Annotated in this window: 54 protein-coding genes and 3 pseudogenes; 22 read left to right on the top strand and 35 right to left on the bottom strand. The window is 74.9% G+C overall.

Annotated features, from left to right (window positions below; genetic code table 11):
- Nucleotides 1-126 precede the first annotated feature (126 nt).
- A pseudogene (locus ACVJO7_RS30580) lies at nucleotides 127-270 on the top strand (HNH endonuclease signature motif containing protein); the annotation flags it as partial.
- A gap of 104 nt (nucleotides 271-374) precedes the next feature.
- Here the strand turns inward: ACVJO7_RS30580 and ACVJO7_RS30575 are convergent.
- Together ACVJO7_RS30575 and ACVJO7_RS30570 are read right to left on the bottom strand one after the other, a co-directional pair.
- On the bottom strand, nucleotides 375-626 hold the full coding sequence (locus tag ACVJO7_RS30575; RefSeq protein WP_491675841.1) for a hypothetical protein: 252 nt from the start codon (nucleotides 624-626) through the stop codon (nucleotides 375-377).
- A 373-nt stretch (nucleotides 627-999) separates the two neighbouring features.
- Entirely contained in the window at nucleotides 1,000-2,178 is a 1,179-nt protein-coding gene (locus tag ACVJO7_RS30570) for an IS3 family transposase (protein ID WP_491675838.1), read from the bottom strand.
- A gap of 110 nt (nucleotides 2,179-2,288) precedes the next feature.
- Between ACVJO7_RS30570 and ACVJO7_RS30565 the strand changes: the two genes are divergently transcribed.
- Entirely contained in the window at nucleotides 2,289-2,573 is a 285-nt protein-coding gene (locus ACVJO7_RS30565; protein WP_491675837.1) for a hypothetical protein, read from the top strand.
- Between the two features lie 278 nt (nucleotides 2,574-2,851).
- Nucleotides 2,852-3,148, top strand: a complete 297-nt coding sequence (locus ACVJO7_RS30560; RefSeq protein WP_344018395.1) for an SH3 domain-containing protein — start codon at nucleotides 2,852-2,854, stop codon at nucleotides 3,146-3,148.
- A gap of 10 nt (nucleotides 3,149-3,158) precedes the next feature.
- On the opposite strand, the gene dinB is transcribed toward ACVJO7_RS30560, so the two are convergent.
- Both dinB and ACVJO7_RS30550 read right to left on the bottom strand, forming a co-directional pair.
- Complete coding sequence (dinB, locus tag ACVJO7_RS30555) at nucleotides 3,159-4,397, bottom strand: DNA polymerase IV (RefSeq protein ID WP_491675836.1); 1,239 nt, start codon at nucleotides 4,395-4,397, stop codon at nucleotides 3,159-3,161.
- A gap of 26 nt (nucleotides 4,398-4,423) precedes the next feature.
- Nucleotides 4,424-6,334, bottom strand: coding sequence for a hypothetical protein (locus ACVJO7_RS30550; RefSeq protein ID WP_491675835.1), 1,911 nt, complete (start codon nucleotides 6,332-6,334; stop codon nucleotides 4,424-4,426).
- An 88-nt stretch (nucleotides 6,335-6,422) separates the two neighbouring features.
- Between ACVJO7_RS30550 and ACVJO7_RS30545 the strand changes: the two genes are divergently transcribed.
- Both ACVJO7_RS30545 and ACVJO7_RS30540 read left to right on the top strand, forming a co-directional pair.
- Nucleotides 6,423-7,250, top strand: coding sequence for a hypothetical protein (locus ACVJO7_RS30545; protein WP_491675834.1), 828 nt, complete (start codon nucleotides 6,423-6,425; stop codon nucleotides 7,248-7,250).
- A 38-nt stretch (nucleotides 7,251-7,288) separates the two neighbouring features.
- Nucleotides 7,289-8,104 carry a DUF1684 domain-containing protein gene (locus tag ACVJO7_RS30540; RefSeq protein ID WP_491675833.1) on the top strand — a complete coding sequence of 272 codons (816 nt, stop codon included), beginning with the start codon at nucleotides 7,289-7,291 and terminating at the stop codon, nucleotides 8,102-8,104.
- A 60-nt stretch (nucleotides 8,105-8,164) separates the two neighbouring features.
- Here the strand turns inward: ACVJO7_RS30540 and ACVJO7_RS30535 are convergent, their stop codons facing one another.
- The 4 genes from ACVJO7_RS30535 to ACVJO7_RS30520 all read right to left on the bottom strand — a co-directional run bounded on the left by ACVJO7_RS30535 (nucleotide 8,165) and on the right by ACVJO7_RS30520 (nucleotide 12,625).
- On the bottom strand, nucleotides 8,165-9,547 hold the full coding sequence (locus ACVJO7_RS30535; RefSeq protein ID WP_491675832.1) for an Nramp family divalent metal transporter: 1,383 nt from the start codon (nucleotides 9,545-9,547) through the stop codon (nucleotides 8,165-8,167).
- Nucleotides 9,548-9,646: 99 nt separating this feature from the next.
- Complete coding sequence (locus ACVJO7_RS30530) at nucleotides 9,647-10,579, bottom strand: TAXI family TRAP transporter solute-binding subunit (RefSeq protein ID WP_491675831.1); 933 nt, start codon at nucleotides 10,577-10,579, stop codon at nucleotides 9,647-9,649.
- Nucleotides 10,576-11,952 carry a sensor histidine kinase gene (locus ACVJO7_RS30525; RefSeq protein ID WP_491675830.1) on the bottom strand — a complete coding sequence of 459 codons (1,377 nt, stop codon included), beginning with the start codon at nucleotides 11,950-11,952 and terminating at the stop codon, nucleotides 10,576-10,578. The genes ACVJO7_RS30530 and ACVJO7_RS30525 overlap by 4 nt, the downstream gene beginning before the upstream one ends.
- Nucleotides 11,953-11,956: 4 nt before the next feature.
- Nucleotides 11,957-12,625 carry a response regulator transcription factor gene (locus ACVJO7_RS30520; RefSeq protein ID WP_344018414.1) on the bottom strand — a complete coding sequence of 223 codons (669 nt, stop codon included), beginning with the start codon at nucleotides 12,623-12,625 and terminating at the stop codon, nucleotides 11,957-11,959.
- A gap of 159 nt (nucleotides 12,626-12,784) precedes the next feature.
- Here ACVJO7_RS30520 and ACVJO7_RS30515 point away from each other — a divergent pair, with 159 nt between their 5' ends.
- A complete protein-coding gene (locus ACVJO7_RS30515; protein ID WP_491675829.1) occupies nucleotides 12,785-14,602 on the top strand; it encodes a flavin-containing monooxygenase in 1,818 nt (605 codons plus the stop codon).
- A gap of 187 nt (nucleotides 14,603-14,789) precedes the next feature.
- Here ACVJO7_RS30515 and ACVJO7_RS30510 read toward each other — a convergent pair whose 3' ends face one another.
- From ACVJO7_RS30510 to ACVJO7_RS30465, 10 genes are all read right to left on the bottom strand, one after another.
- Nucleotides 14,790-15,776 carry an ABC transporter substrate-binding protein gene (locus ACVJO7_RS30510; RefSeq protein ID WP_344018418.1) on the bottom strand — a complete coding sequence of 329 codons (987 nt, stop codon included), beginning with the start codon at nucleotides 15,774-15,776 and terminating at the stop codon, nucleotides 14,790-14,792.
- Nucleotides 15,773-16,252, bottom strand: a complete 480-nt coding sequence (locus tag ACVJO7_RS30505; RefSeq protein ID WP_491675828.1) for a cupin domain-containing protein — start codon at nucleotides 16,250-16,252, stop codon at nucleotides 15,773-15,775. The genes ACVJO7_RS30510 and ACVJO7_RS30505 overlap by 4 nt, the downstream gene beginning before the upstream one ends.
- The gene (locus ACVJO7_RS30500) at nucleotides 16,249-17,388 is read right to left on the bottom strand and encodes an Rrf2 family transcriptional regulator (protein WP_491675827.1); all 1,140 of its coding nucleotides are present in this window, start codon (nucleotides 17,386-17,388) and stop codon (nucleotides 16,249-16,251) included. The genes ACVJO7_RS30505 and ACVJO7_RS30500 overlap by 4 nt, the downstream gene beginning before the upstream one ends.
- Nucleotides 17,385-18,494: an LLM class flavin-dependent oxidoreductase gene (locus ACVJO7_RS30495; RefSeq protein ID WP_491675826.1), complete on the bottom strand. Its 1,110-nt coding sequence runs from the start codon at nucleotides 18,492-18,494 to the stop codon at nucleotides 17,385-17,387. The genes ACVJO7_RS30500 and ACVJO7_RS30495 overlap by 4 nt, the downstream gene beginning before the upstream one ends.
- 13 nt (nucleotides 18,495-18,507) lie before the next feature.
- Complete coding sequence (locus ACVJO7_RS30490; RefSeq protein WP_491675825.1) at nucleotides 18,508-19,224, bottom strand: ABC transporter ATP-binding protein; 717 nt, start codon at nucleotides 19,222-19,224, stop codon at nucleotides 18,508-18,510.
- Nucleotides 19,197-20,042: an ABC transporter permease gene (locus ACVJO7_RS30485; RefSeq protein WP_491675824.1), complete on the bottom strand. Its 846-nt coding sequence runs from the start codon at nucleotides 20,040-20,042 to the stop codon at nucleotides 19,197-19,199. Before ACVJO7_RS30485 ends, ACVJO7_RS30490 begins: the two co-directional genes overlap by 28 nt.
- A 198-nt stretch (nucleotides 20,043-20,240) precedes the next feature.
- Entirely contained in the window at nucleotides 20,241-20,318 is a 78-nt protein-coding gene (locus ACVJO7_RS30480) for a putative leader peptide (RefSeq protein ID WP_358482113.1), read from the bottom strand.
- 133 nt (nucleotides 20,319-20,451) lie between these two features.
- Nucleotides 20,452-21,381: an ABC transporter permease gene (locus ACVJO7_RS30475; protein WP_491675823.1), complete on the bottom strand. Its 930-nt coding sequence runs from the start codon at nucleotides 21,379-21,381 to the stop codon at nucleotides 20,452-20,454.
- A complete protein-coding gene (locus ACVJO7_RS30470) occupies nucleotides 21,371-22,228 on the bottom strand; it encodes an ABC transporter ATP-binding protein (protein ID WP_491675822.1) in 858 nt (285 codons plus the stop codon). The genes ACVJO7_RS30475 and ACVJO7_RS30470 overlap by 11 nt, the downstream gene beginning before the upstream one ends.
- Before the next feature lie 32 nt (nucleotides 22,229-22,260).
- Nucleotides 22,261-23,358: an ABC transporter substrate-binding protein gene (locus tag ACVJO7_RS30465; protein ID WP_491675821.1), complete on the bottom strand. Its 1,098-nt coding sequence runs from the start codon at nucleotides 23,356-23,358 to the stop codon at nucleotides 22,261-22,263.
- Between the two features lie 682 nt (nucleotides 23,359-24,040).
- Here ACVJO7_RS30465 and ACVJO7_RS30460 point away from each other — a divergent pair.
- The 6 genes from ACVJO7_RS30460 (at nucleotide 24,041) to ACVJO7_RS30435 (ending at nucleotide 29,292) form a co-directional block, all read left to right on the top strand.
- Nucleotides 24,041-24,130, top strand: a complete 90-nt coding sequence (locus ACVJO7_RS30460; protein ID WP_344018438.1) for a putative leader peptide — start codon at nucleotides 24,041-24,043, stop codon at nucleotides 24,128-24,130.
- 66 nt (nucleotides 24,131-24,196) lie between these two features.
- Nucleotides 24,197-25,483 carry an LLM class flavin-dependent oxidoreductase gene (locus ACVJO7_RS30455; RefSeq protein WP_491675820.1) on the top strand — a complete coding sequence of 429 codons (1,287 nt, stop codon included), beginning with the start codon at nucleotides 24,197-24,199 and terminating at the stop codon, nucleotides 25,481-25,483.
- Complete coding sequence (locus ACVJO7_RS30450; protein WP_491675819.1) at nucleotides 25,480-26,844, top strand: NtaA/DmoA family FMN-dependent monooxygenase; 1,365 nt, start codon at nucleotides 25,480-25,482, stop codon at nucleotides 26,842-26,844. Before ACVJO7_RS30455 ends, ACVJO7_RS30450 begins: the two co-directional genes overlap by 4 nt.
- A 69-nt stretch (nucleotides 26,845-26,913) precedes the next feature.
- Complete coding sequence (locus ACVJO7_RS30445; protein WP_491675818.1) at nucleotides 26,914-27,297, top strand: hypothetical protein; 384 nt, start codon at nucleotides 26,914-26,916, stop codon at nucleotides 27,295-27,297.
- The gene (locus ACVJO7_RS30440) at nucleotides 27,294-28,928 is read left to right on the top strand and encodes a dipeptide ABC transporter ATP-binding protein (protein WP_491675817.1); all 1,635 of its coding nucleotides are present in this window, start codon (nucleotides 27,294-27,296) and stop codon (nucleotides 28,926-28,928) included. The genes ACVJO7_RS30445 and ACVJO7_RS30440 overlap by 4 nt, the downstream gene beginning before the upstream one ends.
- A 139-nt stretch (nucleotides 28,929-29,067) precedes the next feature.
- Entirely contained in the window at nucleotides 29,068-29,292 is a 225-nt protein-coding gene (locus ACVJO7_RS30435; RefSeq protein ID WP_491675816.1) for a hypothetical protein, read from the top strand.
- 53 nt (nucleotides 29,293-29,345) lie between these two features.
- Here the strand turns inward: ACVJO7_RS30435 and ACVJO7_RS30430 are convergent, their stop codons facing one another.
- The 5 genes and pseudogenes from ACVJO7_RS30430 to ACVJO7_RS30410 all read right to left on the bottom strand — a co-directional run.
- Nucleotides 29,346-29,834: a beta-class carbonic anhydrase gene (locus ACVJO7_RS30430; protein WP_491675815.1), complete on the bottom strand. Its 489-nt coding sequence runs from the start codon at nucleotides 29,832-29,834 to the stop codon at nucleotides 29,346-29,348.
- Between the two features lie 290 nt (nucleotides 29,835-30,124).
- Nucleotides 30,125-30,442 (bottom strand): VOC family protein, encoded by a 318-nt coding sequence (locus ACVJO7_RS30425; protein WP_491675814.1) that lies wholly within the window; start codon nucleotides 30,440-30,442, stop codon nucleotides 30,125-30,127.
- 107 nt (nucleotides 30,443-30,549) lie between these two features.
- Nucleotides 30,550-31,230 carry a fasciclin domain-containing protein gene (locus ACVJO7_RS30420; RefSeq protein ID WP_491675813.1) on the bottom strand — a complete coding sequence of 227 codons (681 nt, stop codon included), beginning with the start codon at nucleotides 31,228-31,230 and terminating at the stop codon, nucleotides 30,550-30,552.
- Between the two features lie 178 nt (nucleotides 31,231-31,408).
- On the bottom strand, nucleotides 31,409-33,046 hold the full coding sequence (locus ACVJO7_RS30415) for a molybdopterin-dependent oxidoreductase (RefSeq protein ID WP_491675812.1): 1,638 nt from the start codon (nucleotides 33,044-33,046) through the stop codon (nucleotides 31,409-31,411).
- A gap of 253 nt (nucleotides 33,047-33,299) precedes the next feature.
- Nucleotides 33,300-34,220: pseudogene (locus tag ACVJO7_RS30410) on the bottom strand (LysR family transcriptional regulator); the annotation flags it as partial.
- Between the two features lie 328 nt (nucleotides 34,221-34,548).
- Here ACVJO7_RS30410 and ACVJO7_RS30405 point away from each other — a divergent pair.
- The 3 genes from ACVJO7_RS30405 to ACVJO7_RS30395 all read left to right on the top strand — a co-directional run bounded on the left by ACVJO7_RS30405 (nucleotide 34,549) and on the right by ACVJO7_RS30395 (nucleotide 36,628).
- The gene (locus ACVJO7_RS30405) at nucleotides 34,549-35,691 is read left to right on the top strand and encodes a Glu/Leu/Phe/Val family dehydrogenase (RefSeq protein WP_491675840.1); all 1,143 of its coding nucleotides are present in this window, start codon (nucleotides 34,549-34,551) and stop codon (nucleotides 35,689-35,691) included.
- A gap of 254 nt (nucleotides 35,692-35,945) precedes the next feature.
- Nucleotides 35,946-36,263, top strand: coding sequence for an aldo/keto reductase (locus ACVJO7_RS30400; RefSeq protein ID WP_491675839.1), 318 nt, complete (start codon nucleotides 35,946-35,948; stop codon nucleotides 36,261-36,263).
- Nucleotides 36,260-36,628 (top strand): MerR family transcriptional regulator, encoded by a 369-nt coding sequence (locus ACVJO7_RS30395; protein WP_491675811.1) that lies wholly within the window; start codon nucleotides 36,260-36,262, stop codon nucleotides 36,626-36,628. Before ACVJO7_RS30400 ends, ACVJO7_RS30395 begins: the two co-directional genes overlap by 4 nt.
- A 3-nt stretch (nucleotides 36,629-36,631) precedes the next feature.
- Here ACVJO7_RS30395 and ACVJO7_RS30390 read toward each other — a convergent pair whose 3' ends face one another.
- The 3 genes from ACVJO7_RS30390 to ACVJO7_RS30380 form a co-directional block, all read right to left on the bottom strand.
- Nucleotides 36,632-37,042, bottom strand: coding sequence for a DUF5313 family protein (locus tag ACVJO7_RS30390; RefSeq protein WP_491675810.1), 411 nt, complete (start codon nucleotides 37,040-37,042; stop codon nucleotides 36,632-36,634).
- A 13-nt stretch (nucleotides 37,043-37,055) separates the two neighbouring features.
- Complete coding sequence (locus tag ACVJO7_RS30385) at nucleotides 37,056-37,757, bottom strand: DUF1990 family protein (RefSeq protein WP_491675809.1); 702 nt, start codon at nucleotides 37,755-37,757, stop codon at nucleotides 37,056-37,058.
- 71 nt (nucleotides 37,758-37,828) lie between these two features.
- Nucleotides 37,829-38,059, bottom strand: coding sequence for a hypothetical protein (locus ACVJO7_RS30380; protein WP_344018476.1), 231 nt, complete (start codon nucleotides 38,057-38,059; stop codon nucleotides 37,829-37,831).
- A 52-nt stretch (nucleotides 38,060-38,111) separates the two neighbouring features.
- Between ACVJO7_RS30380 and ACVJO7_RS30375 the strand changes: the two genes are divergently transcribed.
- From ACVJO7_RS30375 to ACVJO7_RS30365, 3 genes are all read left to right on the top strand, one after another.
- Entirely contained in the window at nucleotides 38,112-38,840 is a 729-nt protein-coding gene (locus tag ACVJO7_RS30375; protein WP_491675808.1) for a DUF1990 family protein, read from the top strand.
- Between the two features lie 203 nt (nucleotides 38,841-39,043).
- Nucleotides 39,044-39,802, top strand: coding sequence for a 23S ribosomal RNA methyltransferase Erm (gene erm / locus ACVJO7_RS30370; protein ID WP_491675807.1), 759 nt, complete (start codon nucleotides 39,044-39,046; stop codon nucleotides 39,800-39,802).
- Nucleotides 39,803-39,984: 182 nt separating this feature from the next.
- The gene (locus ACVJO7_RS30365; RefSeq protein ID WP_491675806.1) at nucleotides 39,985-41,175 is read left to right on the top strand and encodes a phosphodiester glycosidase family protein; all 1,191 of its coding nucleotides are present in this window, start codon (nucleotides 39,985-39,987) and stop codon (nucleotides 41,173-41,175) included.
- 10 nt (nucleotides 41,176-41,185) lie between these two features.
- Here ACVJO7_RS30365 and ACVJO7_RS30360 read toward each other — a convergent pair whose 3' ends face one another.
- The 5 genes from ACVJO7_RS30360 to ACVJO7_RS30340 form a co-directional block, all read right to left on the bottom strand.
- The gene (locus ACVJO7_RS30360; protein WP_491675805.1) at nucleotides 41,186-41,791 is read right to left on the bottom strand and encodes a TetR/AcrR family transcriptional regulator; all 606 of its coding nucleotides are present in this window, start codon (nucleotides 41,789-41,791) and stop codon (nucleotides 41,186-41,188) included.
- Nucleotides 41,792-41,819: 28 nt separating this feature from the next.
- Entirely contained in the window at nucleotides 41,820-42,839 is a 1,020-nt protein-coding gene (locus ACVJO7_RS30355; protein WP_491675804.1) for a PDR/VanB family oxidoreductase, read from the bottom strand.
- A 7-nt stretch (nucleotides 42,840-42,846) separates the two neighbouring features.
- A complete protein-coding gene (locus tag ACVJO7_RS30350; protein ID WP_491675803.1) occupies nucleotides 42,847-43,833 on the bottom strand; it encodes a metal-dependent hydrolase in 987 nt (328 codons plus the stop codon).
- A 39-nt stretch (nucleotides 43,834-43,872) separates the two neighbouring features.
- On the bottom strand, nucleotides 43,873-45,627 hold the full coding sequence (locus ACVJO7_RS30345) for an SDR family oxidoreductase (protein ID WP_491675802.1): 1,755 nt from the start codon (nucleotides 45,625-45,627) through the stop codon (nucleotides 43,873-43,875).
- Nucleotides 45,628-45,717: 90 nt separating this feature from the next.
- Nucleotides 45,718-46,326 carry a hypothetical protein gene (locus ACVJO7_RS30340; protein WP_491675801.1) on the bottom strand — a complete coding sequence of 203 codons (609 nt, stop codon included), beginning with the start codon at nucleotides 46,324-46,326 and terminating at the stop codon, nucleotides 45,718-45,720.
- Between the two features lie 139 nt (nucleotides 46,327-46,465).
- Here ACVJO7_RS30340 and ACVJO7_RS30335 point away from each other — a divergent pair, with 139 nt between their 5' ends.
- Genes ACVJO7_RS30335 through ACVJO7_RS30325 form a run of 3 tightly spaced genes read left to right on the top strand, consistent with a single transcriptional unit; the run spans nucleotide 46,466 to nucleotide 49,447 of the window.
- The gene (locus ACVJO7_RS30335; RefSeq protein ID WP_491675800.1) at nucleotides 46,466-47,362 is read left to right on the top strand and encodes an alpha/beta fold hydrolase; all 897 of its coding nucleotides are present in this window, start codon (nucleotides 46,466-46,468) and stop codon (nucleotides 47,360-47,362) included.
- 49 nt (nucleotides 47,363-47,411) lie between these two features.
- The gene (locus tag ACVJO7_RS30330) at nucleotides 47,412-48,662 is read left to right on the top strand and encodes an MFS transporter (RefSeq protein ID WP_491675799.1); all 1,251 of its coding nucleotides are present in this window, start codon (nucleotides 47,412-47,414) and stop codon (nucleotides 48,660-48,662) included.
- On the top strand, nucleotides 48,659-49,447 hold the full coding sequence (locus ACVJO7_RS30325; RefSeq protein ID WP_491675798.1) for a crotonase/enoyl-CoA hydratase family protein: 789 nt from the start codon (nucleotides 48,659-48,661) through the stop codon (nucleotides 49,445-49,447). Before ACVJO7_RS30330 ends, ACVJO7_RS30325 begins: the two co-directional genes overlap by 4 nt.
- 7 nt (nucleotides 49,448-49,454) lie before the next feature.
- Here the strand turns inward: ACVJO7_RS30325 and ACVJO7_RS30320 are convergent, their stop codons facing one another.
- Together ACVJO7_RS30320 and ACVJO7_RS30315 are read right to left on the bottom strand one after the other, a co-directional pair.
- Nucleotides 49,455-49,949: a GNAT family N-acetyltransferase gene (locus ACVJO7_RS30320; RefSeq protein WP_491675797.1), complete on the bottom strand. Its 495-nt coding sequence runs from the start codon at nucleotides 49,947-49,949 to the stop codon at nucleotides 49,455-49,457.
- A gap of 4 nt (nucleotides 49,950-49,953) precedes the next feature.
- Nucleotides 49,954-50,580 carry an IMPACT family protein gene (locus ACVJO7_RS30315; protein ID WP_344018501.1) on the bottom strand — a complete coding sequence of 209 codons (627 nt, stop codon included), beginning with the start codon at nucleotides 50,578-50,580 and terminating at the stop codon, nucleotides 49,954-49,956.
- 135 nt (nucleotides 50,581-50,715) lie between these two features.
- On the opposite strand from ACVJO7_RS30315, the gene ACVJO7_RS30310 reads away from it, so the two are divergent.
- Nucleotides 50,716-50,853, top strand: coding sequence for a hypothetical protein (locus ACVJO7_RS30310; RefSeq protein ID WP_358482005.1), 138 nt, complete (start codon nucleotides 50,716-50,718; stop codon nucleotides 50,851-50,853).
- A gap of 6 nt (nucleotides 50,854-50,859) precedes the next feature.
- Here the strand turns inward: ACVJO7_RS30310 and ACVJO7_RS30305 are convergent, their stop codons facing one another.
- Together ACVJO7_RS30305 and ACVJO7_RS30300 are read right to left on the bottom strand one after the other, a co-directional pair.
- Complete coding sequence (locus tag ACVJO7_RS30305; protein WP_491675796.1) at nucleotides 50,860-51,165, bottom strand: hypothetical protein; 306 nt, start codon at nucleotides 51,163-51,165, stop codon at nucleotides 50,860-50,862.
- Nucleotides 51,166-51,184: 19 nt separating this feature from the next.
- Nucleotides 51,185-52,288 (bottom strand): annotated as a pseudogene (locus ACVJO7_RS30300) (sodium:solute symporter family transporter); the annotation flags it as partial.
- Between the last annotated feature and the right edge of the window lie 94 nt (nucleotides 52,289-52,382).

Genomic DNA, 52,382 nt, shown 5'->3' with positions numbered 1-52,382 from the left:
GGCCCGATCCCCGCCACCACCGCACGCGCCCTGGCCGCCGGCGGCACATGGACCCGCCTCGTGATCGACCCGCTGTCCGGAACGGTCCGCGACCGCGGCCGCAGCACCTACACCCCACCCGAGGACATGGCCGACCTCATACGAGCCCGCGACGGCCTCTGCCGCGGACCACTGTGCAGCCGACCGATCCGCGACCTCGACCACCTCATCCCCTGGGCCCACGGCGGCACCACCGACACCACGAACCTGCACGGCCTGTGCCAGCACCACCACAAACTCAAAGACGCACCCGGCTGGCAGGTCCTCGCCGCAGCCGACGGCTCACTGACCTGGATCAGCCCGTGCGGACACCGGGAGACCACCCACCCACACGACTACCGACCCCACCTCCACGACACACACACGACACCGCCCTCCAACGGCTCCGCGACCGCAACCACCACGGCGCCGGCAGCCACGGCCACGGCGACCGCGGCCACGGCGACCGCGGCCACGGCGACCGCGGCGACCGCGGCGACCGCGGCGACCGCGGCGACCGCTGCCAGGACGACCACGGTGGCCACGGTGGCCGCGACCACGACGTCCGCGATCGCGGCAGCCACGGCTCCCGCGGCCAGGGCGGCCACGGCCCGAGACGATGCCGGTGACGAAGCCGATGACGATGACGATGACGATGCCCCGCCGTTCTGACCCGGAGGCAGGGGGAGGAACGTCCGGGCCCGCTCGGGTTCTCCCGGCCCGTCCGGTCAACGGGGCTGGCGTTGATCGGACAGGCACTCCATCACAGGTTCTCGGCCAGGGCGCTGGCACAGATGTCCTTTGTGGACCTCTTAAGTGGCATCGGCGTCGACCAGATGGGGCGACTCGCAGCGGGTGTTCTGAGCGTTCCTGTCGCAGTGGAGGATCAGTCGCTCGGGGCGCAGGGTTCGGGAGAGTGGGGAAGCTGAGCGCCAGGTGAGCTTGACCCCTGACACCGGACACGTTGATGTTGACCCCGCTTCACGGACACGTCGGTGAGGAGATCAGGTCCGACGGGCGGTCGATGGTTTCGAACTGTACGGGGCTCATCCAGTCGAGCGCGGAGTGTCGACGCTGGCGGTTGTAGAAGCCTTCGATGTACTCGAAGATGGCGTTGGCCAGCTCGACGCGGGTGCGCCAGCGCTGGCGGTCGAGCAGCTCGGTCTGCATCCGGCCCCAGAACGATTCGACCACGGCGTTGTCATACGGGTCGCCGACCGTGCCGAGCGAGGGCAGCAGGCCGGCTCGGCGTGCGCGTTCGGTGAAGGTCCAGGAGGTGAACTGGGTGCCGTGATCGCCGTGGATGATCCCTCCCGGGATCTGGCCGGCGATGCTGCGTGCGTCGATGGCCATCCCCAGCGCGGACGTGGCCAGGTCGGCTCGTTGGCGGGAGTCGATCGCCCATCCCACGACGCGGCGGGAGTAGGTGTCGAGCACGACGCAGCAGTAGAGCTTGCCCTCACGGGTGGGGTGCTCGGTTATATCGGTGATCCAGAGCTGGTTCGGCCCGTCCCGGCGGAAGTCTCGCCTGACCAGGTCGGTGACCGTGACCGCCGAGGGAACTCGTTTTGCCTTGCGCCGCAACGGCAGACCGGCAAGACCCGCGCGTCGCATCAGTGCAGCGACGGTCTTGCGAGACACGATCACCCCCTGGCCGAGGACAAGTTCAGCGCGCACCCTCGGCGCACCGTAGGTCTGACGCGACGCCTCGTGGACAGCGGTGATCTGATCGGTCAGCCACGCCTGCCGGATCGTGCGAGCCGAGTGCGGCCGGCCACGAGCCTCGTAGAAGCCCGCGCGGGACACGCCGAGGGACAGGCAGGCCCGCTTGACCGGTACGCCCTCACCGGCGAGTTCAGCGACGAGGGCGAACCGGGCTTTTGGGGGCTCCACCTGCTCCACGGCGGCGGCTGCCTTGCGCAGGATCTTGACCTCGGTCTCCAACTCCGTGATCCGCGCCCGCGCCGCAGCCAGAGCAGCTGACTCGACCTGATCCGGGGTCGGGGACGTGACGCCGCGGTCGAGCAGATCCCGGGACTTCCAACGATGCAGGCAGGACTCCGCGATCCCCAACGACGCGGCGACATCACGAACGGAGCGTCCTGTTCCGAGCAGATCGAGGGCGCGACGCCGGAACTCCGGCGGGTAGGGCTTCGGCACGACAGACGATCTCCTTCACAAGATCGTCGAACCCTAGGTCTCCTCACCTCCGTGTCCACTGAGCGGGGTCAACATCAAAGGCCCTCTCGCGTAGGTCCGGGGGCGGGTCGGTGCTGGCTCTCGCGGGCGAAGCCGGTTGCGGGCGCAGGGTGTGCGTCCGGCGGGCCGTGCTCGCGCATGATCCGCTCGACGCGCTCGACGCGCTCGACGCGCTCGACGCGCTCGACCCGATCGACCCGCTTGCGCCGCACGTGCATGCCGTGGCGGCGCAGTTCGGGCCGGCGCCGGGGGAGAGCTGCGGCGGCGCGGCGGCGAGCTCGCTCACCGGCCGCATCTCGATGATCCGCACGACTGCCGCCGCGGCCGTGCGGCGGACTCTCGGGCCGGATCGCTGACCTCACCCCGTGACGGACCGCGGTCGTCGGCGGCTTCGGCGCAGCGGGGAACCCCACTGCGGTACGACCGGGGCGCGGGTGCAGCGCGATGCGAACCCGCGGCAGGCCGGGCGGGATGCGCGCAGAGCATCGGACGGTGCGAGCGGCCGAGGCGGCATCGCCGAGCAGGAACCTCGAACCCGGGTCACGTTCCCACGGCGTGGCACCGCCCGGATCACGCTACGGTCCGCAACCCTCGGGGTCACCTGAACGAGTGAGGATCGAGTGGGGTGGGGGAAGTGGGTTCGGTACGGTCGCTGCGCGTCCCCGCCGTCGTGCTGGGCGTGCTCGTCCTGGCCGGGTGCACGCGCACGTCGATCGAGGGCCTGCAGGTCCGCTCCGGTCCCGGCACCGGGCACGGCGTCGTCGCCACGATCCCGGAGGCGGGCACCCCGGTCCGGGTGAGCTGCTGGCAGCGCGGCGAGCCGGTGCGCGGCGACGACGTCTGGTACCGGATCGGTTCCCCGGAACAGGGCTGGGTGACCAACTACTACATCCGCACCACCCGGGACTTCGGCAGCGCCCCCGCCTGCTGAGCGCGGTCCGTCACTCGTGCTCGGGCAGCAGCGGGACCTCCAGGTCGTCGCCCCGCCCGAGCCCGGTCGCCCGGGACACCGCCGCGGCGCCGAACCGGAGGCGCACCGCGTCCAGTGCGGTGTCCAGCGCCGGGCCGGACCGCGCGTCGAACGGGAGCTCCAGCTGCGGCGCGTCGTCCCGGTCGAGGTTGGTCAGCGACAGCCCGAGCAGGGTGATGCCGCGCTCGCGGATCTCCGGGAGCGCCGCGACCAGCAACCGCCGGGCCGCGCCGAGGATGGTCGGGGTGTGGGCGGTCGCCGCCGGCAGGGTGTGCGAGCGGGTGACCCGGGCGTAGTCGGCGAAACGCAACCGCAGCACCACCGTCCGGCAGGTGCGCCCGCCGCCCGGCCCCGCCGGGTCGAGGTCGCTCCCCTTCGGCGCGCGCAGCCGCCGGGCGAGCCGGTCGACGGTGCCGGCCAGGATCGCGTCCAGCTCCTCCGGATCACGGTGCCGGCGCCCGAGCGCCCGCTGCGACCCGATCGAGCGCCGCGCCCGGCCGGTCTCGACCGGGCGCGGATCGCGCAGGTGCGCCAGCGCGTGCAGGTGCCGCCCGGCGGCCGGGCCGAGCAGCGACACCAGGGCCGGCTCGCCGAGGCCCGCGACGTCGGCGACGGTGCGCACGCCCAGCTCGTGCAGCCGGCCTGCGGTGGCCGACCCGACGCCCCACAACCGTTCCACCGGCAGCGGATGCAGGAACTCGCGCTCCCGCTCCGGATCGACGACGAGCAGCCCGTCGGGCTTCGCCACCCCGCTCGCGACCTTCGCCAGGAACTTGGTGCGTGCGACGCCTACGGTGATCGGCAGGCCCGCCTCGGCCAGCACCCGTTCGCGCAGCCGGGCGGCGATCTCGCGCGGCGCCCCCGCGATCCGGGCGAGCCCGCCGACCTCCAGGAACGCCTCGTCGATCGACAGGCCCTCCACCTCGGGCGTGACGTCCCGGAAGATCGCGAAGACGGCGCGGCTCGCCGCCGAGTACGCGGCCATCCGGGGCGGCACGACGACCGCGGCCGGGCAGAGCGCCCTGGCCTGCCTGCCGCCCATCGCCGTCGCGACGCCGTACGCCTTCGCCTGGTAGCTCGCCGCCAGCACGACCCCGCCGCCGACGATCACCGGCCGGTCCCGCAGGCGCGGATCGTCGCGCTGCTCGACCGAGGCGTAGAACGAGTCCAGGTCGGCATGCAGGATCGTGGCCAGGCCGCGCACGAACATATGTTCGCACACCCGGCAGTCCCGCGTCACCCGCCGCCGGTGCGGCTCTCCCAGCGCGTCCGGGCCCGCCGCGCCGCCTTCGCGACGACCTGGTCGGGATGGTTCGCGCCGAGCTCGGCGAGCACGTCGCCCAGGTGCGGGTTGTCGAGCCGCCAGAGCACCTCGAACACCGGGACGGTCTCCGGCGGGAACTCCCGGGCGAACAGCTCCGGCCACTGGTCGGGGGCGATCGTGTCGATCGTGACGGCCAGCACGTCGACCGAGGCGTGCAGCAGCAGGTCCGGCTCCACCTCGTCCGGGTCGAGCAGCCCGCGGCCGACCAGCCGGCGGGCGACCTGCGCGCGGTGCGGCCCGTCGAGGTGCTCGTGCAGCAGGTCGTCGACGATCGATCCGAACCGCTCGGCGGCGACGCTGGTCGCGGTCAGGACGACGACCAGCGGCCGGCCCGGGGCGAGCGCCTCGGTCACGAACGCCGAGACGGCCTGCGCCGGATCGGGCTGCGCCGCGTACCAGACGTCGATGTCGTCGCGCCACTGGTCGGGTGGCACCTCGCCGGCCAGCCCGACGACGTCGGCGGCGGTCGCGACGGCCGGATCGGGCCGGGTCGGGAAGTCCAGCCCCTCGGCGGAGAGCACCAGCAGCGCGCAGGCGATCCCGCCGGGGGTGAGCGTGACCTGCCCGCCGGCCCGCCGGACCTCCCCGGGGGCACCGGAGTCGGGCACCGGCTCGGCACCGTCCCAGCGGACCAGCCCGAGCCGCTCGAGCCGGGTGACCAGGGTGCCGGTCGTCGCGGGGACGACGTCGAGCTGCCGGTACCACTCCGACCAGCCGAGGACCAGGCCGAGCAGCTCGGCGAGGGTGTCGAACTCCAGGCCGTCGGCGGGATGGCGGAGCAGGGCCAGGAAGCCGGGCGTCGCGTCGTCGGCGGGATGCGGCAACGGCTCGTCGTCGTCCTCGGAGTCGGCCAGCCGGCCGGCGACCGCCTCCAGGTGCTCCTGCAGGACCTCGACGGCGTGCCGCTCGATCTCGTCGGCCGGCGCGTCCGCGGCGTCGAGCAGCCCGTCGAGGCCCTCGTCGATGAGGTCCCCGGACCACTCGTCGTCGTCGGCGCGGCGGTCGCCGAGCACGGTGAGCACGCCCTCGTCGCGGGCGCCGAGCACCAGGTCCTCGTGCGCCGTGGTGTCGTCGAGCGCGGCGAAGCGGGGCACCGCGACCAGCCGCCCGCCGTCGCGGCGGACCGCCCCGGCCCGCACTGCCGTGCCCAGCACCCAGGTGAGCGTCGGCAGCTGGCCGGCCCGGACGAGCCGGCTCCCGCCCGGGCGGTCCACGTCGTCCCCGGTGCCGAGCAGCTCCACCAGCTCCCGCGCGTCGGCGAGCCGGAGGTTGCCGGTCTTCGTCAGCGCCCGGCCGCCCTCGCCGCACCACTGCGCCAGCAGCCGGGCGTCGCGCAGGATCGGGGCCTGCGCGGCGCTGCGCGCCCGGTCGGCCGGCGACGGGATCCGCACCGGGTCCGGCGGCGACTCGAACTCGGCGAGCAGCGGCTCGACCGGGCCGGCCTCCAGCTCGTCGTAGGTGTCGGCGAAGCCGGTGCACAGCCGCCGGATCGCCGACGGCCGCGGGCTCGCCTGCGCGAGCAGGCCCTGCTCGTCGAGGTACTCCACGAACACGACGACGGTCAGCGGCACCAGCCGCAGCGGCAGCCGGTGCTCGGCCATCACGTGCGGGCACCAGTCGTCCAGGAACTCGGTGAGCTGCTCGAGCGGCCAGCTCGCCAGGTCGCCGTCGGCGGCGAGCCACTTGTACTGCATCAACAGCTCGGCGGACATCGGTTCGCCGACGAGCTCGTGCTCGTCGAGCCACGCGGCGAAGCCGGTGCTCAGCTCCGCCAGCCGCTCATGGAACGCGTCGCCCTCGTCCACACCGAACTGCATGCGCATGACGTCGAGTGTGCACTGCCGGTCCGACAGTGGCAGACCGGCGTGTCCGACGCCGGTTCGGCCCGGAACGGGCAGGATGGGCCGCGCCATGACGACCCTGTTCGCGCTGCTCATCGCCGTCGCCGCGATGATCGGCAACACCGTCGCGGCGCTCTGGGAGGCCAAGGGCAGCCGGCTGGCGAAGTACGGCAGGCCGGTGTGGCTGCAGCCGTGGTTCCTGGCCGGGCTGTTCGCCGACGTCGTCGCCTGGGTGCTGACCGTGGTCGCGCTGCGCTACCTGCCGGTGTTCGCGGTGCAGTCGATCCTGGCCGGGGCGATCGCGCTGACCACGCTGGCCGACCACGGCTGGAACCCGTGGAACCTGATCCGGCGCGACCGCTGGGCGGTGGTCGCGGTGCTGGCCGGGCTGGTGCTGGTCGCGGCGAGCGCCGCGCCGGAACGACCGGAGGCGCTGCCCCCGGCCGCGACGCCGGTGCTGCTGGTGTCGTTCGCGGTGCTGCTGGTCGCGGCGCCGTTCGTGTGGCGGGCCGGACGGCCGATGCTGCTCGCGTTCCTGGCCGGGCTCGGCTTCGGCGGCACGGCGCTCGCGGTGCGCGCCATCCATCCCGGCCCGATCCGCTGGGAGACGGTCGGCGAGCTGCTGCTCGATCCGCTCGTCTACGGCGTCGTGGTGATGGGGGTGCTCGGCGTGCTGGCCTTCGCGAAGGCGCTGCAGGACGGCGCCGTCGGCACGGCGACGGCGGTGCTGTCGGTGACCGAGGTGGTCGTGCCCGGCGTGGTCGGCATCGCGCTGCTCGGCGACCGGATCCGGCCGGGCTGGGAGGGCGCGGCGCTGCTGGGCGTCGTCGTCGCGCTGGCCGGGGTGGTCGCGCTCACCCGGCCCGATCCGGACTCGCAGCGCAGGCGGGTGCACTGACCCGGGAAGCCCGGCGGCGCCGCAGGCGTTGCCCGGACATGACGACGACCGGGACCGACATCCGCACCGAGCACGCCGCGTGGAGGGCCGAGCGGGAGGAGCAGCTCCGCGCACCGCACGGCTGGCTGTCCCTGACCGCCCTGCACTGGCTCGACGACGGCCCCGGCGACATCGGGTCGCTCCCGGGCACCTGGCGGGTCGCCGACGCCGACACCGTCGAGATCACCGCGGCGGCCGCCGACGGGGTCGTGCTGCCGGGCGCCGCCGGGCCGCTGGACGGCAGCGCGCAGGTCCGCCCGGTCGACGGTGCGCCCGGCGCGATGGTGACGGTGGGGGAGCGGATCGTCGAGATCGCCCGCCGCACCGACGGCTACGCGTTGCGGGTGCGTGACCCGCAGGCGGTCACCCGGACCGCGTTCGACGGCGTCCCCACCTGGGACTTCGACCCGGGTGCCGTCCTGACCGGCCGGTTCACCGCCTACGACGAGCCGCGCCGGATCACCGTGGACGCGGTCGTCGAGGGGCTGCAGCACTTCCCGACCGCGGTCGGCGAGGTCGAGTTCGAGCTTCGTGGCGGCACCCGGCGGCTGGTCGCGCTGGCCGGGAAGGACGGCGGGCTGTCGCTGCACTTCCGGGACGCGACCTCGGGCCGGGAGACCTACGGCGGCGGCCGCATCCTGAAGACCGCCGATCCGGACGCCGACGGCACCGTGCAGGTCGATCTGAACCGCACGGTGAACCTGCCGTGCGCCTTCACCGCGTACGCGACCTGCCCGCTGCCGCCCGCGGGCAACGCGCTCGACGTCGCCGTCGAGGCGGGCGAGCGAACGCCGCCGCGCCCGGACCTGGCCTGAGAGAGGGAGGCGCCCGGCCCGGAAGGGGGGCGGGCCGGGCGCCGGGGAGCGTTCCCGGCGTCAGCCGAGGAAACGCTGGTACAGGTCGGTCACCAGGAGCGTCAGGAACAGCGCGGAGGACGCACCGAGCAGCGTGTTCGACAGCCACCGCGAGCGCCCCTGCGCCGGGATCCGCTTCGAGTTGAGCAGCAGCATCAGGGTGATCGCGAGGAACGGCATGAACACCGAGCCGAGCACGCCGTACACCAGGGTGAGCCCGAACGGGCGGTCGATGAACAGCAGCCCCATCGGCGGGATCGTCAGCCACAGCAGGTAGCCGCGGAACGGCAGCGAGCGCTCGATCTCGGTGGCGACGAACGCGCCGGAGCGCTCCTCGGCGGTGTCCGGGGCGGCGGCGGCGCCGGCCGCAGCGGTGCTCGCCGTGGCGCCGACGGCGGCGTCGTTGCCGACCGTCTCGGCGGCCCTGCCGTGCGGCAGCCGCAGCGTGCGGACCATGTCGGCGAACAGCAGGCTGACCCCGTTCCAGACGCCGAGCAGCGAGCTGGAGGTCACCGCGAGGAACCCGAACAGGAACAGCAGCCGGGCCCACTCGCCGTAGCTCTCGCCGAGCGCCTCGCCCAGGGTGAGCAGGCCGCGGTCGTTCTCGGTGAGGTCCTGGCCGAGCAGCATGGTCGAGCCGACCACCAGCATCGCGACCACGAAGATGCCGGTCATCACGTAGCCGACGGCGTTGTCCAGCCGCATCATCGACAGCCAGCCGGTGCCCTTCCAACCCTTCGCGAACATCCAGTAGCCGTAGGCGGCCATGGTGATCGTCCCGCCGACGCCGCCGATCAGGCCGAGCACGTAGACGACCGAGCCCTCGGGCAGCCGCGGCACCAGCCCGTTCGCCAGGTCGCCGAGATCGGGGGTGACCAGCACGGCCACCGACACCACGGACACGAACTTGATCAGGACCAGCACGGTCATGAACTTCTCGAACACGTGGTAGCGCTGCGCCCAGACCAGCGCCAGGCCGACCACGCCGGCGATCATCGCCCAGTAGCGCACGGTCAGGCCGCCGAACAGCGCGTTCAGCGGGAGCCCGACGGCGGACATCGCGGTCGCCCCGTAGACGAAGCCCCAGATGACGATGTAGACGGCGAAGAAGGTGGTCGCCCAGCGCCCGAGCCGCCGCCAGCCGTCGAGCAGGGTGGATCCGGAGGCGAGGTGCCAGCGCCCGACCCCCTCACCGAGCGCCAGCTTCAGGACGGTGCCCAGCACGGCCGCCCACAACAGCGCGGTACCGTACTGCGCGCCGGCGATCATCGTCGCGACCAGGTCACCGGCCCCGACCCCGGTCGCCGCGGCCAGCAGGCCCGGCCCGAGGCTGCGGAACCGGTCCTTCCCGGTCGGCGGGACCAGCGGTTCCGCGGGGTGCCGCTGCAGTGCGTCGTTGCTCATGGGGTGGAGAGCTCCTCGGGGCGCCGGATCTCGGACGCGGGGACGCTAGACGCCGCGGGCGGTCGCGCCGGGCGCGTCTTTACCGCTTCTTAAGGCGGATCAGCCGTGCAGGGTGCGGTAGGCGGCCGCGGCGCCCGGGTGCAGCGGGACGTCGCCGGTGTCGACCAGCGAGGGCTGGTCGAGATAGCGGGTGCCCAGCGCCGAGCCCGGCATGAGCCGGGGCGCGTGCTCGACGAGCATCCGCGCGATCGCGCCCGCGTCGTCGTCGGCGAGCGCGGAGGTGGCGACGAGCAGGTTGGGCACGCCGATGGTCAGCACCGGCTCGGCCGCGCCGTACACCCCGGGCGGGACGACGGTCGCCGTGTACAGCCCCGGGCCGACGACATCGCGCAGCCCGCCGGCGTACCCGGCCAGCGGCAGCAGCCGGATCGCCAGCCGGGCGGCCAGCGCGTCGGCGGCCGGGGTGGGCAGCCCGCCGGACCACAGCAGGGCGTCGATCCGGCCCTCGGCCAGCGCCGCGGTGGCCTTGGTCAGCGGGAGCTCCAGGCTCTGCACCGCGACCCCGGACAGCGCTACCAGCCGGGCCCCGGCGAGCGCCGCGCCGGAGCCGGTGGAGCCGAGCGACACCGGCCTGCCCGCGAGATCGGGCAGCCCGGTGAACGGGGAGTCCGCCCGGACGGCGAGCTGCAGGTAGTTCTCGTAGACGCGGCCGATCGCCAGGTACTCGACCGGCCGGTCGAACGGGGGCACGCCGGCCCGGGCGTCGCGCACGACGTCGGTCATCGCCAGCCCGACGGCGGCCTCGCCGCTCGCGACGAGCTCCAGGTTGGCGCGCGATCCGCCGGTCGTGACCGGGTCCAGCGGGTGCCCGGCCTCGCGGGAGACCGCGCCGAGCAGGGTGCCGAACTCGGCGTAGAACCCGCCGGCCTCGCCCGCGGCGAACGGCAGGCCGCCCGCCCGGGCGCGGGCGCAGCCGGCGAGCGGCAGCGCGAGCAGCCCGGCCAGGAACGCCCGCCTGCCGAGCGCGGTCACCGCCGCCCCAGGGTCACCGTGGCGAGCAGCCCGCCGCGCGGGGCCGGGCCCAGGGTCAGCTCGCCGTCCCGGGCCCGGACGAGCCGGTCGGCGATCGCCAGTCCGAGCCCGGAGCCGCCGGACGAGCGCCCCTGCCAGAAGCGCTGGCGGGCGCTGGCGAGATCGTCGGCGGTGAGGCCGGGCCCGTCGTCGGTCACCGAGACCGCGATCGTGTCCGCGTCGCCGGTCCAGCGGACCCGCACCGTGGTGCCCGGACCGGTGTGCCGGATCGCGTTGTCGATCAGGACGTCCAGCACCTGCTCCAGGTCACCGGCCGGCCATCCGGTGACCAGCCCGTCCGTGCCGTCGCCGAGCAGCGCGACCTCGGCGGCGTCGGCGGCCGGCCGCCAGGCGTCCACCCGGCCCGCGGCGACCTCGCCGACGTCGCACCGCGATCCGCCGTCCGATCCGGCCGCGACCGCCGAGGCCGTCGCCTCCGCCGAGGCCAGTCCGAGCATCCCGTCCAGCAGCCGCTCCAGCCGGTCCACCTCGTTGAGCGTGGAGTCGTAGGCGGAACGGCCGTCGCCGTCGACGTGCGTCTCCAGCCCGTCCACCCGCAGCCGCAGCGCGGCGAGCGGATTGCGGATCTGGTGCGAGGCGTCGGCGACCAGGCGCTGCTGCTCCTCGGCGCCGGCCCGCACCGAGGCCGACATCCGGTTGAACGACTCGGACAGCTCGCGCAGCTCGGCGGGGCCCTCGGAGATGGCGATCTGCTCGCCGGCCCGGCCCGCCGCTAGGGCGCCGACCCCCTCCGCGAGCGCGTCCACCGGGCGCAGCACCCAGCGCGCCACGGCCAGCGCCAGCGCCGCGAAGGCCAGCGCCGCCGCGAGCGCCCCGAGCAGCACCAGCGACCAGGCGACGGTGACGTCGGCGGCCGCCCGGGACGGGTCGACCTGCAGCAGGACGGCGCCGTCGGCCCGGCTGCCGGTGCCGACCGGCTGCCACATCAGCACCGGCTCGTCGTCGAACGGGGTGACCCGGGCGGGCACCGCGGACGGCTCGTTGCGCAGCGCGGCGTTCAGCGCGGCGTCCACGCCGGGCGCGTCCGGGGACAGTCCGGACCACACCACCGGCCTGCGCAGGGCGTCGACGACGAGCACGCCCTCGCCGTACAGCTCGGCGTGCCGGCGCACGCTGCGTTCCAGCTCCGCGCACAGCTCGTCGCGCTCGGCGTTCAGCGCGGCCAGCGCGACGAACCGGTCCAGGTCGTGCGCCCGGCTCATCGTGAGCACCTGGGCCCGTGCGGTCGCCCGCTCGTCGAGCAGCGGCACGACGAACGCGGTCATCGTGAGCAGCGAGAACAGCGAGAGCACGGCCAGCAGCCGCCGGCGCACGGCGTCACCGCCCCAGCCGGTAGCCGAACCCGCGCACGGTCGCGACCAGACCGGGCCGGTCGAGCTTCGCGCGCAGCGCGGCGACGTGCACGTCGAGCGCCTTCGAGCCGGCGACCGTGGCGTCGCCCCACACCTCGTCGAGCACCTGCTGGCGGCTGACCGCGACCCCGGCCCGCCGGGCCAGCACCGCAACCACCGCGTACTCGGTGGCGGTCAGCGCCAGCTCGGTGCCGGCCACGGTGACCCGGCGCGCGTCCAGGTCGATCCGGACGTCCTCGGCGTCGACCACACCGGGCGCGGCCGTGGCCGCGGGCGCCCGGCGCGCGACGGCGTCGACCCGGGCCAGCAGCTCCCGCAGCCGGACCGGCTTGACCAGGTAGTCGTCGGCGCCCAGGTGCAGCCCGCGGATGACGTCGCGCTCGCTGGACCGCGCGGTCAGCACGATCACCGGCACCGGCGAGTCGCGGCGCAGCCTGCGCAGCAGGGTCAGCCCGTCGCCGTCGGGCAGGCCGAGATCGAGCAGCACCAGATCGGCCTCGCCCAGCAGCGCCGACGCGGTGCCCGCGGTCGGCGCGTGCAGCACGCCGTGGCCCCGGGTCCGCAGGGCGTCGACCACCGCTCCGGCGACCCCCTCGTCGTCCTCGATCACGAGCACCCGCACGTTTGCGAGCATGCCGCACGGCACCGGTGCGGCACAGTCATTGCAACCTCACCGCAACCGTGTCGCCGGACACGCCGGGTGGTGTTCACTGCAGGCGTTGCCCCGACGACCGTGGCACGGACGGCGAGCACCGCCGCGGTCGTGGCGAACCCGCTCGCAGGAGGCCCCGACGTGACCGAGACACTCGAGAAGTCCGCGGCGCGCGACACGGCGCAGACCTGGTTGACCGCGTTCGGCGACGCGCTGGCCGCCCGCGACGTCGACCGGGCCGTCGGCCTGTTCGCCGCCGAGAGCTACTGGCGGGACCTGGTCGCCTTCACCTGGAACCTGAGGACCGTCGAGCACCACGACGGCGTCCGGGACCTGCTGACCAGCACCCTGGAGAGCACCGACCCGTCGAACTGGACGATCACCGCCGAGCCCACCGAGGCCGGCGGCGTCACCGACGTCTGGTTCTCCTTCGAGACGGCGGTCGGCCGCGGCTCCGGGCACGCCCGGCTGGTGTCCGAGGACGGCGCGCCGCGGGCCTGGACCTTCCTCACCACGCTCGACGAGCTGAAGGGCCACGAGGAGCCGCGCGGCGACAACCGGCCGTTCGGCACCGAGCACGGCGCCAACCCGAACCGGGTCACCTGGAAGGAACAGCGCGAGCAGGAGCTCGCCGAGCTCGGCCGCACCCGCGACCCGGAGGTCGTGATCGTCGGCGGCGGGCAGGGCGGGATCGCGCTGGGTGCGCGGCTGCGGCAGCTCGGCGTCGACACGATCATCGTCGAGCGCAACGAGCGGCCCGGCGATTCCTGGCGCAAGCGCTACAAGAGCCTCGCCCTGCACGACCCGGTCTGGTACGACCACCTCCCCTACCTGAAATTCCCGGACAACTGGCCGGTGTTCGCGCCGAAGGACAAGATCGGCGACTGGCTGGAGTTCTACACCCGGATCATGGAGCTCACCTACTGGGGCTCGACGACGGCGCGCTCGGCCACCTTCGACGAGGCGAGCGGCCGGTGGGCGGTGGTCGTCGACCGGGCGGGCGAGGAGATCACGCTGCGGCCGCGGCAGCTGGTGTTCGCGCTCGGGGTGTCCGGGAAGCCGAACATCCCGGACGTCCCGGGGCGGGAGCGGTTCGCCGGGGAGGTGCAGCACTCGTCGCAGCATCCCGGCCCGGACGCCTACCGGGGGCGGAAGGTCGTCGTCATCGGGTCGAACAACTCGGCGTTCGACATCTGCGGCGCGCTGTGGGAGGTGGGCGCCGACGTCACCATGGTGCAGCGGTCCTCCACCCACATCATCAAGTCCGACACCCTGATGGAGCTCGGTCTGGGCGACCTCTACTCGGAGCGGGCGGTCGCGAACGGGATCGACACCCACACCGCCGACATGATCTTCGCGTCGCTGCCGTACCGGATCATGCACACCTTCCAGAAGCCGACCTACGACAAGGCCCGCGAGGTCGACGCCGACTTCTACCGGCGGCTCACCGACGCCGGGTTCGATCTCGACTTCGGCGACGACGACTCCGGGCTGTTCATGAAGTACCTGCGCCGCGGCTCCGGCTACTACATCGACGTCGGCGCCGCCGAGCTGGTCGCCGACGGCCGGGTGAAGCTCGCCAAGGGGCAGGTCACCGAGTTCACCGAGAAGGGCGTCCGGCTGTCCGACGGCACCGAGCTCGACGCCGACCTGGTCGTCTTCGCGACCGGCTACGGCTCGATGAACGGGCTCGCCGCGGACATCGTGGGCCAGGAGGTCGCGGACGCGGTCGGCAAGGTCTGGGGCCTCGGGTCGGACACCACCAAGGACCCCGGTCCCTGGGAGGGCGAGCAGCGCAACATGTGGAAGCCCACCCAGCAGCCCAACCTGTGGTTCCACGGCGGGAACCTGCACCAGAGCCGGTTCTACTCGCTGTACCTGGCGCTGCAGCTCAAGGCCCGGCAGGAGGGCATCCCGACACCGGTGTACGGGCTGCAGGAGCGGCACCACCTGTCGTAGCCGGCGGCCCGCGTATCCCCCCGGAACACGCGGGCCGCCGGTCGGGAGCCCACGGGCGGCCCCCACCGCCCCGGGCGGGCCGCGGATCCGGATCCGGGCCCGGCCCGGACGATCTGGACAGGTGTCAGGATTTTACTGGACGACTGTCCAGCCCGGATCGCGGGTCCGCCGCCGGGCGGACCGAGGGTCAGGAACCGGCCGGTGCGGCCAGGTCCTCCACCGCCGACCCGACGTCGACCGGGCTGCGCAGCACGCCGTAGTCGGCGTAGCGGTCGGCGACACCCTGCAGCTCGGCGACCAGGTCGTCGTCCAGCGCCTCGGACTCGCGCTGTGCCCGGTCGGCCATCAGCTCGGCGACCTCGGCCGGGCGGCCGGTCAGCTCCGAGTAGATCGCCGCGTTCTCGGCCGGGTTCTCCCGGGCCCACTGCAGGGCCGTCGCGTAGCGCTCGGTGAAGTCGGCCATCGCCGCCCGGGTGCCCGGGTCCTCCAGGGCCGCGGTGTTCGCGTCCAGGAAGGTCAGGCCGGTGCCGAGGCCCTCGGCGTCGCGCAGGATCCGGGCGCCGGACTCCTGCTGGGCGACCGCGGTGTACGGGTCCCAGGTCGACCACGCGTCGATCGCACCCGAGTTCAGCGCGGCGGCCGCGTCGACCGGCTGCAGGAACGAGATCTCGACCTCCTCGGCGGGCACCCCGGCCTCCTCCAGCGCCCGCAGCAGCAGGTAGTGCCCGATGCTGCCCTGGGTGGTGGGGGAGACGGTCTTCCCGCGCAGGTCGGCGACCGACTGCACCGGGGAGTCGCCGGGCACGAGCAGCGCGAGGCCGCCCTTCGCCGGGGACCGGGTGGCCTTCACGATCTTGATGCTGTCGGTGGAGGACAGCGCGGTCAGGGTCGGCGCGTCACCGGCGATGCCGATGTCGATCGCCTCGCTGCGCAGCGCCTCCAGCAGCGGCGCCGCCGCCGGGAACTGGGCCCACTCGACGGTGTACGGGGCGCCGTCGAGCGCGCCGGAGGCCTCGACCAGCGCGGACTGGATGCCGGCCTGGTCGCCGACCCGCAGCGTCACCTGGGACAGGTCGACCGGGGCGTCGTCGTCGGCGGGGGTGCCGCCGGCGCAGCCGGTGAGGGCGACGGCGAGTGCGGCGAGCAGCGCAGGGAGCGCGAGCAGGCGGTTCACGGGGCGGGCTCCGGATCGGTGAGCGGGGTGAGCGAGGGGAGGTTCACGACGATCCCCTCCTGGGTGCTGCGCGAGATCACCACGACGGCCGGGTTGGCCGGGTCGGGGTTCTCCTCGCGGTGCGGGACGTAGGGCGGGACGAACACGTAGTCGCCGGGCTCGGTCTGCAGCACGACCTCGCCGGTGCCGTCGTGGAAGACGAACCGGGGCCGCCCGCTGACCACGTAGATCGAGGTCTCGGCCTCGCCGTGGTGGTGGTCGCCGGAGTTGGTGTCCGGCGCGACGTGCGTCTCGCCGGTCCACAGCTTCCGCGAGCCGACGGTCCGGCCGCTGACCGCCTCGCGCCGCGACATGCCGCTGGTCTGCGCGGTGTCCGCGGACAGATCGGCACCGCGGATCAGGTGCACCCGCGCGTGGGCCGGCGGGTCGCCTGGGGTTGCCGGGAGATCGGGATGGAAGGCGTCGGTACTGCTCATCGGGGGTCACGCTCCGGGGTGAGTGCGGTCAGGGTGTGGCCGGTCAGGAAGTCGGCCACGGTGCGTTCGAGGTCCGCCCACAGGACGGCGGCCGGTCCGGTGCCGCGGACCGTCGCGAGCGCCCCCTCGGTGGCGCGGACGACGTCGGCGACGGTGATCGCGCCGGCCGGCCGGGCGAGCCGGTAGCCGCCCTCGCAGCCGCGCCTGCTGGTGACCAGCCCGGCCCGGCGCAGCTGCAGCATGATGTTGACCAGCGAGTTCAGCGGGATGCCGCGGGACCGGGCGATGGCGTCGCAGGTGACTGTTCCGTCCCCGGCAGCGGCCGCCAGCTCGGCCAGTGCCTGCAGCGCGTGGTCGAGCCGGGCGGACACGTTCAGCGGTGCGGCCCGCCGGGTGCGCGCCGCGGGTTCCGCCGCGGCCGGGGCGAGGAAGGCCGCCCCCTTCGCGACCTTCTCCAGGAACAGCACCAGGCGGGCGGCGACGATCCGGTGGAACTGGTCGTTCAGCACGTCGTGCACCCCGTCGGCGACGACCGCGAGCTCGTCGGCGGCCCGCACCAGAGGGCGCACCGCGGCGACCGGGGCGACGGCGTCGGCGGCGCCGTGCAGCCACAGCACCGGCACCCCGGGCAGCGCGCCGGACGGCACCGCCCCGGCCGGCTCGGCGATCTCGCCCCAGCGGAACCCGGGATCGTCCTGCAGCACGCCGCGGTGCACCGGGCAGGCGGTGCGGGCGTCCAGCTCGCCGGTGCGGTCGCGGGGCGGCCCGCCGTCCGGCGGCGCGGCGGGCAGCCCGGCCAGCACCAGCGCGTCCAGCCCGACGGTGCCCGCGGCGGCGATCTCCCAGGCGCGCAGCGCGCCGCTGTCCGAGCCGAGCAGCACCCGGGCGCCGGTCGCGCCGTCCAGCGCCGCCGCGACCGCCGCGGTCGTGGCGCCGGGGCCGGGATCGGGATGGCTGTTGCCGGCTCGGGCGTTCGGGGGCTCTGCGGCGACGACCGTCCAGCCGTCGAAGGCCAGCCGGCGACCGAGCCGGGAGTAGAGGCCCGGGTGCTCGCCGCGGCCGGGGAGCACGACGATGGTGCCCCGGGACGCGCTCTCCGGCGTCCAGCGGATCGACGCGGTGGCGGGTGCGCTCATGCCGGGACCCCCACCGCGGCGCCCCGGCGGGCCAGCTCGGCGCGCACCGCGGGCAGCAGCTCGCTGCCGTAGCGGCGGGCGTCGGCGATCGGGTCGTAGCCGCGGATCAGCAGCGTGCCCACCCCGATGTCGACGTAGTCGGCCAGCGCGGCGGCCACCGTGTCCGGGGTGCCGACCAGCGCGGTGGAGTTCCCGGCCGCGCCGGACGCCGCTGCCGTGGCCGTCCACAGGCAGCGGTCGTGCACCTCACCGGCGGCGGCCGCGGCCAGCAGCCGCTGCGAGCCGACGTTGGCCGGGGCGCCGGGCTCGCGCATCCGGGTCCCGGTGAAGGATCCGTGGCCGCCGTTCGCCGCGACGATCCGGGCGTGCACGTCGCGGGCCCTGGCCCACGCCTGCTCCTCGGTGTCGCCGAGGATCGGCCGGAACGACACGCTGATCCGCGGTGCCTCGGCGCGCCCGGCCGCGTGCGCCGCGTCCCGGACGCGGGCGATCTGCTCGGCCGTCCCGGCCAGCGGCTCGCCCCACAGCGCGAACACGTCGGCGTGCCGGCCGCCGACCCGGTGGGCGGCCTCCGACGATCCGCCGAAGTACACCGGGATCGGCGACAGCGGACGGATCTCCTGCCCGACGCCGGCCACCCGGTAGTGCTCGCCGTGGTGGTCGAACGCGTCCGGCTCGGTCCAGGCACGGCGGACGACCGACAGGTACTCGTCGGTGCGCGCGTAGCGCTCGTCCTTGCCCAGCCAGTCGCCGTCGCGCCGCTGGTCGACGTCGCTGCCGCCGGAGATGACGTGCATCGCGACCCGGCCGCCGCCGGTGAAGTGGTCCAGCGTCGCGAACTGGCGGGCGGCCAGCGTCGGCGCGGTGAACCCGGGCCGGTGCGCGACCAGGAACCCGAGCCGCTCGGAGTGCGCGGCGGCGTAGGCGGCGACCTGCAGACCGTCCGGGGTGGACGACGAGTGGCCGACCAGCACCTTGTCGAAGCCGGCCTCCTCGTGCGCCGCGACGAAGCCGCGGACGGTGGCGCGGTCGATCACCGGGCCGGTCGCCGCCCGGATCTCCGAGACCTCCTGGGTCCCGATCATGCCGATGAACTCGACGGACATGGAGTGCCTCCGGTCAGTGGACGCCGAGGCGGCCGAGCAGCTCGGCGCGCAGGCGCTGGAAGTCGGGATCGGTGACGTCGCGCGGCCGGTCGATCCCGACCGGCGCGTCGTAGGAGATGCGGCCGCCCTCCATGACGAGCACGCGATCGGCGAGCACCAGCGCCTCCTCGACGTCGTGGGTCACCAGCAGCACCGCGCACCGGTGCCGCTGCCAGAGCTCGTCGACCAGGCCGCGGGCGGTGATCCGGGTGAGCGCGTCGAGCGCGGAGAACGGCTCGTCGAGCAGCAGCAGGTCCGGATCGCGGACGAGTGCGCGGGCCAGCGCGGCGCGCTGCGCCTCGCCGCCGGAGAGCACCTTCGGCCACACGTCGGTGCGGTGCGACAGGCCGACCTCGGACAGCGCGGTCTCCGCGCGGGCCCGGTCCGGCCGCCCCGGGAGGCCCATGACGACGTTGCGCCACACCTTCTTCCACGGCAGCAGCCGGGGCGCCTGGAACCCGACGGCGCGCCGCCGGGCGACCGTGACGTCGCCGGTGACGTCGTGGTCGAGATCGGCCAGGATCCGCAGCAGCGTGGACTTGCCGCAGCCGGACGCGCCGAGCAGCGCCACGAACTGGCCGGGCTCGATGTCGAGATCGAGGTCCTCCAGCACGGTGCGGTCGCCGAAGCGGCGGGTCAGCCCGCGCACCGAGACGGGGCGGGTCACCTCCCGCTGAACGCCGGTCGCCACGACAGGAACCCCCTCTCCAGCATCCGCACGACGAAGTCGCCGAGCAGCCCGAGCAGCGCGTAGAGCGCCAGGCAGACGACGATCACGTCGGTCTGGAAGTACTCGCGGGCGGTGTTCATCTCGTACCCGATGCCGGAGGTGGCGTTGATCGTCTCGCCGAACACCAGCGCGAGCCAGGCGGTGCCCAGCGAGAACCGCAGGCCGACCAGGAACTGCGGCATCGCCGACGGCAGGATCACGTGCCGGACCTGGCCGAACCAGCCGAGCCCGAGGGTGCGGGCGGCCTCGACCAGGGTGGCGTCGACGTTGCGGATGCCGCCGAAGAGGTTCATGTAGAGCGGGAAGGTGACGGCCAGCGCGATCAGCGCGATCTTCGGCTCCTCGCCGATGCCGAACCAGATGATCAGCAGCGGGATCAGGCCGATCACCGGGACCGTGCGCAGCATCTGCACCGGGGCGTCGATCACGTCCTCGCCGAGCCGGAACAGCCCGGACAGGGTGGCGAGCACGACCGCGGTGACCAGGCCGATGGCGATCCCGGCGACGACCCGGCCGGTGGAGGCGAGCACCGCGCTCTGGATCGCGCCGTCGGCCCACATGTCGGCGGCGGTGACGGCGACCGTGAGCGGGGCGGCGAGCACGTCGCGGGGGAGTACGCCGGTGCCGGACAGCAGCTGCCACAGCGCGACGAGCGCCACCGGCGATGCGGTCTTCACCACCCAGCGCGGGACCCGGCCGGCACCGCGTTCGTGCCGGGTCCGGAGGGTCTCCACGTCGGGCGGCGCCTGGGCGCGCGCCCGTTCGGACGTCGTGGTCATGACTGCTCCCAGCGGGATTCGGGGCGGGTGCGGGCACACCGGTGCACCGTCCGGCCCGGGACGGGCGACGGGCGGATCGGGTGCCTGCGGGTGGGTGGGTGCGGCGCGGCCGGTCGCGCTGCGGTGCGGGCCGCGCGGTCCGGGAGCCGGCCCGGGCCGTGCGGACCGGGGCCGTGCGAACTGGAGCCGGGGGTGCCGTCAGGGTCGACAGAGCGCCGACGCGACGCGCAGCAGGTCGATGTGACCTCGCGTCGTCAGCAGCACCGATCCGGTCATGGGAGGACGGTAACCCGGCGCGGCCCGAAACCCAACCCCGGAGGTTGGGATTGACCTCACTGCGTTTCGGCTGGTGGGACGCGGTGCACCCGTCCGGACACGTTGCACGCTCCCTCGTGACGGTGGGGCGGGCTCAGACCGTCAGGGCCAGCCCCCGGGCGCGCAGCACCCGGCGCTCCAGCGGCCGGAACACCAGCAGCTCGATCCCGATCCCGACGATGAGGATCAGCAGGATGCCGGCGAACACCTGGGAGATGCTGCTGACGTCGGCGCCGTTCTTGAGATAGGCGCCCAGCCCCAGCCCGAGGGCGGGCCCCATCGCGATGATCTCGGCGGCCATCAGCGACCGCCAGGCGAACGCCCAGCCCTGCTTGCAGCCGGCCAGGTAGCCCGGCAGCGCCGCGGGGAGCAGCACGAACCGGGCCATCGCGAACCCGGTCGCCCCGAGCACCCGTCCGGCGCGGGGCAGGATCGGCGGCACCTGGTCGATCCCGGCGACCAGCCCGTTCGCGATCGAGGGCACCGAGCCGAGCAGCACCACGTAGAAGATCGTGGCGTCGGTCAGGCCGAACCACAGCACGGCCGCGGGCACCCAGGCGACCGACGGCAGCGACTGCAGCCCGGTCAGCAGCGGGCCGATCGCGGCGCGGACCAGCGGGACCTTCGCCACCAGCAGGCCGAGCGGGGTGGCGATGGCGAGCGCGAACAGGAACCCGATCGCGGCCCGGCTGACCGAGGTCCACAGGATCGACCAGATCGAGCCGTCGATCACGATCGCGGCGAACTCCTCGCCGACCGCCGACGGCGAGGGCAGCCGGAACTCCGGCAGCACCGCCGAGGCCCATACCGCCTGCCAGATCCCGATGATCGCGGCGAGCGCGACCAGCGGCGGCAGCCAGGTGCGCAGCAGCATCTGCCACCACGGCGTCCGCCGGACGACCGGGGTGTCCAGCGCGTCCAGGCCGGCGATCGCGTCGGCGGTGTCGTTGTCCGGGGCGGTGCGGTCGTCCAGTGTAGTGCCGCCGGTCACGCCGACCGGGCGGCGTCCGTCCTCACGCGGCATGGCTGGTGATCACCTGCCGCAGCCGTCCGGTGATGTCGTCGTGCAGCTGCGCCTGCTGCTCGGCGCCGTGTCCGTGGGTGGGGACCTCCCACTCGCGGACGACGGTGCCGGGCCGCGACGACAGCAGCACGACCCGCTCGGCCAGCCGGACGGCCTCGCGGACGTCGTGCGTGACGAACACGATGGTCGTGCCGGTGGCCCGCCACACCCGCAGCAGCTCGCCCTGCAGGACGTCCCGGGTGATCGCGTCGAGCGCGGCGAACGGCTCGTCCATCAGCAGCAGGCCGGTCGCGTCGGAGCCGGGGTCCTCGGCGCCCAGCCCGGTGGCCGCGGCGAGCGCGCGGGCCAGCGAGACGCGCTGCCGCATGCCGCCGGAGAGCTCGTGCGGGCGCTTGTCGCCCACGCCCTCCAGCCGCACCAGCGACAGCAGCTCCTCGGCCCGCCGGGCGCGTGCCGCCCGGCCGTGCCCGGCGAGCCGCAGCGGCAGCTCGACGTTGCGCCGGGCGGTCAGCCACGGCATCAGCGCGGCCTCCTGGAACATGAACGACGGCCGGGCCGCGCCGACCGAGACGGAGCCGGCGGTGGCGTCGTCCAGCCCGGCGAGCAGGTTGAGCAACGTCGACTTGCCGCAGCCGGAGGCGCCGAGCAGGCAGACGAACTCGCCGTCGGCGACCTGCAGGTCGATCCCCTTCAGCGCGGTCACCGCCGCCGGGCCGTGGCCGAAGGTCTTGCCGACGCCGCGCAGCTCCACGGCGGCGGTGGCGGAGCGAGCGCCGGCCCGGTCGGTGCCGTCGGTGCGGCTCGTGCGGTCGGTGCGGTCGGTGCGGTCGGTGAGGTCTGCGGGCATCGCGGGGGTCCCCCTCGTCGTGGTGGCGGTCGTCAGCTCGCGTCGAGCCCGGCCGGGTCGATGGCGGGCTCGCCGGCGGCCTCACGGACGGAGTCGATCGCGGTCGGGTCGAGGAAGCCGGTGAGATCGGCGGGGGTGTCCGCGATCTCGGCGGTGACGGCGTCCTCGGCGAGCTGCGGCCAGGTCGCGGCCAGCGGGTCGGTGTCGAAGGTCAGCTCGCTGAAGGCCCGCTCCAGCACCGGCTCGGTCAGGGCGTTGCCGGTGATCTCCTGGATCGCCTGGTTGGAGATCGTGCGGGCCTGCTCGGGCTGCTCGCGGATGAACTCGATCGCCCGCTGCTCGGCGCGCAGGATCGCCTCGACGGTCTCCGGGTGCTGCTGCAGGAACTCGGTGCGGACGATGATCACCGTGGTCGGGAACTCGCCGTCCGGCCAGAGGGTGCGCTCGTCGAGGAAGACCGACGCGCCGGCGTCGACCAGCCGGGAGCTCCACGGCTCGGGCAGCCAGCCGCCGGCGACCTCGCCGGTCCGGAACAGGTCGAGGGTGCGCGGGTTCTCGATGTTCTGCACGGTCACGGCGTCCGGCCCGTCGCCGATCGGGAGGTCGTTCTCCTTCAGCCAGGTCTTCAGCGCGACGTCCTGGGTGTTGCCGAGCTGCGGCGTCGCGATCGTCTTGCCGCGGAGCTGGTCGGGGGTGGTGATGTCCGGGGAGGTCACCAGCTGCGCGCCGGCCGAGGTGGAGCCGGCGACCAGCCGGACGGCCTCGCCGTTCGAGCGGGAGAAGGCGTTGATCGCCGGGCCGGAGCCGATGAACGCGATGTCGATCGAGCCGCCGAGCAGCGCCGCGACCTGGTCCGGGCCCGCGTTGAAGGTCTGCGGGGTGAGCGCGGTGTCGCCGAGCTCCTCGGCGAACAGGCCGTTCTGCACCGAGATCAGGGCGGGTGCGTGGGTGATGTTCGGGAAGTAGCCGAGGCGGACCTCGGCGGCGGGGGAGGTCTCGCCCGCGGCGGCCGCGCCGCCTCCCTCGTCGGCGCGGGTGCAGCCGGCCAGCACGCCGAGCGTGGCGAGCAGTGCGACGAGGACGGCGGCGGTGCGCCTCCGGGAACCGGGGCGCAGGACGTGCGGGGGCATCGGGACGTGGTCCTTCCGTGGTGGGGCCCGCGCCGGAGCGTGGGCGCGGGGCGGGGACGCCCGGTGCGGTCGCCGGGGGTCGGGGCGCGCCGGGGACACGGCACACCGGGGAGCCGGCCGGGCCGGCGGCCGGGGGAGGGCGTCCCCCGGGTGGAGGTTCAGCGACAGTGCTCGCTGAAGGCCGGGGCGCGCCGGCTGGGCCAGAACGGCTCGAGGCCGGTCGGGCGGACGGGGACCGTGCAGCGCCGCGTGCGGAACCGCACGGCGGCGGGCCGGTCACCCCGCGTCGTGGTGTCCGGAGCCTCGAGCGCGCCCCGGAGACGCGGACCGGGACGCGATGGCCGTCCCTGGCACGTCGTCACCCGGACAGCGTGCGGTGCGGTCACCTCTCCGGACAACCCTCGGTCCACCCGCCAGGAAACGGGACATCCTGTCCGGACAACATCGGCCGGAATCGACGATCATCCGTCCGTAGCCCGGGACGACCGGAATATTCCGGACGCGTCGCAGGTCACTCCCGGTTCGCGCGGGTTGACACATCCGTGGCGATACTCCTTAGAGTCGTGGTCGGACACCATCCGGAGCGGCCGAGAGACCCGGCTCGACGACGCCGCAGCAACCCCCCCGCAGCACGCGGGTGCGGGTGCTCCTGCCGGGCACGATGGAGGGGATCATGCGGTCGGTGGCGGATCGGGTGCGCGGCGCGCACCACCCGCGGTACCGCAGGCACGTCGATCTGCTGCGGGTCACCAGCGCGGCCTGTCGCGGCTGACGCGTCCCCGACTCCCGCCCCCACGTTCCGCCGCGCGCCGCCGCGCGGCGAGGAAGCGATGCCCTGATGTCCTCATCGGACACCCCTGCCCGTCCGGCGCGGCCACTGCACCTGGCGGTCGCGCTCGACGGCGCCGGCTGGCACCCCGCCGCCTGGCGCGAGCCGGGAACCCGCCCCGGCGAGCTGTTCACCGCCCGGTACTGGGTGGAGCTGGCCCGCACCGCCGAGCGCGGGCTGCTCGACCTGATCACCATCGAGGACGGCCTCGGCCTGCAGTCCGGCGACCACCTGTCCGAGCCGCAGCGGCGGACCGACCGGGTCCAGGGCAGGCTCGACGCCTCGCTGGTGGCCGCCTTCCTGGCGCCGCTGACGTCGCGGATCGGGCTGGTCCCGACCGTCACCACCACGCACACCGAGCCGTTCCACGTCGCCTCCGCGCTGGCCACGCTCGACCACGACTCGCACGGCCGGGCCGGCTGGCGGGTGCAGACCTCGGTGCGCCCCGACGAGGCCGCCCACTTCGGACGCAGGCAGGTCCCGGCGGTCGGCCGCGCCGACCTGGACACCCCGCAGGGCCGCGCGCTGGTCGCCGAGCTGTTCGGCGAGGCCGCCGAGGTGGTCGACACGGTGCGCCGGCTGTGGGACTCCTGGGAGGACGGCGCCGAGATCCGGGACGCGATCACCGGCCGGTTCGTCGACCGGGACCGGCTGCACACGGTCGACGTCGAGGCGTCGCAGTTCTCGGTGCGCGGCCCGTCGATCGTGCCGCGGCCGCCGCCGGGCCAGCCGCTGGTGGTGTCGCTGTCGCACGGCTACGAGCCGTCGCTGCTCGCCGCGAAGGTCGGCGACGTCGTGTTCACCACCCCGCACGACGCCGACGACGCCGTCCGGACCGTCGACCAGGTCCGCACCGCCGAGCGGGCCGCCGGGCGCACCGCGCCACCGCTGAAGATCCTCGCCGATCTCGTCGTCGTGCTCGCCGACACCGAGGCGGCCGGCCGGGACCGGCTGGCCCGGCTCGACGCCCGCGATCCGCTCTCCAGCGACGCGCTGGTGCTCGCCACCACCCCGGCGGGCCTCGCCGACACGCTGCTCGACTGGCGGGCCGCCGGGCTGGACGGCTACCGGCTCCGCCCGGCCGTGCTCCCCACCGATCTCGACGCGATCGTCGACGGCCTGGTCCCCGAGCTGGCGCGGCGCGGCGCGTTCCGCACCGGCTACGCCGAGGCCGGCCTGCGCGAGCGGTTCGGTCTGCCCCGCCCCACCAGCCGCTACGCACCGGACGCGGACCCGGCGCTCGTCCCCGGACTCGTCCCCGCGCACGTCCCGACCACCACCGGGAGCCCCGCATGACCCGCAAGCAGATCGTCCTGGGCGCCTACTTCCCGGGCGTCAACCACGACACGGTGTGGAGCGATCCGGCGTCCGGCAGCCACATCGCCTGGGAGTCGTTCGAGCACTGGGCGCGCACCGCCGAGCGCGGCGGGCTCGACCTGCTGTTCCTCGCCGAGGGCCTGCGGCTGCGGACCCGCGGCGGCGAGATCTTCGACCAGGACGTCGTCGGCCGCCCGGACACCTTCACCGTGCTCGCCGCGCTGGCCGCGGTGACCGAGCACATCGGACTCGCCGGGACGATCAACTCCACCTACAACGAGCCCTACGAGCTGGCCCGCAAGTTCGCCACCCTGGACATCCTGTCCGGCGGGCGGGCCGCCTGGAACGTCGTGACCAGCTCGGACGCCCCGACCGGGGAGAACTTCCGGCGCGGCGCGTTCCTCGGGCACCACCAGCGCTACGAGCGGGCCGGCGAGACGCTGGCCGCGGTCCGCGCGCTGTGGGACTCCTGGGGGTCCGATGCGGTCGTCGCCGACCAGGAGTCCGGCCGGTTCCTGTCCGATCCGCAGGTGGGTGACTTCGCGGTGTCGGGCAACCAGTTCGACATCGCCGGCCGGTTCACCACCCCGCGCAGCCCGCAGGGCCATCCGGTGATCCTGCAGGCCGGCGAGTCGCCGGCCGGGCGGGACTTCGCCGCGGCGAACGCGGACGCGATCTTCTCCCGCTACCAGAAGTTCGACGAGGCCCGCGCCTTCTACGACGACGTCAAGGCCCGGGTCCGCAAGGCCGGCCGGGACCCGCACGAGGTCCGCATCCTGCCGAGCGCCGGTGTCGTGCTGGGGGACACCGACGCCGAGGCCCGGGAGCGGCACGAGCACATCCACGACCAGCAGGTCGACCCGTGGACCGCGATCGTGCTCGCCGAGATGGTCTGGAACCGCGACCTGTCGTCCTACGACCCGGACGGCCCGCTGCCCGACGTCGACCCGACCCCGGGGGCGCCGCGCTGGATCGAGGGCCGGGCCCCGCTGACCCAGGACCCGCACGCCACCGCCGCCGCCTGGCGGGAGATCGCCGAGGCCAACGGGTACAGCCTGCGGGACACCGTGAAGCACGTCTTCGACCGGGCCGTGTTCGTCGGCACCCCGGAGCACGTCGCCGACGACATCGACCGCTACGTGCAGTCCGACGCCAGTGACGGGTTCATCCTCGGTTCGCACGTCAGCCCGTCGGGTCTGGACGAGATCGTCGACCGGGTGGTGCCGATCCTGGCCGAGCGCGGTGCGTTCCGGACCGGGTACGACGGCGGCACGCTGCGCGACAACCTCGGTCTGGCCCCGCCGGCCCGGTTCGGCGAGCGCGCGGCGGTGGCGTCGTGAGGCCCGCCCGCCCGGTCAACGGCCGGTCCGGCCGGCGGTCGTCCCGGTTGCGGCGGCTGGTCCCCGGCGGTGCGGGGCCGCTGCGCCGGCTCCCGGCCGGGCGCAGCGCCGTGCTGCCTCGCGGCGACCGCGCTGACCCTGACCGCCTGCGGCTCCGGGCCCGAGGCGGCCGGCGCCGCCGGGGAACCGCAGCCCGGCGGCACCCTGGTGTTCGCGGTGTCGTCGGACCAGGGCTGCGCCGATCCGCAGCAGGCCGGCTCGAACGACTCGATCTACTCGCTGCGCCAGGTCGTCGACTCGCTCACCGACCAGGACCCGGAGACCGGCGAGATCGTCCCGTGGCTGGCCACCGAGTGGATGTGCGCGATGCCCGGCCTGGTGATCGCGGCGACCGTGCTGTCGGTGAACCGGATCTCCCGGGCCCTGGACGGCGAGTGGAGGCGTTCGGCATGACCGGGGAGCTGCTGTCGGTCCGCGACCTGGAGATCACCTACCGCGGTTCCGCGGGACCGGTGCACGCCGTGCGCGGGATCGACCTGGACGTGGCGCCCGGCGAGGTCGTCGCGATCGTCGGGGAGTCCGGATCGGGCAAGTCGACGCTGGCCCAGGCGGCGCTCGGGCTGCTCCCGGAGAACGGCTCGGTCACCGGCGGGTCGATCTCGCTGGCCGGCGCCGGTGAGCTGACCGGCCTGTCCGAGAAGGCGTACCGCGCCGTGCGCGGCGCCCGGATCGGGCTCGTCCCGCAGGATCCGGGGGTCGGGCTCAACCCGGTGCAGCGGGTCGGCGAGCAGGTCGCCGAGGTGCTGCGCACGCACGGCCTGGCCGACCGGCGCTCGGCGGCCGGCCGGGCCGTCGAGCTGCTGGAGCGGGCCGGGCTCACCGACCCGGCGACCCGGGCCGGGCAGTACCCGCACGAGCTGTCCGGCGGGATGCGGCAGCGGGTGCTGATCGCGATCGCGATCGCCGCCGATCCGTCGCTGGTCGTCGCCGACGAGCCGACCAGCGCGCTGGACGCGACCGTCGCCCGCCGGATCCTGGACCATCTGGACACGCTGCGCCGCGGCTCCGGCACCGCGCTGCTGCTGATCACCCACGACCTGGCGGTGGCCGCCGACCGGGCGGACCGGATCGTCGTCATGCGGCACGGCCGGATCGTCGAGCAGGGGCCCGCGGCGCAGCTGCTGGCCGGCGCGACCGACCCGTACACCCGCGAGCTGCTCGCCGCGGCGCCGGGACTGGCGGTGACCGCACCGCCGCCGCGGCCCGCGGTCGATCCCACCGGCGTCCCGATCGCCGAGGTCCGGGACCTGGTGAAGGACTTCCCGCTGCCGCGGGTGCGCGGGCAGTGGCGGCGCCCCACGCACCGCGCGGTGGACGGGGTGTCGTTCAGCATCGCCCGCGGCGAGACCCTGGCCCTGGTCGGCGAGTCCGGCTCGGGCAAGTCGACGACGGCGCGGCTGCTGCTGCGGCTGGAGGACCCGACGTCCGGCGAGATCCGGATCGACGGCGCGGACGTCACCCGGGTCCGGGGCGAGGCGTGGCGACGGCTGCGGCGCCGGGCCCAGCTCGTCTACCAGAACCCGTACGCCTCGCTGGACCCGCGGTTCCGGGTGCGCGAGATCGTCACCGAGCCGCTGCGGGCGTTCTCCGTGGGCATCGCGGCCGAGCAGGCCGGCCGGGCGGCCGAGCTGATCGACCGGGTCGCGCTGTCCGCCGAGCTGCTGGAGCGCCGGCCCGCGGAGCTGTCCGGCGGGCAGCGCCAGCGGGTCGCGATCGCCCGGGCGCTCGCGCTGTCGCCGGACCTGGTGGTCTGCGACGAGCCGGTGTCCGCGCTGGACGTGTCGGTGCAGGCGCAGGTCCTGGAGCTGCTCGCCGAGCTGCAGGAGCGCGACGGGCTGGCCTACCTGTTCATCTCGCACGACCTGGCCGTCGTGCGCCGGGTCGCGCACCGCACCGGGGTGATGCGGGACGGGGCGCTGCGCGAGCTGCGGCCCACCGCGGAGCTGTTCGACGACCCGCGCGACGACTACACCCGGGAGCTGCTGGCCGCGATCGCCGGCCGTCGCGCCGAGGTCGCCCCGTGAACCGCCAGGTGATCCGCCCGGTGAGCCGCACCGTGACGTCGCGGCGGCGGATCGTCGACTTCGGGCTCACCCACACCACGCTCTGTCGTCCGGCCGGTCCACCTCGACCCGACCAGACCGCAGAGCCCAGGAGGCCGCCGTGCGCACTCCCGTCCGTACCCTTCCGACCGACCGCACCACCCGATCCGGCGCCGTGGACCCCGGCGCCCAGCTGCTCGACGGGCTCGAGGCCCTCGTCCGGCGGCACCGGGCGCTGGCCCGCGACACCGCGGGCACGCTGCACGCCGAGCTGATCACCGCCGAGGTGGCCCAGCAGCTGGCGGTGGCCCGCAACGCGCTGCGGCGCGTCCCGCGGTCGGCCTGACCGACATCGCGGGCCCGGCCGGATCCCCGGCCGGGCCCGCGACGGCGGTGCGGTCAGACCACCTCGTTGAGCTTGCCGGTCGCGACGTCGAACACGAACCCGCGGATCGAGTCCTTCTTCGGCACGAACGGGTTCGCCTGGATCCGGGCGATCGACTGGCGGACGTCGGTGTCCAGGTCGTTGAACGACTCGGCGGCCCACTCCGGCTTGATGCCGGTCTCGTCCTGGATCGACTTCTTGAAGGCGTCGTCGGTGAAGGTCAGCATCCCGCAGTCGGTGTGGTGGATGAGGATGATCTCCTCGGTGCCGAGCAGCCGCTGGCTGATCGCCAGCGAGCGGATCTCGTCGTCGGTGACGACGCCGCCGGCGTTGCGGATGACGTGCGACTCGCCCTCGTTCAGGCCGAGGACGCGGTAGACGTCGATCCGGGCGTCCATGCAGGCGACCACGGCGAGCTTGCGGGCCGGCGGCAGCGGCAGCGGGCCGGAGAAGGACTCGGCGTAGCGGGCGTTGTTCTCGAGAAGTTCGTCGGTGACGGACACGGGCTCTCCTGGAGCGTGGGGGGATCGCGGGCGTCGTGCCCGCGCAGAAGGGCACGGGGCGGCCACGCGGCGACCCACCGGTCGCACGGTGCGACGGGTCGCTACGCGGCCCACCGACAGAACTCGTCGAACTGCACGATGCGACGGCTGGGCCAGAACGGCTCGAGCCGGGTGCGCATCACAGCATGATTCGACCGTGCAGGCCCACCGCGCGCAAGTCCGGTGGCCGGCGGATTCTCCGATCGGTACCGCCGACCGCACGAACGGTGTCCCGTGTCCACCGGCATCGGTCAGGTGTCCGGACCGGTGAAGAACTCCAGCGCGATGTTGTCCGGATCGCGGAACGAGATGCCGCTGCCGTAGTGCGCCTTCTTGACGCCGTCGTGAGGGACGCCCAGCTCGGTGAGCCGCTGCGCCCACCGCTCCAGCTCCGCGTGCGAGCCGACCGCGAACCCGACGTGGTCGAGCCCGGTGCGCTCCTCGTCGAACGGCTCGCCGGACTCCCGGCCCTGGTGGGTGTGCAGCCCGAACAGCATGCCGCCGTCGAGCGCGAACACGGTGTGGTGGAACCGGCCGCCGCAAGCACGCGGGTATCGCAACCTGTCCATCAGTCGGGTCCGCGCGGTCGGGCCCTCCGACCGGACGGGGACCCCGACCGGCCGGGCACGCCGACGGGCCCGGGGGTCTCCCCGGGCCCGTCGGCGGATGTCGCAGGTCAGGCCTGCGGCATGAGCACCTTGTCGATCACGAACACGGTGGCGTTCGCGGTCGGGATGTTGCCGCAGAGCACGTTGGCGGTGTTGCCCTGGCCGTCGGTGACGGTCGGGGCGTCCGTGGTGCCGCCGATGGTGAGGTCGCCACCGGCCAGCTCGGTCAGCGTGCCCTTCTCGACGATCCCGGCGGCGTCCAGACGCTCCGGGGTCACGTGGTAGGACAGCAGGCCCTGGAGCTGCTCGGTGTCGGCGAGCAGCGCGTTGAACTGCTCCTCGCCCAGCTGCTCCTGGACCGCCTCGAACGCCGGGTTCGCCGGCGCGAACACCGTGATGGCCTCCTGCTGGTTGAGCGTGTCGGCCAGGCCGGGGACCTCACCGACGGCGGTGACCAGCGTGCTGAGCAGCGGGTTGCTGCCCGCGGCGGTCGCCACCGGCTGCGGCCCCATCGCGTTCAGCGAGCCGGGCTCGTCGCCCTGCGGGAGCTGGCCGCAGGCCGGGCCGAACACGTCGTCGTTGGTGGTGACGCCGTCGGCGGCGGCAGGCGCCGCCGGGGCCGACGACATCGCGGGCGGGGCGGAGGCGGCCGGCTCCTCCTCGCCGCCCATGCCGCCGCCACAGGCGGTCAGGCCGAGGGAGAGTGCGGCCAGCAGGCCGACGGTGGCCATGGTGCGGGATGCGCGCATCGCGATGTTCCTTCCGTGGATTTTCCGGTCCGGTTCCATACATTCATCAATCGTGACCGTCGTGGAGTTGTTCGATCCGGGGAGGCGATTGGTTCGGCAATCCCGGAAATATTCTGAGGTCGGCCCGACGATTTCCGGAAATGGCATGGGGGTGCCCCGGAACCGCGTTCGGGCGGTGTCAGGCGACGGTGACGATCACCGAGGGCCAGCCGGTGGCGCCGTCCGGTATCGGATCGACCCGCTCCTCGGTCTGGGTGAGCCCGCGCCGGTCGGTGGCCCGCGCGGTGAGGATGTGGTTGCCGGGTCCGAGATCGAGCTCGGCCGTCCACATCCGCCAGGTGTTCGGATTGACCTCGGTGCCCAGTTCGGCCCGTACCCACGGCCCGTCGTCGGCCCGTACCTCGACCTGCGCGACGCCCACCGGCTGCGCCCACGCGACACCGGCCACCCGGACCGCCCCCGCCACCTGCTGGGAGAACCCGGTGGGGGAGTCGATCCGGCACTGGGTCTTGATCGGCGCCCGCTCGGCCCAGCCGCGGTCGCGCCAGTAGACGGTCCGGTCGGCGAAGGTGGTCAGCTCGATCTCGGTCAGCCACTTGGTGGCCGAGACGTAGCCGTACAGGCCGGGCACCACCATCCGCACCGGGAATCCGTGCTCGACCGGCAGTGCCTCGCCGTTCATGCCGATCGCGAGCATCGCGCCGCGGCCCGGTTCCAGGACGGTCGCGGTCGGGGTGCCGGCCGTCCAGCCGTCCCGGCTGGTCGAGACGATCTGGTCGGCGCCCGGATCGACGCCGGCCTCCAGCAGCAGGGGGGCCAGGTCGACACCGACGAAGTTCGCGGTCGACACCAGGTCGCCGCCGACGGTGTTGGAGACGCAGGTCATCGTGATCGTCCGCTCGACGAGGGGACGGGCCAGCAGGTCGTCGACACCGAGGGTGAGCTCGCGGTCGACCCGGCCGTGGATGCGCAGGCTCCAGTCCTCGGCGCGCACGGCGGGGATCCGCAGTACGACGTCGATCCGGTAGAAGTCGGCGTTCGACGTGACGAAGGGGACCGTGCCGAACCGGGCGAAGCCCGCCGACTCCGGCACCGCGGGTGCCCGCTCGGTGAGCCGGGCCGCGGCCAGCCGCCGGGTCAGCGCCGAGCGGGACTCGGCGATCCCGCGGCCGGAGGCCGCCAGCGCGACGCCCGCTCCGCCCGCGACCAGCGAACCCAGCGCCACCGCTGCGGAGGCGCCGGCGAGGACCGAGCGGCGGCGGACCGGGGTCGCGACCGGTCCGCCGCCGGGCATCGGCGCGTCCGGCGCTGCCGCGCCTGCCGGGTCGGCCGCGGCGGGTGCGGCTGCCGCGGATCGGGCCGCGCGGTGCAGGCCCAGCTGGGTGAGCAGCCCGATCACCAGCGCGACGAGCGGCGCGACCACGTCCGATGGCTGCAGCGCGGGCGCGGTGAGCACCGCGGCCGCCGAGACGGCGCCGAGCACCGCGACCGCGACGGTCCCGGGCAGCGGACGGTGCCGGGCGGCGAGCCCGGCCAGTGCCCCGGCCAGCACCAGCAGCACGGCCGTCCCGGCGAGCAGCACCGGCTTGTCGGCGGTGCCGAACGCCGATTTGGCGAACTCGACCACCGGCTGCGGGGACAGCCGCACGACGGCGTCACCGACCGCGACGAACGGCGACGACGCCGGCGCGAGCAGCCCGGCGACGAGATGCCCGGACGCCACCGCGGCGCCGACGGCGAGCAGTTCCACGCCGATCGCGACCCGCCGTGACAGAACGGTGCTCGCGTTTCCCGGTGCCCGCTCGTCGCTGCTCACGCCTGTTCTTCGAGAATGCGGGGCCGCACGGTTCGGAGGATTTCCTGTTCGCCCCCGAAATGCTCACCCGGTGAGCGGGGCCGGGTCAGCTCAGCCCGAGCCGCTCGCCGCCCGAGCCGATCTCCTCCGACGCGGGTGCGACGCCGTCCCGGTGGACCTCCGGCGCGGCGTCCGGGGCCGGCGGTCGCGCCGTGCGGGGCCCCGGGGGCCGGGGCGGCGGCGCAGCCGGGGGAGCGGTGGCGGGCGCCGGGGCGGGCAGCGCGGTGTCGGCGCCCAGTCCCATCTGTGCCGCGGCCGTCCGGATCGCGTCGATGACCAGCAACAGCGCGGCCCGCCGTCCGGAGTTCGTCCGGTAGGCCAGCGACACGGTGCGGGTGAGTGCGTCGCCGAGTGCGACGACGTCCACCCCCGGTGGCCGCAGCGCCAGCCCCAGGTCGGACACCAGCGTCACGCCCAGCCCGGCCGACACCATCGCCATCGCGGTGGCCTGCTCCTCCACCTCGTGCTCGATCCGCGGGACGTACCCGGCGGCCTGGCAGGCGAGCCGGGCGGCGTGCCCGAAGTGCGACCGGGCCGGGGACATGATCCACGGGTGCTCGGCGAGCTCGGCCATCGTGACGCTCGCCGCGGGCACCGCGCCGGCCGGGACGGCGGCGTAGAGCCGCTCGACCGCGATCACCGAGCGTTCCAGGCTGCGGTCCCAGGTCATCGGGTAGTTGGAGTAGTCGATCACGAAGGACAGGTCGAGCTCGCCGTCGCGGACGGCGGCCGCGGTCTCCTCCGGGGCGAGCTCCCGGCTGCGCACCACGACGCCCGGATGGGTGCGGGCCAGCGCGGTCAGCGCGTCCGGCAGCAGCCCGGACGCCACCGACGCCCACACCCCGGCTGTGACCTTCGCCGCGACCGACTCGCCGGCCTCCTCGATGGCCTGGGTCGCGCGTTCCACGGCGGCCAGGATCTCCTCGGCGTGCTCGGCCAGCAGCACGCCGAGATCGGTCAGCTGCACCCGGCGGCCGCGCCGTTCGAACAGCCGGGTGCCGACGTCGCGTTCCAGCTGCGCCAGCTGCTGGGACACCGCGGACGCCGTGTAGTGCAGTGCCGTCGCGGCCGCGGTGATCGTCCCGCGCCGGTGCAGCTCACGCAGCATCCGCAGCCGGGGCAGCGACAGGTCCATGGACCGGAGCCTAGGCGTTGTGCAGGAACGCTGAACACCGCCGTGAATGATCCGTAAATGGACGGGGCCGCCGCTGCGCCCGCAGGCTGGGGTCACCGGTCGGCGAGCGAAGGGCCGGGGGGACGACGAGGTCCGCACAGGCGATGACGCGACCGGCGTGGCCCCAGGCCAGGCGACCGGCACGAGCACGACGAGGAGGTGGGTCGCCATGACCACGATGCAGAACCCCGCCGGGAGCACCCCGCAGACAGCGGTTCAGGCCGCCCCGGCCGTCCCGGGCATCGGCGCCGCGCCCGTCGCACCGGCGGTCCGCCGTTCCGAGCCGTACATGCGCCTGCAGTGGAACGACTCGGTGACCGGCGCCGTCGGCTACCTCGTGGTGCACACCCTGCGCGGCGGCCTCGCCACCGGCGGCACCCGGATGCGGGCGGGCTGCACGCTCAGCGAGGTCGAGGACCTGGCCCGCGGGATGGCCAACAAGACCGCCACCTTCGATCTGCCCATCGGCGGGGCGAAGGGCGGCATCGACTTCGACCCGAAGGACCCGCGCGCCGTCGAGGTGCTGGAGCGGTTCTGCGAGGCCATGCGCCCGTGGATCGACCGGCACTGGGTCACCGCGGAGGACCTCGGCGTCCCGCAGCACCTGATCGACGACGTCTTCGCCCGGCTCGGCCTCGGCCAGAGCTACCACGCCGCGATCAGCCGCGCCGACGACCCGGCAGCCACCCTGGAGCGGGTCCGCAAGGGCCTCACGGCCGAGGTCGAGGGCGGCTTCGAACTCGGTGACGTGATCGGCGGCTACGGCGTCGCGCACGCCTGCCTCGCCGCCGCGGTCTCCTGGGGCCAGGTCCCGGCCGAGACGACGGTCGCGATCCAGGGCGTCGGCACCATGGGCGGCGCCGCCGCCTACTACCTGCACGAGGCCGGGATGAAGGTCACCACCGTGGCCGACGCCGCAGGCACCCTGCACTGCGCCGACGGGCTCGACGTCCCGGCCCTGCTGGAGCTGCGCGACGGCTACGGCGAGATCGACCGCGGCCGGCTGCCGGCGGGCGTCGAGGAGCTGCCGCGCAACGCGATCCTCTCCGCCGAGGCGGACATCCTGGTCCCGGCGGCCATCTCCTACGCGATCACCCCGGACAACTCGTTCGACGTCCGGGCGCGGGTCGTCGTGGAGGCCGCGAACGCCGCGACCACCCCGGAGGCCGAGGCCATGCTGGCCGCCCGCGGCGTCCCGGTGCTGCCGGACTTCGTCGCGAACGCCGGCGCGGTCGCCTGGGCCTGGTGGCTGCTGCTCGGGGAGGTCGACGACGACCCGCAGAACTCGTTCGACCGGCTCCGCACCGTGATGCACGCCAAGGTCGCCACCCTGCTGGCCGCGTGGGCCGAGGAGGGCGTCACGCCGCGGGAGAGCGGCCACCGCTGGGCCGACGACCCGGCCCCGACGACCGGCCCGGTCGTCATCCCCTGATCACAGGTCCCACCCGGTGGGCCCGGACCGTCGCGGTCCGGGCCCACCGGCGTGCGTGGGTCGGCCGGCGAGCGCGGCGATCCGGGCCGCGAACGCACCGAGATCGTCCGGCCCGCCGTCGGGCGAGCAGCTCGTCGTCGACCTCGGCGTAGAGGTGCACGATCACGTTCCGGGCCCTATGCGGCCGTCGTGGCACAGCGGCTTGACCTGGAGCGCGCTCCAGGCCGGATGCTGGTCGCACGAGCACCCCGCAGATCGTCCTCGGCGCGATGAACTTCGGTACCCGCGTCGACACCGGCACGGCGTTCGCCCTGCTCGACCGGTTCGTCGAGCGTGGCGGCGAGTGGATCGACACCGCCGACGTCTACGCGTTCTGGAACGACCCGTCCGGTGCCGGCGGCCAGAGCGAACGGGTGATCGGCTCCTGGCTCGCGGCGCGCCCCGGCGTGCGCGAGCAGGTGCGCATCTCCACCAAGACCGGGGTGCGCGCCGGGCAGCTCGACGAGGCGCTCGACGCCCGCGATCTCGTGCTCGGCGCGGCCGCCCGCGAGCGGCTGGACACCGCCGCATGACGCTGCTCGGCGCCGGACCGTGCGCGACGGGCGAGGCCGCCCGGCGGACCGGGCTCTCGATCGACACACTGCGCTACTACGAGCGGGTCGGGCTGGTCCCGGCGCCGGCCCGGGACCGCGCCGGGCGCCGGATCTACACCGACGACGACCTGGCCTGGATCGGCATGGTCGGCTGCCTGCGCCGCGCCGGTCTGGGCATCGCCGATCTGCGCGAGTTCCGGACCCGGCTCGACGACCGGGCGGGGGCCCCGGACCTGGCGGCCTTCCTGATCGCGCACCGGGCGGAGCTGCTCGAACGGCGGTCCCGGCTGGACGCGGCGCTCGCCGTGCTGGACGAGAAGATCGCGCACTACGGAACGGGCTGACGCTCAGCCAGGGCGGTCGCCCCGGCCGCGCTCGTCGCGGTAGATCTCGTCGTACCGGCGGCGGGCCTCGACGTGCTGCTCGGACCGGCGGGCCTCGCGGGTGGAGGCCGCCGCACCCACCGGGTACCCGGCCTTCATCACCCGCGTCTCCGCGGCCTCGACCATGTAGACCAGCGAGTAGAAGAACCCGATGAACGCGCCCGACATGATCGCGCCGAGCCGCACCCACGGCGGCCCGGGCACGACCAGGTAGAGCAGCGCCAGCAGCGGGGTCAGCTGGACGGCGGTGCGCACGAGATGACGCAGCCACCAGGTGCGGCACGTGACGTCGTGCAGCACCCAGCGCCGGTGCCGCTCGGGCAGCCGGGCACCGAAGGCGTAGGCGAGCCAGCGGAAGGGGTTCGGGCGTTGCATGACGTCCTCCAAGTCAGGTGACCCTAACCCGGCGTGCTGCGGGGGCCGCCGACGGGCCCGGGCGGCGGACGAGCAGGGCGAGCGAGTCGCCCCGCAGGTGCCTGCTGCCCTCCGGTGCGACGGCGATGCCGTCCGGGTCGGGGACCGGCCGGGGCAGCGGCCGCCCGGCCCGCGCCGCGCCGACCAGGTCCCGGACCCGTTGCCCGGCGCGGTGGTAGAACTCCAGCTGCACCGCCCGCCCGAACAGGGCGAACCCGGTGGCGAGGACCGGCTCAGGGATGGGCGCGCGCCGGGAAAAGGCCCGGATCACGAACTCGACCTCGCCCGTCGCGAGGTCCTTGACGACCTCGTATGTGAGCCGGCCCTGCTCCAGGTGGCCGTGCAGCGTGTCGTAGCTCCAGCCCCAGACGCGGGTCCCGTCGCGCACCTCGTCGACGATGCCGGTGACCCGCACCCCCAGGTGGAAGCGCAGCGGCCCGAACCGGCCCTCCAGCAGCATGTCCCGGCCGAGCAGCGGATCGTCCGGCCGGAAGATGCCGCGCAGCCGGTGCGGGTCGGTGAACTGGTAGCCGCGCACCACCGTGCAGGCGCGCTCCCAGTCGCCGCCGGGCACCGGATCGCCGGGCGGTTCGGTGCCGACCAGGGCGCGGCCGTGGTCGACGTGCCAGGCCGGGTCGTCGGCGGCCCGCGGCTCCTCCGCCGGATCGACGTTCACGGCGAGACCGGCGAGCGCGTCCAGGTCCGCGGCCCGGCGGGCGGCGGACGGGCGGCCGAGGCGGGTGCTGATCAGGACCGGCCCCCCTTCTCCTCGCGGCGCATCGACTCGCCGATCATCCAGAGCATCGACGGCCACAGCCCGACGAACACGGCCCGGCGCTCGGCGTTGCCGCGCTCGTCCTGGTCGACCGTCTTGGCGCGCAACCACAACCCGATCGACAGGCCCACCGACCCGAGCGAGAGCCACTGGAGCTGCGCGCCGCGCAGACCAGTGCGGAGCAGGACCCGTCCGACCGTCATGCCGGACGGTTCCCCGCTCGCGCGCCGCCTACACCCGTGCTGCGATGCCGGAATGCATGCACGCAGCGCCCCGGCCACCGGTGACCGCCGATCCCGGCGGGTCGCGGCCGCCCTGCGCTGGCCGGTCGGCTGCGCGCTGGTGTCCTGGCGGTACTTCTGGCGGACCACCCCGATCCACCGCAGCGACGTCGCCGGCGACCGGTCCGACCTGCCGCCGCCGGACCCGGCCGGGACCGACGAGGACGGCGTCCAGCACCCGGCCGACGGGTACGGCACCCTGCTGCACCGCGTCTACCAGGTCCGGATCGCCGGCTCCGGCCTGAGCCCGCGGGAGCTGATGGGCCGCCTCACCGCCGACCCGGACCGCTGGTCGCCGGAGTTCGCGGTGTTCCGCCGGACCCGCGGCACCCCGGACGCCATGGCGGTCGGCGACGAGTTCCTGATCCGGATGCCCGGCCCGTGGGACGGCCCGGTGCGGGTCTGCGCGGCCGATCCGGAGGGGTTCTCCTTCGTCACCCTGCGCGGGCACCTGGAGGCCGGCCGGATCGCGTTCCGGGCCGGCCGTGATCCCGGCGACCAGGATCGCCTGCTGTTCACGATCGAGTCCTGGGCGCGGCCGGGGGACCGGCTCTCGCACCTGATGTACGACCGGCTGCGGGTGGCGAAGGAGGTGCAGCTCAACATGTGGACGCACGCCTGCATCCGGGCCGCCCGGATCGCCGGGGGCAGGCTCGACGGCGGCGTGACGGTGTCGACCCGGCGCTGCGTTCCCGCGGGCTGACACCGCGGCCCGCCGGGGCGCGGAAACCGGGTGCGCCGCCCGCACCGGGCGCCTACCGTCCGTCCCGTGGCAGCCTCCATACGCCTGCGCGTCGCCTGACGGCGGCGCCCTCTCCCGCGGCACCGCCGTCCCCGCAGCCGGTCCCCGACCACTGCCGGGCGGCGCCCCCGTGCGCGTCCGGCTCCCCTCCCCGGGAGCTTCCCTTGGCACGCCCACTCGGCCGTCACGAGCACGGCCAGAACTTCCTCGTCGATCCCGCCGTCCCGGCCGCGCTGGCCGCGGTCGTCGGCGGCTACCCGGCGCGGCCGGTCCTCGAGCTCGGCGCGGGCGACGGCGCGCTCACCGCCGCGCTGCTGCGGCTCGACCGGCCGGTCACCGCCGTCGAGATCGACCCGCACCGGGTCGACCGGCTGCGCCGCCGGTTCGGCGCCCGGGTCACCGTCCGGCACGGCGATCTCCTGCGGGAACGGCTCGACCGGCCGGTCGACGTCGTCTCCAACGTCCCGTACGCACTGACCACCCCGCTGCTGCGCCGGCTGCTGCCCGCCCCGCGCTGGGCGCACGCGCTGCTCCTGCTGCAGTGGGAGGTGGCGCGCAAGCGGGCCGCCGTCGGCCCGACGACGGCGCTGACCGCCCGCTGGTGGCCCTGGTTCGGCTTCCGCCTCGTCGGGCGCGTCCCGGCCGGCGCGTTCCGGCCGGTCCCCTCGGTGGACGGCGGCATCCTGGAGATCACCCGCCGGGCCCGGCCGCTGGTCGACGGCCCGGCCGGGCCCTACCAGCGGATGGTCGACCAGGTGTTCACCGGCCGCGGGCGGGGCGTGGTCGACGTCGTCGCGCGCCGGTACGGCCGCGCCACCGCCCGCGGCTGGGCCGCCGGGGCCGGCCTGGACGCGCGCACGCTGCCCCGGGACCTCGGGCCGGAGCACTGGGCCGAGCTGTACACCCGGGTGCGGGAGCGCTGATCCCCGGCGGTCCGCCGGGCACCCGGACGCCGCACCCCGTTCCGGTGATCCCGATCGCCCTCCGGCCCGGCCGGATGTCCCACGACCGGGTGGTTACGGCCGGGCTGTGCCGCCCCGGCGCGCCCCGGCCCGGCCCGTTGTGATCGTCTCTCCCCCGGCCGACCGGCGACCGGGGGAGTGCGATGACGAGGCGGGTGCGCGACCGGGTGGTGACGCCTGCCGTCACCGCGGTGCTCGCCGTGCTGCTGCCGGCGGGCCCGGTCACCGCGCCCGCACCCGCGACCGCGCCCGCACCGATCGTCGCGGTGCACACCGTCGCGGCGGCCCCCGCGATCACCCACCGGGAGGAGCGGATCGACACCCCGGGCGGCCCGGTGAGCACCGACGTCGTCGTCGCGGACCTCCGCCGGGACGGCGTCCGGGCCGAGCTGCTCACCGGTGCGACCGTCGGCGAGCGCGCGACCGTCCCGGTGCACGCCGGGCGGGCCGGCGTCGCCGCGGCCGTCAACGGTGACTTCTTCGACTTCGCCCGCAGCAACGCGCCCGCCGGGCCGTCGGTGCGCGACGGCCGTGCGCTCACCTCGCCGGTCCCGCCCGGGCGCCGGCTCGCACCGGCCGTCCCGGGCAGCGACCCCGGCGACGTGCTCGCCGTCGACGCGGCCGGCGGTCCCCGCCTCGACCGGCTCACCCTGGACGCCTCGGTCGGCACCGCCGACGGCACGACGCTGCCGATCCGCACCCTCAACGCCTACGCCGTCCCGGTCGACGGGATCGGCCTGCTCACCCCCGACTGGGACGGCGACCGCAACGCCACGCTCTGCGGCAGCGACACCGACCGGGACGCACCCTGCGCGCCGGACCGGATCGAGGTCGCGGTCCGCGACGGCGCCGTCGCCGAGGTCCGACCGCCCGGCACCGGGCCGGTCGCGGACGGCGAGCAGATCCTGGTCGGGCGGGACGCGGGCGCCGCGGCGCTGCGCGGCCTGGCGCCCGGCGACCGGGTCGTCGTCGAGCACCGGCTGGCCGCCGCGTCCGGCGTGCCGCCGCGGACCGCGGTCGGCGGGAGCCCGGTGCTGCGCGACGGCGCACCCGTCGCCGGCCTCGACGACGCCGTCCGCGAGCCGCGCAGCGCGGCCGGGATCACCGACGACGGACGGCTGGTCCTGCTGACCGCGGACGGCCGCGACTCCACCAGCGTCGGCATCACGCTCGCCGAGACCGCCGAACAGCTGCGCCGGGCCGGCGCGGTGCACGGCGTCAACCTCGACGGCGGCGGATCGTCGACGATGGTGTTCCGCGGCCGGGTGGTGAACGCGCCGTCCGAGGACGCGCACCGCGCCGTCCCGAACGCGTTCGGGATCGTCGCACCCTGACCCGGACCGGTCAGGACCGCCGGGCGGTCACCTCGAGCATCGCGAACAGCTGGTCCACCAGCCAGTCCCGCAGCCCGGCGCGGTCCGGGACCCGCCCGGCCTCCAGCCAGGCCAGCACCGAGCCCTCGACGAGCGCGACCCAGCCGCGCAGCGTCATCAGCTGCAGGGGCTCGGGTTCCGGCACCCCGCCGCGCACGCACAGCAGGTCCACGATGTGGTCGCGGACCCCGTCGACCAGCGCGTCCGTCTCGCCGGTGGACACCACCGATCCGCTGCGCAGCAGCGCGACGTAGGCGCGGGCGTGCCGCTGCACCACGTCCAGGAACACGTCCAGCGCCGCCGCCAGCTGCTCCTCCAACGGCCCCTCACCGGCCAGCGCGACCCGGGCGATCAGCTCGTCCGCGACGCTGCCCAGCGCCGCCACGTGCAGCTCCTCGACGCCGGAGAAGTAGCGGTAGAACAGCGCCCGCGACACGTCCGCGACCCGGGTCACGTCCTCGACGGCCACCTCGTCCGGGGAGCGGCTGCCGTAGAGGTCGAGGGCGGCCGACACGAGCTGTGCGCGCCGGGCCTCGGGCGTCATCCGACGCGGTGAACGGGCGGGTGAGGAGGTCATCACCGGAAAGGGTACGGAACCGCCACGCCTAGCGACCGAGATCGACGACGACACGCGCACCCTCCGCCCGCCCGACGCACAGCGCGGTCAGGCCCGGGCCCGCCGGATCGCCCACCGTCGACCCCTCGACCAGCCGCACGTGGCAGGTCCCGCAGAACCCCTGCCGGCAGGAGTAGGGGACGTCCGGCCGGACCTCGCGGATCACGTCGAGCGCCGTCCGGTCCGCCGGCACCGGCAGCTCCGGTCCGCCGGCGAGCGCCACCGTGAACGGGCGGCCGTCCCGGATCGGCGGCGGCGAGAAGCGCTCCGAGTGGAACCGCCGGCCGGCCGGCAGCGCCCGGCACACCGCGTCGATCATGGCCGGTGGGCCGCAGCAGTACACCGCCGCCGACGGGTCCGTCCCGGCCAGCAGCTCGGCCGCCGCCGGGATCCCGCCGTCGTCGTCCGGCCTGCGCCGGACCTGCCCCGGTGCGAGCTCGGCGAGACCGCCGGACAGCGGCATCGACGCCAGGTCGCGCCCGGTGTGAACCAGCTGCCACGGCAGCCCGGCGGCATGCACCGACCGCACCATCGGCGCGATCGGGGTGATCCCGATGCCGCCCGCCAGGAACAGGTACGACGGGGCCGCCGCCAGCGGGAACGCGTTCCGCGGGCCGCGCAGCGTCAGCCGGGTGCCCGGGGTGAGCCGGTGCACCTGCGCCGATCCCGAACCGTCCGGGACCGCGCGCACCGCGATCCGGTACACCGACCGGTCCGCCGGGTCTCCGCACAGCGAGTACTGGCGGAGCAGGCCGGACGGCAGCACGACGTCCAGGTGTGCGCCCGGCCGCCAGCCGGGCAGCGGCCCGGACCCGACGAGTTCCACCTCGGCGACGTCCGGGCAGGGGTGGGTCACCGACCGGACCGTGACCGGCAGCTCCCGGTCGACCGGGGCGGCCGGGCGACGGCGGCGGCCGCTGCGGACCGACACCTTCTGGGCGACGGCGGTGACCGTCGCCAGTGCCCGTGCGCTGCGGTTGGGATGCGGGGGCGGGGCGATGCCGCTCATGCCGCGCTCATGCCGCTCCGCCGTGCGGCTCGGCCGGGGTGCCGTCCGCCGGCCCGCCGTCGGCTGCGCGGGCCGCGGGGGAGACCGCCAGGTAGGCGACCGCCGCGTCGGTGTCGCCGTGGTTCGCCGGATGGAACCGCGGGTTCAGATAGGTGAGCATCGCCCTGGCGAACAGCATCGGACCCGGCACCAGACCCCGCCGCGACGCCCGCAGGTAGTCCCGGATCCGGGCCCGCCGCGCCGGTGTCCCGCGCAGCTCCGGATCCCGGGCGCACAGCTGCGCCGTGCCGGACGCCCACAACCGGATCAGGGCCGGTGCGGTCACCAGCATCGCCCGGATCCGGCGCAGGTAACGCCCGTCCAGATGCACGTACAGATCGTGTGCCACCGACCGGTGCTCGACCTCCTCCGCACCGTGCCAGCGCAGCATGTCCAGCATCTGCGGGTCGGCGCCGGCCGCGTCCAGCTCGGGGGAGTGCAGGATCCACTCGCCCAGCACCGCCGTCAGGTGCTCGATCGCGGCGACCAGCCCGACCCGCTCGACCAGCCACTCCCGCGCCGCGTCCCCGGACAGCCCGCGCTCGCCGAGCAGCTCACCGAAGATCCACTCCACCTGCTCGACGTACCGGGACACGTCGATCCCGGCCTCACCCAGGTGGTCCAGCGCTCCCTGGTGCGACGACGCGTGCATCGCCTCCTGCCCGATGAACCCGCGGACGTCCTCGGCCAGCGCGTCGTCGCGCACCATCGGCAACGCCTGCGAGAACACCTCGACGAACCAGCGCTCACCCTCCGGCAGCAGCAGGTGCAGCACGTCGATCAGGTGCGACGCGAACGGTTCGCCGGGGATCCAGTCGGTGCGCAGCGCCGAGAAGTCGAACCGGACGTCACGGGCGTGCAGTGCTATCCGGTCATGGGCCGTCCGGTCATGGGGCGTGCGGTCGGCGGTCCGGTCACGGGTGATCCGGGTGCCGTGCTTGCCGAGCGTGCTCATCGACGTGCTCCTCTCTCCGGGCGTGGTGGGACGCGTGCGTCAGCGGGTTCCGCCGTCGATCCGGGCGACGGCACGGAGCAGGCCGGGGGACAGCCGGGACGCCAGCAGCCCGGCGTGCGCCTCCGCGGTGACCGGTGCCAGCGCGACGTTCCGCTCCACCGCACGGACCAGCCGCGACGCGACCCGCTCCGGGGTGTAGCCGCGCCGCGCGTACGCCGCCGCGGACGCCCGCCTGCGGGCCTCCTGGGTGGCCTCGTCGGTGCCGGCGAACCGGGTGTGCGCGGTGATCGGGGTGTCCACGAACCCCGGGCACAGCGCCGTGACACCGATGCCGTCCTCGGCCAGCTCGGCGCGCAGGCACTCGGACAGCATCAGCACCGCGGCCTTCGTCGTCGCGTAGGCGGGCAGCGCGCGGGACGGCAGGTAGGCCGCCGCGGACGCGACGTTCACCAGGTGCCCGCCCTCGCCGTGCTCGCGCAGCAGCGCCCCGAAGTGCCGGCAGCCGTGCACCACGCCCCACAGGTTGACGTCGACGATCCGCCGCCACTCCTCGGCGGTGGTGTCCGCGAACGGCCCGGCGACGGCGATCCCGGCGTTGTTGACGACCAGATCGGGGACCCCGTGCGTCGCCGCCACCCGGGCGGCCAGCGCGGCGACGGCGTCGTCGTCGGCGACGTCGACGGTCTCCGCGAACGCCCGGCCGCTGCCGTGCCTGCGTTCGACGATCCCGGCGGTCCCCGAGGCACCGTCGGCGGACAGGTCGGCGACCACCACCCGGCAGCCCCGGTCGGCGAGCGCCAGTGCGGTGGCCCGCCCGATCCCGCTCCCGGCGCCGGTGACCACGGCCAGACCGCCCTCCCAGCGGACCGGCCGCCCGGGCCGGCCACCGGAGGCGACCAGCGCACGGCCCCGGGCCGCGGCCCGGGCGAGCGCGGGCGCCTGGGAATCCGGCCGGGCAGTTCCGGCGACCATCTCGGCGGTGCACCGGGCGATCACCTCGGGCCGGTGACGGACCATCCAGTGCCCGCCCGGCAGGTAGCGGACCCGCAGGTCGGGGGCGAACTGCGCGGCGCTGGTGGCGAGCGCCGGGGTCACGTAGGCGTCCCCGCGCGGCACCAGCACCTGGACCGGCACGCCGGTGCGGCGCTGTTCCGGGCGGCCGAGCCGGCGGGGCAGGTTCCGCCGGTAGAGCTCCAGCCCGTTCACCGCGTCGCGCACCGACGGGCGGGGGATCCGCTCGGTCCGCTCGATCAGCCCGCCGAGCAGCCCGCTGCGGCAGACCAGCTCGGGCAGCACCGGCAGCCGGAACGCCAGCGTGTACCACGAGTGCAGCGCCTGCCGGACGACCGCGCGCAGGTCCCGCGGGGAGCGCCGGCGCAGGAACAGCCCGACGTGGTCCAGGCACGGCCCCGAGATCGAGGTGTAGGACGCGACCCGCCCGCTCAGCGCGTCGCCGGTGACCGCGTGCCAGGTCTGGATGCCGCCCCAGTCGTGGGCGAGCAGGTGCACCGGTGCGTCCGGGGAGACCGCGTCGCAGACCGCGCGCAGGTCGGCGGCGAGCAGCTCGAGATCGTAGCCCGCACGTCCGGCCGGGGCGTCCGAGTCGCCGTGCCCCCGGACGTCGTAGGTGACGACGTGGTGGTCGGCGGCGAGCAGGCGGGCCACACCGTCCCAGACGTGCCGGTCGTCCGGGTACCCGTGCACGGCGACGACGGTCGGCGCGGTGCGGTCACCCCGCTCCTCGACCGCGAGGCCCAGGCCGTCCGGCGTCGTGACGACGGTCGTGCGTTCCACCACAGCACTGTGAGACACAACGTCATCATAGAAAACCCGTCAACAAGAGTCGAGACCGGAACGGTCGGTATCCCGGGTGATCGCGCAGCGTCACCGCGGGCCGGTGCGCCGCCCGTACCCGCTCCCGGGCAGGCCGTCGGCCGGTACCGGGCCGGGATCCGGCTCGCCCGCCGCCCACATCGCCGCCACCCGTCCGGCCACCCGGTCGTGCGCCGCGAGGATGGTCGCGCCGGTGGTCCGGACCCCGGCGAGCGCGTAGAGCAGCTCCGCGTCCTGGCCGTGGTCGAGATCGAGCACGCCGTGCATCCGGGCCAGCTCGACGACCAGCCCGCACGGCCCGGTGGCGGCGGCGCTCGCGGCCCGCAGCAGCGCCCGCGCGGTCGTCGGGCGGGCACCGGGGAGCAGGCATCGTCCCAGCTCGCGGGCCAGCCGCCCGATCGGCTCGATGTCGGCGGGATGGACCGCGACCAGGCAGAGGTCCGGGCACGGTCCCGGCGGATAGCCCGGTCGCGCCTGCGCGGCGCGCAGCGCCCCGGAGAGCCAGCACCAGGACCGCACCGCGGCGGCCGTCGCGTCCGGCGGTGCGTCGTCCCGGGACAGCGTGACCAGCGCCGCGCACAGCATCCGGTCGGCCGCCGCCCAGCCGATCCGGTCGCGCGGCACCGCCCGGATCACCGTCCCGCCCGTCGATCCGTTCATGTGCCCCCCTCGGCCGTACCGACGTTGTCGGGTGCGTCGCCCGGTTGCCACCGTTCGTTACCGCGCGTAGTCAGAACTGGCGAGAAGGTACGTTCGAGCCGTCCCGATCCCGTTCCCGACACCACCGCCGGAGGCCCACGTGCCCGACGTCCCGCCCGCCTGGTTCACCTCGGCCGTCGACACGCCGTCCGGTTCCGGCAGCGTCGAGGTCGACGGGGTGCCGATCGCCTACCGGACGTGGGGCGAGCCGGGCGGGCCGGGCGTCGTCCTGGTGCACGGCGGTGCCGCCCACTCGCACTGGTGGGACCACATCGCGCCGCTGCTGGTGGAGGGCTCGCGCCGGGTCGTCGCGGTGGACCTGTCCGGGCACGGCGACTCCGGCCGGGCGCCGTCCTACGACCTGGACCGCTGGGCCGCCGAGGTACGGGCGGTGATCGACGACGCCCGGCTCGGCGAGCGGCCCACCCTGATCGGGCACTCGATGGGCGGCTTCGTCACGCTGACCGGGGCGCTGCGCTACGGCGAGGAGCTGGCCGGGGCGGTCGCGGTCGACTCGCCGGTGCGCGACCGGTCCCCGGAGGAGGACGCGGCCCGGGAGAAGCGGGCGTTCGGCCCGGCCCGGGTGCATCCCGACCGGGACGCGCTGATCGCCCGGTTCCGCACCGTCCCGGTGCAGGACGGCGACCTGCCGTGGGTGCACCGGCACATCGCCGAGCACAGCATCACCGCCGTCGACGGCGGCTGGCGCTGGAAGTTCGACCCCAGGATCTTCGCCGGCATCGGGCTCACCCCGGCCGACCTGGGCCGGCCGGGCTGCCGGATCGCGCTGTTCCGGGCCGAGCACGGGCTGGTCCCGGCCGACATGGGCGAGATGGTGGTGGACCGGATGGGCCGCGCCGCCCCGGTGATCGAGATCCCGGGCGCCGGGCACCACGTGATGATCGACCAGCCGCTGGCCCTGCTCAGCGCGCTGCGGACGCTGCTGGCCGACTGGGAGTACTCGGTGCCGGTGACCGCTCCGGAGGCGGTGGGTTAGGTTAACCTCACCCGGCGTGGGTCCGTGCGGGCCGCGCCGGGGAGGCGTGATGGGGGAGTCCGGGCGGTCGGCGGGGAGCGCGCAGCGGATCCTGCTGCTCGCGGTGCTGGCCGCGTTCGTGTCGCAGCAGGTCCTGGGGCCGGTGCTGGCCCCGCTCTCCCGCGAGGTCGGGCTGACCCCGGTCGAGCTCGGCCTGGTGATGACGGTCGCCGCCGGGCTGTTCGCCGTCACCAGCCTGTTCTGGGGGCGGGTGGTCGACCGGTGGGGGCACCGCCGGGTGCTGCTGGCCGGGCTCACCATCGCCGCCGTCGGCCTGACCGGGTTCGCGCTCGTCGCGCAGGCCGCGCTGGCCGGGATGCTGTCCCCGGGCGCCACCCTCGCCGGGATGATCGCGACCCGCAGCGTGGTGTTCGGCATCGGTCTCGGCGCGGTCCCGACGGCGGCGATGGCGCTGATCGCCGCCCGGACCGCGCCCGGCCCGGAGCGCACCGCCGGCATCGGCAGGCTCGGTGCGGTGCAGGGTGTCGCGGTCGCGCTGGGGCCCGCGCTGGGCGCCCTGCTCGCGTTCGCCGGCCTGCTCGGGCCGGTCTGGCTGGCGCCGGTCGCGGTGCTGGTGTCGATCGCGGTGGTGGCGGTCGGCGTCCGGCCGGCCCCCGCGGCGCCCCCGGCGCCCGGGCCCGCCGCCCCGCCGTCCCGCCCGGTCCGTCCGTGGGACGCCGGGATGTGGCCGGTCCTGCTGACCGGCTTCCTGGTGATGCTGTCGCTGGGGCTGGTCCTGATCGTGCTCGGCTTCCTGGTGCAGGACCGGCTCGGGCTGGACGCGGCGGGCACCGTCCGGGTGTCCGGCGCGATGTCGTTCCTGTCCGGGGTCGTGCTGGTGCTGATGCAGGGCATCGCGGTGCCCCGGCTGGGCTGGACACCGGTCCGGCTGCTGCGGGTCGGCCTCCCGGTCGCCACCGCCGGGCTGCTGCTGCTCGCCGTCGCACCCGGGGTGCTCACCATCGGCCTGGCGATGATCCTGCTCGCGGCCGGCTTCGGGCTGGCGATGCCCGGCTACACCACCGCGGCGACCCTGCAGGCCGGGCCGGAGGGGCAGGGCGGGGTGGCCGGGCTGGTGAACGCGACCAACGGATCGACTTTCGTGATCGGCCCGCTGGCCGGGACCGCCCTGTACACGCTCGGGACCGGGGTCCCGGCGTTCGTCGCGGCCGTCGCCTGCCTGCTCGGCGTGCTGCTCGCCGCCCTCCATCCGGCGCTGCGCTCGGCACGGCCGGATCCGGCGGCTACTGTGGCCCCATGACCGAACAGTCAGAGCTGACCGTTTCCGCCGACGAGGTGCTCGTCGAGCGCCGCGACGGCGTCCAGGTGATCACGATCAACCGGCCGGCCGCGCGGAACGCGCTCAACGAGAACGTCGCGCACGCGGTCGCCGCCGCCGTCGACGAGCTGGACGCCGACGACGACCTGCGGACCGGCGTCCTCACCGGCGCGGGCGGGGTCTTCTCGGCCGGGATGGACCTCAAGGCGTTCCTGCGGGGCGAGCGGCCGGGGCTGCCCGGGCGCGGGCTCTGCGGCATCACCCAGACCCCGCCGCGCAAGCCGATGATCGCCGCGGTCGAGGGCTGGGCGCTGGCCGGCGGCTTCGAGCTGATGCTGGCCTGCGACCTGGTGGTCGCCGCCCGGGGCGCCCGGTTCGGGGTGCCGGAGGTGAAGCGTTCGCTGTTCGCGGCGGCCGGCGGCGCGCTCGAGCTGGCGAACCGGGTGCCGCGCGCGCTCGCCCTGGAGATGCTGCTCACCGGCGACCCGATCGACGCCGCCCGGGCCGAGGCCGCCGGGCTGGTCAACCAGGTCGTCGACGACGGCGGCGCGCTGGACGCCGCACTCGCGCTGGCCGCCCGGATCACCGGCAACGGTCCGCTCGGCGTCGCGGCGAGCAAGCGGATCGTGCTGGAGGGGCCGGACTGGGGTGCCGACCGGTGGGCCCGCCAGGAGGAGATCGCCACCGCGGTGATGAGCTCGCAGGACGCGCGGGAGGGCGCGACCGCGTTCGCCGAGAAGCGGGCGCCGGTGTGGAAGGGCGTGTGAGCCCGGCTCAGTCGCCCAGGTGGCGGTGCATGACGTGCAGCCCGGTCGTCGTGCCGTCGGGGAGGGCGAACGCGTCCGGCACGATCCCGACCGTTGCGAAGCCCAGCGAGTGCCACAGCGCGACCGCCCGGGTGTTGGTCTGCACGACGGCGTTGAACTGCATCGCCGAGTAGCCGAGCGAGCGGGCCAGCGCCAGGACGTGCTCGCCGAGCGCCCGCCCGGTGCCCCGGCCGGCCCGCTGCGGGTCGACGGCGAAGCTCGCGGTCGCCACGTGCGAGCCGGGGCCCGGCTGGTTCGGTCCGGTCTTCGCGGTGCCGACCAGCACGCCGTCGTCGTCGACCGCGACCACCACCCGGCCCGGTGGGCGCAGCATCCACATCGAGCGGGCCCATCCCTCGTCCACGTCGGCCGGCACGGTGTAGGTGGTGCCCTCGGCGAAGATCGGCCGCAGGATCTGCCAGACGGCGGGCCAGTCGTCGTCGTGGGCGTCGCGGATCTGCACGTGATCAGGGTAGATAGAGGTCCCGCGGCCCGGCGTCGAGGGCCTCGACGGCGCCCCCGGTGTGCTCGGCCAGCCAGCCGCCGAAGTCGTCGAGCCGGGACTCGGCGACGGCGACCGTGAACGTCACGTCGGCGCCGTGCTCGACCTCGCGCAGCAGGTAGGGCGAGTTCCGCAGGTCGTGCTCCAGGCGTCCGGCCCGGTCGTGCGGCAGCGCCAGCAGCAGCTCGCGGTGCCGGACCCGGCGCAGCTCGCCGACCCGGTCCAGGGTCTCCGACAGCGCCGTGGAGTAGGCCCGCACCAGCCCGCCCGCGCCGAGCTTGGTGCCGCCGAACCAGCGGGACACCACCGCGACGACGTCGGTCAGGTCGCGCCGGGACAGCACCTCCAGCATCGGGACGCCCGCGGTGCCGGAGGGCTCGCCGTCGTCGTTGCTGCGGGCGGTCATCGCCCCGGTCGCCGGATCGCCGATCCGCAGCGCCGTGCAGTGGTGGGTGGCGTCCGGGCCGGCCCGGCGGACCCGGTCGATCACCGCGGTGGCCGCCGGGACGTCGGCGACCCGGGCCACCGTGCACAGGAACCGGGAACGCTGGATCTCGATCTCGTGCGCCCCGTCCCGGGCGATCACCCGCACGGAGCGGCCCCGATGCAGGTCACAGGGTGACCCGGGTCGCCGTCGATGGCACTTCCGGATCGATTCAGTGCATCCTGGAACGGTCCGGCGGGGCGGCCGCCCCGCACGTCCCCGACGGAGAAGGGATCTCCGCCCATGAGCGACACCGTCGCCACGCTGCACCTCCCGCGCGGACTGCGCGCCGCCCTGAGCCGGCTGGGCCGCCGGATCGACGCCTACACGCTGCAGGCGTTCAACCCGGTCTACCCGACGCCCGCCGCGCGCCGCCGCTGACCCCCGTCACGGCGGCGGCGGGTCGCCGTCCGCGGGTGCGGCCGGGATGCGCAGCGGGCGCAGCCACACCCACAGCACGAACAGTGCACCGATGACCAGCATGGCGATCCCGGTGTCCAGGTTCAGGTTCGTCCCACCGGTCTTGGCCAGGTTCTCCGGGGCGTCGCCCGAGACCAGGCCCATGATCACGAGCACCACGCCGTAGACGCCGAACAGCAGCGCGATCACCGAGCGCAGGTCGAACAGGTTGGTGGCGGTCGTCGAGACGGGTGCGTCGGCGCCCGCCCGGGCGCCTGCCGGATCGTCGGTCATCTCTGGGCTCCTGTTCCGGTCAGCCGGTCACGACGTAGAGGACCACGGTCAGAGCGAGCACCGCGGAGGCGAGCACGGCGGGCGAGCGGTACCAGCCCGCGTCGTCGCCGTCGGTGGAGTGCACCCTGGCCTCCTTCGGGGTCAGGTTCCAGACCAGGCCGACCAGCTCGGCGTCCGGCCGGGGAGCGGTCACCAGCGACACCCCGTCCGCCACCCCGACCCCGACGACGAACGCGGCGATCGCGCCGAGGAAGCTGCCCGCCTGGTTGGAGATCTCGAGCACCCCGGTGCGGACCAGGACGTCCACGGTGACCGCGGCGGTGGTGCCCGACAGCAGCCCGATCCAGGCGGACGGGCCGGTCATCCGCTTCCAGAACAGGCCCAGGATGAAGATCGCGAACAGCGGGGCGTTGAAGAAGCTGAACAGCGACTGGATGTAGTCCATCAGGTTCGCCGAGCCGGACGCGATGAACGCGGTGCCGATCGCCAGCACGCAGCCGATGATCGTGACCAGCCGGCCGATCTGCAGGTAGTAGCGGTCGTCCCGGTCCGGGCGGACCCAGTCCTGCCAGATGTCGTAGGTGAAGACGGTGTTGAACGAGCTGATGTTCGCCGCCATGCCGGCCATGAACGCGGCGAGCAGCCCGGCGATCGCGACGCCGAGGATGCCGTTGGGCAGCAGCTCCTTCATCAGCAGCGACAGCGCGTTGTTGTAGGTGATGCCGTCGACGGCCCCGCCGCCGCCCTCCTTCACCGCGCTGATCTGCGGGACCAGGATCGCGGCGATCATGCCCGGGGTCACGATGACCAGCACGACCAGCGCCTTCGGGAAGGCGCCGATGATCGGGGTGCGGCGGGCGGCGGACATGCTCTTGGCCGACAGCGCCCGCTGCACCTCGGCGAAGTTCGTCGTCCAGTACCCGAAGGACAGTACGAAACCGAGCCCGAACACGATGCCGAGCACGGACAGGAACGGGTTCTCGATCTCGGTCAGCGGGGTGCCGGGCCAGGCGTTGAGGTCGGCGCCGCCGCTGGGACCCTCGGTGACGGCGCGGGTGAGGCCGTCCCAGCCGCCGACCCGGTTCAGCCCGGCGACGGTCAGCGGGATGAGCAGCGCCAGGATGTCCGGGGACGGGCTGTGGTGTCGGTCGGTGGACGACCTGACGTGTCGTTGGCCCGGGCGGGATCATGACACAGCAGCCGGGACGGCGGACAGT

The organism is Pseudonocardia sp. DxW (genome assembly GCF_058448985.1).
This window is presented reverse-complemented; position numbering and strand designations above follow the sequence as displayed.

Coding starts and splice junctions, on each gene's coding strand:
- ACVJO7_RS30375 (WP_491675808.1), top strand. CDS start 38,112: ATGCATGCACGCAGCGCCCCGGCCACCGGTGACCGCCGATCCCGGCGG.
- ACVJO7_RS30355 (WP_491675804.1), bottom strand. CDS start 42,839: ATGAGCGGCATCGCCCCGCCCCCGCATCCCAACCGCAGCGCACGGGCA.
- ACVJO7_RS30465 (WP_491675821.1), bottom strand. CDS start 23,358: ATGCCCCCGCACGTCCTGCGCCCCGGTTCCCGGAGGCGCACCGCCGCC.
- ACVJO7_RS30550 (WP_491675835.1), bottom strand. CDS start 6,334: ATGCGCATGCAGTTCGGTGTGGACGAGGGCGACGCGTTCCATGAGCGG.
- ACVJO7_RS30540 (WP_491675833.1), top strand. CDS start 7,289: ATGACGACGACCGGGACCGACATCCGCACCGAGCACGCCGCGTGGAGG.
- ACVJO7_RS30310 (WP_358482005.1), top strand. CDS start 50,716: ATGAGCGACACCGTCGCCACGCTGCACCTCCCGCGCGGACTGCGCGCC.
- ACVJO7_RS30455 (WP_491675820.1), top strand. CDS start 24,197: ATGTCCTCATCGGACACCCCTGCCCGTCCGGCGCGGCCACTGCACCTG.
- ACVJO7_RS30535 (WP_491675832.1), bottom strand. CDS start 9,547: ATGAGCAACGACGCACTGCAGCGGCACCCCGCGGAACCGCTGGTCCCG.
- ACVJO7_RS30420 (WP_491675813.1), bottom strand. CDS start 31,230: ATGCGCGCATCCCGCACCATGGCCACCGTCGGCCTGCTGGCCGCACTC.
- ACVJO7_RS30480 (WP_358482113.1), bottom strand. CDS start 20,318: ATGACCGGATCGGTGCTGCTGACGACGCGAGGTCACATCGACCTGCTG.
- ACVJO7_RS30545 (WP_491675834.1), top strand. CDS start 6,423: ATGACGACCCTGTTCGCGCTGCTCATCGCCGTCGCCGCGATGATCGGC.
- dinB (WP_491675836.1), bottom strand. CDS start 4,397: ATGTTCGTGCGCGGCCTGGCCACGATCCTGCATGCCGACCTGGACTCG.
- ACVJO7_RS30495 (WP_491675826.1), bottom strand. CDS start 18,494: ATGTCCGTCGAGTTCATCGGCATGATCGGGACCCAGGAGGTCTCGGAG.
- ACVJO7_RS30390 (WP_491675810.1), bottom strand. CDS start 37,042: ATGCAACGCCCGAACCCCTTCCGCTGGCTCGCCTACGCCTTCGGTGCC.
- ACVJO7_RS30305 (WP_491675796.1), bottom strand. CDS start 51,165: ATGACCGACGATCCGGCAGGCGCCCGGGCGGGCGCCGACGCACCCGTC.
- ACVJO7_RS30365 (WP_491675806.1), top strand. CDS start 39,985: ATGACGAGGCGGGTGCGCGACCGGGTGGTGACGCCTGCCGTCACCGCG.
- ACVJO7_RS30360 (WP_491675805.1), bottom strand. CDS start 41,791: ATGACCTCCTCACCCGCCCGTTCACCGCGTCGGATGACGCCCGAGGCC.
- ACVJO7_RS30395 (WP_491675811.1), top strand. CDS start 36,260: ATGACGCTGCTCGGCGCCGGACCGTGCGCGACGGGCGAGGCCGCCCGG.
- ACVJO7_RS30425 (WP_491675814.1), bottom strand. CDS start 30,442: ATGGACAGGTTGCGATACCCGCGTGCTTGCGGCGGCCGGTTCCACCAC.
- ACVJO7_RS30505 (WP_491675828.1), bottom strand. CDS start 16,252: ATGAGCAGTACCGACGCCTTCCATCCCGATCTCCCGGCAACCCCAGGC.
- ACVJO7_RS30405 (WP_491675840.1), top strand. CDS start 34,549: ATGCGCCTGCAGTGGAACGACTCGGTGACCGGCGCCGTCGGCTACCTC.
- ACVJO7_RS30340 (WP_491675801.1), bottom strand. CDS start 46,326: ATGAACGGATCGACGGGCGGGACGGTGATCCGGGCGGTGCCGCGCGAC.
- ACVJO7_RS30475 (WP_491675823.1), bottom strand. CDS start 21,381: ATGCCGCGTGAGGACGGACGCCGCCCGGTCGGCGTGACCGGCGGCACT.
- ACVJO7_RS30520 (WP_344018414.1), bottom strand. CDS start 12,625: ATGCTCGCAAACGTGCGGGTGCTCGTGATCGAGGACGACGAGGGGGTC.
- ACVJO7_RS30485 (WP_491675824.1), bottom strand. CDS start 20,042: ATGACCACGACGTCCGAACGGGCGCGCGCCCAGGCGCCGCCCGACGTG.
- ACVJO7_RS30500 (WP_491675827.1), bottom strand. CDS start 17,388: ATGAGCGCACCCGCCACCGCGTCGATCCGCTGGACGCCGGAGAGCGCG.
- ACVJO7_RS30450 (WP_491675819.1), top strand. CDS start 25,480: ATGACCCGCAAGCAGATCGTCCTGGGCGCCTACTTCCCGGGCGTCAAC.
- ACVJO7_RS30440 (WP_491675817.1), top strand. CDS start 27,294: ATGACCGGGGAGCTGCTGTCGGTCCGCGACCTGGAGATCACCTACCGC.
- ACVJO7_RS30470 (WP_491675822.1), bottom strand. CDS start 22,228: ATGCCCGCAGACCTCACCGACCGCACCGACCGCACCGACCGCACGAGC.
- ACVJO7_RS30350 (WP_491675803.1), bottom strand. CDS start 43,833: ATGAGCACGCTCGGCAAGCACGGCACCCGGATCACCCGTGACCGGACC.
- ACVJO7_RS30380 (WP_344018476.1), bottom strand. CDS start 38,059: ATGACGGTCGGACGGGTCCTGCTCCGCACTGGTCTGCGCGGCGCGCAG.
- ACVJO7_RS30325 (WP_491675798.1), top strand. CDS start 48,659: ATGACCGAACAGTCAGAGCTGACCGTTTCCGCCGACGAGGTGCTCGTC.
- ACVJO7_RS30330 (WP_491675799.1), top strand. CDS start 47,412: ATGGGGGAGTCCGGGCGGTCGGCGGGGAGCGCGCAGCGGATCCTGCTG.